Genomic DNA, 54,354 nt, shown 5'->3' on the forward strand with positions numbered 1-54,354 from the left:
GGTCGCCGTATAGCCATCCCCTCCGTTCATGATGCGAAATGCATTGTTGTTTGCTTCGCGGGTGCGGGCTGCGTTGCGCTCGCTTGCCGCCTGCTCAAGGCGCAACTTGCCGACCGTGACATTCGGAGCAAGCGTTCGCATTTCATTTTCAGGAATGCCAAGGGAGGTGCCGTAGGAGATCAGGGCGTCGAGTTCCGCCTTTTCCTTCTGACGTTCGCGTTCCTGCTCTTTCAGGGCCTCATCGTACTTATGCTGATCAAAGCGCTGGGTCTGCAGACCGCTCAGAATATCGGGCATATTCATCAACGGCGCGTTGCGGGGGCTCGACATGAGAGACAGCCCCACTGCGCGGATAACGTCGCTACCATTCGAGGAGTTGGCAAAGTTGGCGATGCCGCGACCAAGGCCGCCGAGGGCGCCAAATGAGCTTTGCTGCTGAGGTGCTGGTGGGAAGTAGCTGGTGCGATCGGGGATGCCAGCAGCACCCATCATCGGAAGATCGATCATGCGGCCACCTTGCGAGCTGCTTTCTCAGCCGTCACTCGAAGGAAATCTGAAAGAGTCATGCCACATTTGTGGGCTGCCTCGAAAAGCGCGCGCTTCTCTTCCTGAGAAACACGAGCGCGGATGAGTTCGTCTTTAGTTTTGCGGGCCGCCATTCCGGCTCTCCTGCTTCGTTTCAGTAGCCACAGGATACTACGAAGCGATTAAGCAGAAAAGACAAATAACATATTAAAAACAAACAGTTATACTGTATCTGATTGTGTCTGTATGTATCCGGTACGGTCCGGCAGTGTCCGCTCTCGTTGCTGGACGGAGAATTAACGACCCGCTAGAATTCCGGTTTCATGGAGGGAAATCATGAAGGCCTTACTTTTGATTGCCGCGATCTTTGGTGCGTCCGTTCCTGCCTCGGCTCAACAGATGCTTGATAGCTACACAGCCCGCTTGAGCACTGCTGATCACTTCAATTCCAACGGCGCACGCCTCACTAGCGCTGCTGCAGTCATTCGTCAGGACCGGGCGAACTTCTACGTCTTTGGCTCCAGCGACGTTGAGGATGAGGCGGATTCATTTTTTCACGACAAGGCCAATCGAGCCAAGCTTGAAAGAATGCTCAACCGAGGCACTTTTTCGCCATCCGCTAAGCGTGCAATCCTAAATGGCACGCCGCTGATCCACGTCGAGATTTATCGAGATTTCATCAACGTCTATGTGAACAACTAGGGGCAAAGCACATGCTTGGGGATGGCTGGATACCAAGATGTCTCACGGTCGCGCTGGCGCTTTGCGCGACGCCTGCATTCGCCATCTGCCAGTCGGCTGATGCGCCGATCAGTGGGCGCCTGGTGCAAATCGAGGCTCGCCATCCTACAGGAGAGCCAATCAAGGGCTGGGCTCTCCTTGCCAGCGATGTCTGCATTTCAATGGAAACCATGGATGGTGAAATCGCTGACATGGAGCCTCGAATAGTTCACTTGGTTTTTGCAGATGGCAAGCAGCCTCGCAATCTCTGGAAGCTAGCCGAAGACGAAGTGGCTGCACGAGGCACTCTGATGGAATCACACACCGTTTGGCATCTTGGTGAAATTTTGATGTTTGACGCAGAGATCGCGATCGACTGACTGTAAATTTCGTCAGCAGGGATTTCGATCACGGCGACGCCAGTTGTTCACGGTCTGGGGGCTGACACTGACGAGCCGTGCGATTTCGCGGTCGGATAAATTGGGGTTGCTGTCCAACATTAACAAAACATCGGCGCGCTTGTCGGCATTGGTGCGGCGCCCTGACCGGGCGGTGCTTTGCTTCTGTAGGATCTGGTGATCTGCTGAAATTCGCGCGTGCAATGCGCGCTCCTCATCGACGGACGGTGCAAGCTCGCGATCGATCCGGATATTCCACCACGCCATGCGCGCGGCCATGTCCACCCATGAGGCGACCGGCTGGTGATTCAACCTCGCCTCCAAAATTACAATGCGGCCCTGAACCTCAAGGTAGTGAATCCATTCGGTATGGAACAGTTCGCGCAGGTTCTGCAGGTCACGCCAAACTATCCACTCGGCAAGGATGCTGTCCAAGTTAGGTGGCATGGGATAGGCGGACTCGACAGCCTCAACGAAAGCCGGCGTCATGTCGCTCAACTTCCACAGGTAGCCACCAGCCCCGCATCCGTCGATTCGTATCATGTATGGATAGGAGGTGCCGTCTTGCGCGTTCCATTCAGCTTGCTCGCAGTCCAGCCCTATCACCGCCGCAAACAGATTCTGCTCTCGATCTGTCCTTTGGAATATTGCCTCTTCGGACCCGTACTTTGAGAGTGCCTCACGGCGACCGCTTGCTCTGACTTGCTCTCGTTCAGCGCGCGCGGCAGCGTTCTTGGCCTTGTACCCGGGCTCCTTCTGCTCCATCCAATCATCGAAACCCTCGAAAAAGTTGACTGGTTTCGCGGATGGCTTCGCGTCCAAATTGGACACGGCTTGTTTCAGGGTCATTCCAGCTTTCGCAGCCATAACCTCCGCGCGGGCTTTCGCGGCAGCCCGCTCGCCTGCAGTTACGCCGCCAGTTACCAAGGCATAAACCTTGCGGAATTTCTCAGTGTCCAATTTGGACGCCGTGTGCACATTCATGCTGCGCGCTCCCACCGGTGGATCAGGAAGTCGTTCCAGTCAGTGCCTGCGCGCACCGGGATCTCGATTGCTACCGTCAAGCCCTTGGCTTTGAGCCGGCGACCAAGACCAAAGGCAGCTGCTTGCCCGGTGAAGCTCGCATCATGGTCGCCAAAGATCATGACGGTGCTGACCGAGGCTGGTGGCTCCCATGCCTGAAGCAGATCGGCTGTCAGTGCTGCCCATACCGGAACACCGAACAACTGGGACGCGGAAAATGCGGTTTCGATGCCTTCAGCAATTCCCAGCACATCGCCATGCGGCATCAGACGAACCGCTGCACCTGTGGGCATGGCCCCCATCATCTTGCGTGGCGACGGTAAGTCGGCCTTGTGCCCGGCCGCCGTCAGGTACGTTCGATGCAATGCGGCGCGCTCACCAGCCGCCCGCGCATCATCGCTGGGATCGACGCGAGCGATCATGGCGGGGTGCCACGTGGCGCGCTGCCCGGCGTCGGCATAGCGTTCATCGGGGACTTGGCGCAGCGTACCGGGGAAGGTTTCAAGCTTGAGGCGACGTTGCAAATACCGCCCAGCGGCATCGTCCAGCGAAATAGGCTTGGCCCGCTGCCACAAGGACGCCATTGCCTCGCGCGTCTTGCCGTCGTCTGCCCGCTGCCCCTGGCGCGTAGCCTGAACCGGAGCGGCGTCCATATGCTTCTCGATCTCCAACGCGGCGCCTCGAAAGTCAGTCCGCAAGAAGTGTTGAACGAACTGCACGCCGTTCCCAGCACCACACTGAGAGCAAATCCACGAGCCACTTCCCGCCTTGTCATCAAAGCGAAATCGATCTTTGCCACCGCACATCGGACAAGGGCCATGCCTGTTTCGCAGGGCTTTCGCCGGCACGCCAACGGCGGCAAGGATGCCGTGCCAGCGACCGCGCGCCCTTTCCCAAATTGGCTCACGCTGCATGGGCGGCCTCCTGCTTCTTGTTCCGTTTCGCCCATGCGATCTGCTTGGATTTTACCCAGTTCAAAAATACTGCGTCAGGTTCGATCGCACGGTCGATCATGCTGCGGGGCCAGACGCCGAACCGATCCTTGAACTTGTGCGAGACATAGCCAGGCGCATAGCCGCGCTCCTGGCGAAGCCAAACCAGCATCGAGTAGAACTGCTGCTTTTCTTCGTGCGTCGCCTCCCGGTTATTCTTTCGCTTGCCTTTCAGCGCGATCAGCTCACCCTGCAGTTCTTCGATCTGCGACTGGCGTTCGGGTTCGAAACCGCACGACGGGCATTTGCGGACGCCTGCGGGCTTCAGACGCGAGCACGCTGAGCATTCTTTCGGCAAAGGAGCATCGCGCTCCTTGGTGGTGGCCTTGCTCTTATTCCGCGCACCTGTGTCGAGATGATCGTGATGTATGTCGTCTACGAAACCGAGGCGAAGCGTCGTGTCGCTGTGGTCCAAGATGAGGCAGTCGGCCTTGCCGGGAGCCGTGCGCAAGCCGCGCCCGATGATCTGGGTGAACAGGGTTTCGGATTTCGTCGGTCGGGCAAGGATGATGCAGCGCACGTCCCAATCGACACCGGTGGTCAGCGTGAAGACGTTGCACACGACCTTGATCTGACCATGCTTCAGCCGCTCACCAATCTGAACGCGCTCTTCTGGCGGCGTATCCATGTCGACGTAGCCGGTAGGCACGCCAGCCGCTTCGAACTGATCGGCAAGCTTGCGAGCATGAGCACGATCGACGGCAAAGCACAGCGTGGGGCGATCCTCTCCAAGCCGCAACCAAGTTGCAACCGTGTCTGCGATCAGGACCGGCTGGCTCATCGCTTCAGACAACTGACCCTCGTGATAGTCTCCAGCTACGTCGCGTACATTCGTCAGATCAGGATGCGCGGGTGCGAAGACCTTGAACGGCGACAGGAAGCCTTGAGAGATGAGCGCCTTGGTTGTCGTCGGAATCAACAGGTCGTCGTAGTGCTTGCCCAGACCCTTGGTCCACGGAGTGGCGGATAGACCGACGAACGGGACATTCTGCCATTCGGGCATTTTCATCCACGTGCCGTAGAAATCGAACCACCGGTGCGCTTCATCAACGAGGACGATGCCAGCACGAGGAAGCTTGCGGCGCATCAACGTCTGGATACTTGCCACCTGCACCGGCTGGGTAGCATCTGTCGCCGGATGGTAACCCTGCATGACGCCAACGCTGTGGATGCCTTGTTCTGCAAATCGCTCGACAGTCTGATCGACCAAGGAGAGGAACGGGACCGTGAACAGCACCGGATTGCCCTTGCGCAATGCGCCTTCGACTATGGCAGAACCGATCACGGTCTTGCCGCTGCCGGTGGGGCTCTGGATCATTGGGCGCTTGTGGCCGGTTGCCAGCGAATGACGCAGCAGGTCCAGAGCGCGTTCCTGATGGTCAAGGAGGGTGAACTTCATAGCTCGTCCTCCCCACCGATCACGCCGCCGTTGACAGCAGCGAGCCTGACCGCAGCCCCTCCCAGAGCCATACCCCGAGAGGTATTTTGCTCCCCTTGGATAGTATCTTCACGTAGTGAATGTGGTTGTGGTTGTGGTTGCGATCCCAATGCGATCGCATTGCGACGGTCAGCCCACCGCTTTGCGTTGCCCTTCTGGCCCGCGCGGGAACGCTTTTCATAGGCTGCAACAGCCTTTTGCATCTCCCTGTCGATGCGGCGGTGATGCCAGCCATCGCCAAAGAAAGCGCGGATAATCGGGCGGTTGCGTCGCCATTCAGTGAGAGTCATGCAAGCGATGCGCGCCAACTGCTCGTCGTCGTCCGGGACTGCTCCCTGCTGCCAATAGTGCATGATGAGGAGCAGATATGCTCCGTGCTGCGCGGCGCTCAGATGGGTCGTGTCCGCGCGATAATCGCCTACGTAGAGAGGCATCCAGGCCATCGAACTCATTGGTCTAAAGCCTCCATGATCTCGCTCATCCGGTTCGCAAGGCCCGATGCGCGCTGACCGAGAACGGAACGCTGGCGGCCGGCGGCTTGGAGTAAGTCCGGGATCGGAATGGCCTCGATCTCACCGACCAACGCCACAAACCGCTCGAAAGCTTTCGACGGGACGGGCTGCGGCGAAACCGTATTCGCTGGTGCGAAGCGAGCAACGATGCCACCCGCCTTGTGCTGCTGGAGCGCCTGAACCTGAGCGGCTGCATTCGGCTGCTTGGCCGCGTTCAGCAGCGCAGAGCGGTTGTTGTCGAGACCAATATTACGGGCGGCTTCCTTCGCTTCTTCCGAGAGGCTGGCGACTTGGACCGCTCGGTGCGCGTCAGTGCTCTCAATCCCCAGATCGCGGGCTGCAGCACGAGTACCGCTCTCCGGTCGTCCGCCGTTAGGTTTTGTTGCACCTTGCAACGAAACCCTCTTGGCGTTCAGTTCTACCCACTTCGATATCTGCTCATCACGCTCAAGCGCAGTGAGTTCGGCGCGGTGCAGGTTCTCCGCGATCATGGCCATTTCGGCGGCAATGTCGTCGTCGGTCGTGACAATGCAGGGAACTTCACGCCACCCAAGCGAGTCGACTGCCTGAAGACGATGCGAGCCGGCAACGACTTCGTAGCCATCGCCAACCATCCGGACGCGGATCGGATTGATGAGACCGATCTTGTCAATGGAGCTAGCAAGCTCAGCCAATGCACCGTCGCTGCGTGGGCGAGCATCCTGGCGGTGATGAATGCTTTCAATCGGAAGGGGCTGGATCTGCATCAGGCGAGCCCTCCGATGTGGGCAAGCCTGCAAATCTCGCGCGCGGTCGCGATATGCAGACGGTGACGCGCCGCAACAAGGCGAGCGGCGAAATCAAAGCTGGAAATGTCGATCTGATTGAGGTAGTTTTCCGCTGCTACAGCTTTTTGAACTACCTCGCCGCTCCCGATGCCAGTCGGGGCGGCGTATTTGTTTACAGCCATGTTACGCCTCCTTTCGCTGTGCGGTCGGGAGGCTTTCGATGTACTGGCGAAGATCTTCAGCAAGGATGATGGTGCGTCGGCCCGCTTTGCGAACAGTGAGCTTGCCAGCTTTCATGGCTTCGTAGAGATGCGAGCGGGTGAGGCCGCTTGCTGCTACGGCCTGCTTTACGTTCAGTGAGAAAGTCATTTTCACCTCGTCGTGTGGCGGCGTCCGGTTGCCGCTGGTTGAACGAGGTGGAGGGTGGATTACTGAAGTTGGCGCGTCATTTGGCAACAACGGCAATGCCGAACTTGCCCAAGATGCCTAACTTGCCACTGCTAATTACCCCTTTCTGCCCGCCGCACGTAGGATTGTCTCCCGGCTTGGCGCGTCCGTGCCTATTTTGTCCGCAACCACTTTAGTTAGATGGCCGTCTCTCATTTCTGTTCTGTCCGGGACTCCGTTGGGGAAGAGAGCTTCTATGGCTTTTGTCGCGCGAGTCCGCTGTGGAGCTTGCCGTATGGGCTTTGGGGCCATTGGCACCTCAACCTCCATAATGGAGGTGGTTTGAAGAACTGGCTGCACACGCAACTTATCTTCTGTGGGTGAGATACGATCGGAGGGTTGTCGCCACACGTGATTGGTGACCTGATTCCGCTCAATCCGAAGGTCACAATACGAAGCATCGCGCGGACGCCCAGAGCCGTCTCTCTCCTGCCCAAAGGCGCGGTATTCAAGGCCGGCCTCACGGTCGTCAAAGAAAAGCTGCAGATCGGCCCATTCGAGCTTATCAATCTCTCGCCGTCTGCCGGAAGCCGGCCGGCCTGTCGCGGCAATGGCCCCAGTTGCAAGCGCGCCAAGAAGCGCGTGCCGAGCGGCTATCACTTCAGCCGGCGTCCCATCGCCGTAACTGAGAAGCAAAACCTCAAGGGGCGTCGAGCAAATCTCCCGCATTTTACCGGGCGAACGATAGGCGATCCACACCATTGCCATGCCGATTGACCACAGCGGCATCTGCATGGGGTCTTCGTCAATCAGTATCCCGTCAAATCTGGTTGGTTGGATGCGTGGTGCCGCATCTTCGATAAAAAGCCACTGTCGCGTACCGATTAATCTATTCAGCGGGCGGAAATCCTCGGCGAGGATGGCTTCGGCGGCGACCTCAATTTTTCCCGCCACAATAGCATCACGGAATGCATTGGTAGTCATGGCGTCACGGGTAAGATGGAACATCTGTCCCGTGATTGGCAGTTGGATCGTCGCCCAACACTGGCCGCTCTCACACATTTGCTGAAGGTTTTCGACTACAGCGTTAAGGTTTGCATTATCAAAGATGTGCACTTCATCCTGTGGCCATTCTTCGCCAAACATTTGCCTTCCGAGGGAATGAAGCGCGCGAAAAACGAAAGTGTATTGAGGGGTGTCGCGCGGCCATTGCGCGCGATTGTTCCGCTCGTCTTGCTCATTCCCTCTCTCCATCGCTACACCTCGCGCGATGCACCTTGAGGACCGCAGGGAAGCTGAGAGGCGCACCCCAGCTTGTCGAGCCGTCGCCCTATCCCTGCGGATCGGTTACCGACGCATCGGCACAACGTTGTCGGCTTGCGGGGCCACAAGAGGAATGACCGCGGCCGCCGCTAAGTCATCGAGGGCATCAATAATTGCGCTCGCGTAGTGCCGCTCAATGATGGCAGCGGACGTATCATGGGACTTTGCCACCAACTGGACCGGTAGACCGCGCCGAAGCTGACGCACGATGCTGGAGTGGCGGAATGCATAGGGCACAATGTCCTTGGACATTCCTGCCTTGGTCAGGATTGCGGCCCAGGGGCGCCCGAGCTCAGAGGCATTCACCCACGCCTCGCGTGATGAGCGCTCCCATTTGGGGCGCCGAGATCCATCCGAGTCGGGTACTTGTGTGTGGCGCCATCGACGCAACAGCGGTTCCGATGGCTTGCGACCAATCAATTCAGGCCGCAGCGCCTCAATCACGTCCTCGCCCACACGAACCGCCGTGTGAGAGACCTTCTTCGTGCCACGTCCCTTCCGGCTGGTTGGCACCATGAGGCGACACTGGTCTGGCTGAACGTCGCCAACGGCGAGGCGGCGCACTTGCGAAAATCGTGCTCCGGTCGCAGCCAGCACAAGGATCATGCGCAGAAGGTCGCCATCCCATTGGCTTTCGGCATCAACGATGCGCGCGGCCTCGATGATTTTGCGAATATCGTCGTCAGGCAGGGCCTGCTTGTCGCGGGATACAGGAGCGGAATCCTCTCCGGCGGCGAGCCCGAACTTGATCGTTCCTGGGAGGCCCGGAGGCATCCGCTCACGCTCACTGTCTGCTGCGGCATTAAGTGCGGCTTTGAAATCGTTTGATATCCGTCGCAAAGACGAGGCCGCAAGACTGTCTGGCCACTGCCTTGTCCATCGGCGTAGATGATCAACAGTCAGGTCATGCAAATTGACCGCGCACAACTCTTCATCGCAGATGACGTGGCGAGTGAGTCGGCGGCGAGCGTCGCTCTTGCCTGTCCCTCCCTGTGAGAGGTGGCGAGCGTCGCGAGAAGCCATATAGCTTTCGACTACAGATCCCACAGTCGGGATTTCCCCCGTGGCGGCGATTGCGGCTTCTGCGCGCTTACGAACAACAATATCAACTGCGGCATTCTTTGCCTGCGTGAAGGAAAAGACGTTCAGTCCGTCGGCCTGGGCCTCATCATCCGCGCTGCCGATCGTTTCGCGCTCATATCGTTGCTGTCCCAGATACCAACGAACAAGCCACCGGCCGGCGCGTGTGCCTTTGCGATATCCCAGATGAATATCTGCATCGATTGCCCGCCAATGCACGCCCGCCTTAAGTTTCAGGCGGGCGTTCGCAGTGGTCAGCGGCGCTTCTTTCAGTGTGCGGCTCATGAATCCCCAGAAACCGTCAAATATTCCGTCAAATAAGCAGTCGTGGATACAGCCGGATAGTGCGGGACAGATGAGAAATTATCAAGAACGAATAATAAACGTAACGGGACAATTGGGGATAATCACGCTCTAAGCTGCCGTCCCTCTCACGGCGCAAACAGGGGTTCGATTCCCCTTGGGCGTACCAGCTATTTCAATATCTTAGATGTTTGTCGCTCTTGCGTTTTTGGATGGCGTTCCAATGACGAGCACTGCGTGTTTCTGCGGGACAAGGCTATTCGACGAATTTTGCTGCGAAATACTCGCTCCCGCCGCGAAAACGGCTCATGGGTGCTTGCCAAGACACAGGCCCAATTTGGGCTGACGCAAGCCGGGGCCATAAGACCGCATTCCGGGCTTCAGCGCGGATATGGCTGTGCAAAGTGTGCTCCGCTGCCTGAATAATAAGAGTTCCTAGAGCGGGTCGCGATCTTTCGGGTCCGCTTCATGCGCGTCAAGTTTCTACATTGACGTATCTCTTTATCCTGAAGCCGGTGCCCACTTTCGGCAGATGTGCGCGAAGCATCAAAAGATAAAACAAAGAATTCGCAAAGATCAATGAGGAATAAGATGTAGACTCCCAATCAGTCTGGAAGATATGCTGGAGGGCAGTTGCAATATTCATTGATTGGCAGGTGGGGCAATGGCGGCGAAGCTCGAAATCGTATGGACAGACATTGTCGATGCCGCGAACAGTAGCGATAATTTGCGCCAGTTTCTGATTTACGATCTCAACCAGGATGGCCTGGAGGATATACTCTCGTTCGGGGTTGTATTTCCTCCTGAGCCGATAGGAACTGCGCCGCTGCGTGTGTATCAACAGAATGCCAACGGGACATTCACTGCAGTAAATCCGATGGCGGACGGCAGCGATCTGCTAATGACTAATCCACGTGATTTCATTGTCGCAGACTTCAATGGCGATGGAATCGAAGACATCTTCGTTGTTGCGCATGGCTACGATACGAATCCGTTTCCAGGGGAGCAGAACCGCCTTCTTCTAGGAGTTGGCAACGGCAAATTGATGGATGCCACCAATCGCCTGCCTGCGCTCGACGATTTTTCGCATGGGGTCGCGGCAGCTGACATTGACGGTGATGGCGATATCGACATCTACGTGGCCAATCTCTACGGCCAGCACGCTCTTGGTCCATATTTGCTCATCAACGACGGGAACGGCAATTTTACCCGCGATACCGCACGACTGCCGGTATCGGTGGTGGATGGGATTGCGCGCAACGAAAAATATATGATGGCCGAGTTTGCTGACCTGAATAATGATGGCATTCCGGACCTTATTCTGGGCGGAGATGGAATTAGCAGCCGCGTCTATTGGGGAGCTCCTGGTGGTCAATATACAGACCACAACGTCACCCATCTGCCTTTCACGACCAGCGCGATCAATACGCCGCATCAGTTCATCATTCATGACTTCGACAATGACGGACAGCTGGACATTCTCAACCTTGGTGGAGTTGGCCTGAACGCGCCAGGCGCGCTGCAAATGCTGATCAATGACGGCGGATATGGATTCATCGACAAGACAGCCGAGTTTTTTCCGCAGGGTTTCGGCACCCAAGTTCCTTTTTACGGCGCGCGGCTGATCGACATCAATAACGATGGATGGCTGGATATCGTGCGCACCAATGACTTCATCCTGCGTGCACCGCCCAGTGAAACGCTGTTCTGGCTCAATGACGGCACCAACCGTTTCAACAGTGTAACAATGGGCCAATTGGGTCTCACCGATAATCTGATGCAGACAAGCTATGTTGGCCCTGATGGGGATATTCGCTGGCTGTCGCAGATCCGGTCTGCCGCCGAAGCGCAGGCTAATCTTGTCTACTACAAGACGACGGACGCATTCGAGACGTCATTTCCATCAGCGCCGCAAGCCTATCTGATAGGGCAACACGACGGCCTGGTAAACGTAGCGCGCTTTTACAACACGCAAACGGGTACGCATTTCTACACCGGCTTTGCAGAAGAACGAGACGGCCTGCGCGGTGGCGGCAAGGGGTTCATATTCGAAGGCAACGCATTCGATTCGAACGCGACCGCTGAAAACGGGATAGCTGTTTTCCGTTTTTACAGTTCGGACACCGGTACGCACTTCTACACCGCCAATGCGCAAGAGCGCGACCATGTCATCGCGACGCTGCCGGGGATGCACTATGAGGGCGTCGCTTATCACGCCTACGCCGAAGACGGTGCGGGACGACAGGGATTGCATCGCTTCTACAACACACAGACCGGTACACATTTCTACACCGGCAGCGAAGCCGAGCGCGACGATGTCCTGGCGACCTTGCCGCAGTTCAACTACGAAGGCGTCGCGTTCTATGTCGACTTCGCTTAGCCACTCCGTGAGCCGAGGGATTTGGCACTCTTGGCTGTCGTAAAATCACGCCCCGACCGCTCCCTCCGCTTTCAATCGAGCAATGCTGGAAGAATTCTGACTGAAATCACCGATGCTACGGTCTACTGGCCAGCGGCTCAGGTGTTGCAGCGCTTTCTTGTAGATTGACGCGAGTTGGCGCGGGATTTGGAACCGATCAGCGTCGGGCACGTTCGACAGCTATCTCCAATGCTGGGAGGCAGCGATGTCATCGAATACTCCGCGTGATGGTAAACTCGAAATCCCGCATGCACCGCCAAGCGGCGCGGACTAAGAGCGACCGGCCGGCTCGTTTCCACCTTTTGACGATCCTGCCTTTGCTTCCGGAGCTCCGGGAGAGGTTCTGCTGAATCCGATGCGCAGCGGGCCGATTGCCGAGGTCGAGGCGCGCAATGAAGAGCAGGCGCGAATGGCCCCGAAAGATACGGAATATGCTGGGCATCCTGATTTTTCACAGGATGCTGCCGGCAACAAGCCGCCCCGCGGCATTGGAAATAGCGAGCCTCTCAACGACGTCGAGGAAAAAACGCGGCATTCGGAGGGCGTTGAGCCCTCGCGCGATGCTTGAGAAGTTGAATGGCGCCTTACAATTGTTCGCGGCGCAGTTCCTCAGCGCTCTTTGGTGACAGGAGACCGGGCGCGACATCGAACACTGTGATTGCGCCGTGCTGTCCCATCGCATTGAGGCGGTGCACCGCTCGTGCGTAGGCGACCAGCACGCTGGCCGTAAACTCCGGATTGCTGTTGAGCTTGAGCCCGTACTCGATCACCTGCGGGGTCTCGGGTGAGGTATTGCCGCTGCGGATCACGAAGCCGCCATGAACCATTGCGTGATGATCGCGGGCCAGTTCCTCTGCCGAGATGAAATTCACGGTCGTGTCATATTCATCGAAGTAATGCGGCATGGTTACGATCGCCTGGCGGATTGCCTCGGCATTGGCACCCTCTTCCAAGACGACGAAGCACTCTCGACGATGCTTTTCACGGGTGGTGAGCGTGGGGCGTTCAGAGTTGCGTACGCGATCAACCGCTTCCTTGATTGGCCGGGTATACTGGACTGCGCCGGCCACGCCTGGAATGCGCCGTACGGCATCCGAGTGGCCCTGACTGAGACCATCGCCCCAGAACGTATAGGTAGCTCCATCCGGCAGGAGCGCTTCGCCGATGATGCGGTTGATCGAGAACATGCCCGGATCCCACCCGGCAGAAATCAGCGCCGTGCGCTTGTTGGCGCGCGCAGGAGCGTCGACCGAATCGAAATATTCCGGAATGCGTGCGTGGGTGTCGAAGCTGTCAACAGTGTTGAAAAGAGCGGCAAGTTCGGGCCCCTGCCGAGGCAGATCTTCCTTTGAGCCACCGCAGAGGATCAATACGTCGATGTCGTCGGTGTGATTGACCAGCTCTGTCATTGCATAGACGGGCGTTGCGCTGTCGCGCGGGGTCAACTGATCCGGGGAGCGTCTTGTGTAGATCCCGACCAGCCGCATGTCAGGGTTTTTCGCGACGGATGCTTCCACGCCACGTCCGAGATTTCCATGCCCGGCGATAGCGATCCGGATTTGCTCTGCCATAATTACGATTCCTTTATGCGTCGCGAACCGGCAGAGGGATAGCAAACCCTGCAGAGCGATCAAGAACTCGTTGATCAACGGTGTGTTGCATCGCTCCGATCCAGCACTTATCAGTTGAGGAGTGGTTTGGTTTCGGAGGTTTCCCGGTGACGACAGCGACAGGCGCGTTGTTGGCAGTTGCAGCAGGGCTTGTGCTTCATACCGTGACACCTGAATTGTCCGGTGGCTATGCACCCGATGTCAGACGTTTCGTAGGCTCCGATGCAATTGGCAACTTGCAGCCAGACGACGAAGACCTTCAATTTCTGGCTGACTATAATACGGCGATGTCTCAGCAGCGCGGGAGGGGCGAGGCGTACTATGTTTGGCACAACGACCAGCCCTTTGAAGTTCCCTTTTTTTGGGTAGCTGAGGATGGCAGTTCCGTTCGCAGAATGACGGACGGCGTGTTCCTTCTGACGATGGCGTCGCCGCATCGCGATTGGTTCTTCCTGATCCATTGTCACGCTGCCGGCTGGCCGATGTTCTATTGTACCGATGGTCGTGAACGGCAGATGGCAGCGCCCGATCTCGCCACGACGATCTTCGACGATGTTGCTTATCGCCGCGTGCTGCCCTGACGGCCAGGCGTGGTGTTGAGGCGGTACGGCAAGGCGTTTGCCTGCGGGATGAAACTGCGCTTAGATGCAAGTTCGACTGGCACGTATATGGTTAGCATATCGTTAAACCTTGCCGTGCACACTTCATGCTGACCAAAACCGGCGGGGGTATCAGCGGTGGCACTGCGGGGGGGACGCAACGCAATCGACTCAGATCGAAAAGCTGAGGGTAGCGGCGAGATCATTTCTGGGCGCAACAGAACGCATGGTGAAGGGCACCAGTTGCGCTTAAGCGCGTTTCTTGATCCGGGTCAGCTTGACGATCTGCTCGCTGCGAGCGCGGACTGGCTCTGGGAGACGGATGCGAACCACCGCATCGTGTTCGTGTCTGAAGGATTTCAGGCGCAGACCGGCATTGCTCCGGAGCGCGTCGTCGGCCACACCAGCTTGTATCGGCTAATGAATGGAGCAAATTCCAGCGACAATTCGGGCCATCTGGATGATCTTGCCGGAGAGCGTCCCTTTCGCGAATTTGTCTGCGAACTGAAGGATGCACGCCAATCGTGTCGCTGGGTTTCGCTGTCGGGTGTCCCGCGTCACGATGATGCGGGGGCACTCCTGGGTTTTTGTGGTGTCGGCCGCAATGTCACCCACCTTGTTGAGAGGACAAAACCAGATGCCGGGCCGAACCTGCAATTGGCGCGGGCGGTGGTGGACAGTCTGTCTCACCCGCTTTTTGTCAAAGATGCGCGGCTCAACTTCGTAACGGTGAACGACGCATTTGCTGCGTTGATGGGAATGACGGCCGATGCACTTGTTGGCCATCCGATCGGCGATTTCGTAAGTGCCGAACAGGCCGCCGCTTATGAGCTCAATGAGCGTCATGTTCTGACGACTGGCACAATTTATGAAGCCGAGGTTGATGTCAGGCAGCGCGATGGTTCCAAGACGCGGATCGTCCGAAAATACCGCATCCAATCTGCGTCGGGGGACGAGTTTGTCGTTGGAACGTTCTTCGATGTGACAGATCTGAAGCGTCGCGAGCGTGAAATTCAGGCGATGCATGACTATCTCGCAGATGTTCTGGAAACGCTGCCGGCGGCAGTCATCATCTATGACAGCGAAGACCGTTTTGTGCTTGCCAATCGCAAGCTTCACGACATGGTCCCGCTGCTTGCCCCGACCTGGAAAAAGGGAACGCCCTTTCGCGATGCGCTCGAGCTTGGCCATCAGGTCGGCTATTTCCGAACCAGCGGCGACCCGGCGATTGATGCCTTGTACGATCAGGATTTCGAGGCCTGGGCGGCAGCATATAATGGACGTCGCAAGGCTGGCGCGACCTCAGAGCGACGGATGCCGGATGGGCGGTGGTTCAAGGTGTTTGATTCGCGCACCGCTGATGGTTCGCATATCGGTATTCGTCTGGACATCACGGAGCAGAAGAACCGCGAAGCCGAGCTTCGCACAAGCATGGGCGAAATCGAGCTCTACAAGCGGGTGCTCGATGAGTTACCGGTTTCGGCCTATGTGAAAACCGAAGATCTGGCGTTTGAATTTGTCAATCAGATCTGGTGCCATATTGCAGGGGTGAGCAAGGAAGACGCAATTGGCAAGACGGACATCGATATTTTTGGCGATGCCGGCAAGGCGTTTGCGCAGCGCGATCTGGGCGTGATCGCGACGGGCAGGACCAACGAGACGGAAGAGGAAATTCTTCAGAGTGATGGAACGACACTGCACGTTATCGCCAAGAAGAACCGTCTGATCGATGCTGACGGGCGTGTGCATCTGATTGGCTCCAGCACTGACATTTCGGAGCTGAAGCAGCGCGAAAGAGAGCTTGAGGAAGCGCAGCGTCGAGCGGTTCTGGCGGATCGTGCCAAATCGGAATTTCTCGCCAATATGAGTCATGAAATCCGCACCCCGATGAACGGTGTTCTGGGGATGGCGGAGTTGCTGGCCAAGTCCGAACTGGATGCGCGTCAGCGCACTTTCACCGACATCATCATCAAGTCGGGACATGCCTTGCTGACGATCATCAACGATATTCTCGATTTTTCGAAGATAGATGCTGGTCAGCTGGTGTTGGATCCCGGCCCTTTCGATCTGGCGGAAGCGATCGAGGATGTCGCCACGCTGGTGGCAAGTCGCGCAAAGGAAAAGGATCTGGAGCTGGTGGTGCGAGTGCAGCCCGGCTTGCACGATCATTATATTGGTGATGTGGGACGCATACGCCAGATCATCACCAACCTGTTGGGCAATGCGGTGAAGTTCACCGACGCAGGCCATGTGCTGATCGATGTCAGCGGTGAGATGCGCGGCAATGTGACGGCCCTGCGGGTTGAAGTGCGCGACACAGGGATTGGGATTCCTGCGGACAAGCTTGATCTGGTTTTCGACAAGTTCAGTCAGGTTGATACGACGTCGACCCGCCGACATGAGGGGACCGGTCTCGGGCTGGCCATTACGTCGCGTCTCGTCACGTTGATGGGCGGAGACATGGGGGTCAGCAGTGTTGAAGGGGAGGGGGCGACTTTCTGGTTCTCGACCGAGCTCGGTCACGCGGAGCGCCGGGAAAACCGGAAAACACCACCGCTGGATGTAACGGGCGCGCGCGTTCTTATCATTGACGATAACCTCATCAATCGATCAATCCTGCTCGAGCAGACCTCGATGTGGGGCTTTGATTCCTGCGCCGCGGAAAGCGGGCAGGAGGGGCTTGCGGTTCTTGAGGCCGTACGGAAGCGCGGGCTCGCAGTCGACTGCATCATTCTCGACTACCAGATGCCGGGCATGTCCGGCGCTGAGGTCGCCCAGATTGTTCGCGGCACACCACAGATCGCGACAACACCGATTGTCATGCTGACTTCGGTGGACCAGAGTCTAGGACAGCCTGGCTACAAGAGCCTGGCCATTGACGGACATCTCATCAAGCCCGCTCGATCTTCCGTGTTGTTGGAGACTGTTGTAGCGGCGATCCAGAAGCATCGCGGCTTGAAAACGTCTGATGTTGTTGAGAGGCCGGAGGACGCAGCGCCACTTGTCCCGGTTCAACCGGAGCTGAAACCGCGACCTGCGGCATCGGTGAAGCGGGGGCGGCGGCTTGCGCCCGGTGTTGCAGGGGTCGTGCATCGCGTTGATATCCTGGTCGCCGAAGACAATGAGGTGAACCAGCTGGTGTTTTCGCAGATATTGGGCGAGACCGACTTCACCTACGAGATCGTCAGTAATGGGCGATTGGCGGTGGATGCGTTCAGCACAATGATGCCGCGCATGATCCTGATGGATGTTTCTATGCCGCAGATGAACGGGCTTGAGGCAACGGCGCGCATCCGTGGCGAAGAGCGCGTCATGGGTGGCAGAATCCCGATCATCGGGGTGACGGCCCATGCGCTGAAGGGTGATCGTGAGCGTTGTCTGGAGGCCGGAATGGACGATTATTTGTCCAAGCCCATCAGCCCGAAGGCACTTACGGACAAGATCGCCAAGTGGATACAGAACGCGCTTGATGAAGCGCCCGCAAGAGCCGGCCACGCATTACCGAGCTGACATCTAACTGTCATCTGGCTGTTACAAACCCCCTTTATTGCCACTCCCGACGCAAGGACGTCGTATCCCAATTCCGTACTGGAGTAGGCACATGATCAAGTTTTTCCTCGCAGCGACCGTGGCTTCGGTTGCCGTCGCCGCATCGCTCGGCGCAGCTTCGGCACAGTCGCGCGACACCATGCAGATTGCAGGTTCGTCCACCGTTCTTCCGTTCTCCAGCATCGTGGCTGAGGAGTTCGGGCAGGCGTTTCCGGAATTCAAGACGCCAGTCGTCGGCTCGGGTGGCACCGGCGGTGGACTGCGCCAGTTCTGCGCTGGTGTTGGTGACAATACCATCGATATCGCCAATGCTTCGCGCCGCATGAAGGCTGCAGAGATCGAATCCTGCAACGCTGCCGGTGTTAACGATATCCGTGAAATCCAGATCGGCTATGACGGCATCGTCTTTGCCTCGAACGCGTCGAAGGGTGAATTCGCTCTTGAGCCGGTCCATGTCTTCAAGGCGATTGCCGCGCAGGTCGCTGTTGATGGCAAGCTGGTCGACAACCCATACAAAAGCTGGAACGAGATTGATGCGTCGCTGCCAAATCAGCCGATCAGCCTTGCGATCCCGGCTTCGAACCACGGTACCCGTGAAGTCTTTCAGGAAAAGGTGATCGCGGATGGCGCCAAGGCCGCCGGCTTGCCGGAGCTTTCCAAGGAAGAGCTCGAAAAGGTCACCACCACTTTCCGTCAGGATGTCGTGATCGAGATCGCCGGTGACTACACCGAGACGCTTTCGCGCCTCCAGTCCAATGCTGACACGATCGGTGTGTTCGGTCTGTCGTTCTATGATCAGAACCGCGACACCCTCAAGGTTGCGACCGTTTCCGGTGTCACGCCGTCGCTTGAGACTGTGGCTGCCGGTGAGTACCCGGTGTCACGTCCGCTCTACTTCTACGTCAAGGGTGAGCACATCGGCACCGTTCCCGGCATCAACGAATTCGTTGAGTTCTATCTGTCGGAGCAGATGGCTGGTCTGGGTGGCACCCTCGAAGCTGCCGGCCTGATCCCTGCTCCTGCCGAAGAGACCGCTGCCGTTCTTGCTGCCTTCCAGGAAGGCAAGGCGCTGACCGTCGACGCGGTGAAGTAAGAAAGCCAATCCCTGGCGGGGTTCACCAATGGTGGACCTCGCCAGATTGCCTATAGGCCTGTTTTCGTTCGACGGCTTCGCGGAGCGCGCCCCCAGTGAACACAGCTATCGTCGCCAGCCTGCTTTTGCTCATGCTCGGCTTTGCATACCAGCTCGGCTGGTCTCGCAGTCGCAACATGGCCGTATCGGGCGTCAAGATCCATTCGCGTCCGGCCTACCATGCCTCGCTTGTTGCCTTCTGGGCATTGCTGCCCGCCCTGCTCGTGTTGGGGCTTTGGGCGCTGTTCGGGGACACCGCGACACGCACCTACATCTTGGCGCAGCTGCCAACTGAGATCACCAGTCTTACAGCTGCTGATCTTGAAGTCACGATCCGCCGAATTCGCCAGATTGAGAGCGGTTTTGGTGTCGTTGGCGAGGCGCAGACATATGAGAATTCTGCGGCACAGGCCTTGCGCGAGTTTCGCGCACTGACATTTGCATTTGTCGTTGCGACGGCAGCCGCGACGGGGGCTGTTGGGCTGTTTCTCGCTCAGCGTCGCATCAACCCGCGCCTGCGTGCCCGCAATGAAATCGAGCGCATCGTGCGTGTGTTGCTGATTGGCTGTTCGGTTGTCGCAATTCTGACCACGGTCGGCATCGTTGCATCTTTGCTGGCTGAAGCTTTCCGCTTTTTCACGTTCGTCAGCCCGATCGATTTCTTCTTTGGCACTGTGTGGAGCCCCGGCTTCTCCTCCACGGGGGCGGGTGCCAGCGGCAAGTATGGGCTGCTTCCCCTGTTGTGGGGCACGCTCATGGTCGCGGCGATTGCCATACTTGTCGCGCTGCCGATCGGCCTGATGACAGCAATCTACCTGACCCAATATGCGACGCCGCGCGTGCGCGGCATCGTCAAGCCGATCATTGAGTTGCTCGCAGGCATTCCAACCATCGTCTACGGGTTTTTCGCACTCGTGACGGTCGGTCCGTTTCTGGCAGGGATCGGAAGTGCGCTCGGCCTCGACATCAGAGCCACCAGCGCCTTGACGGCCGGTGTGGTGATGGGCGTAATGATCATTCCGTTCATCTCATCGCTTTCTGACGACGTCATCCGGCAGGTGCCGCTGGCAATGCGTGACGGTTCGCTCGGCCTTGGCGCGACACAGTCCGAAACAATTCGCCGCGTGGTGATCCCTGCTGCGTTGCCCGGCATTGTCGGGGCATTTCTGCTCGCGGTCAGCCGCGCGATCGGCGAGACGATGATCGTGGTTCTGGCGGCCGGCAACAGCCCTTTTCTTCGTCTCAATCCAGGCGAGCCGGTGTCGACCGTGACGGTCACCATCGTCAACCAGCTTACGGGCGATACCGACTTTGCTTCCCCGCAATCCCTGGTCGCTTTTGCGCTTGGCCTGACCCTCTTTGTCATGACGCTCATACTCAACGTCGCGGCGCTATTTATCGTCCGGCGCTATCGGGAGCAGTACGACTGATATGGCCCATTCGTTTACCCCACCGTCGGAACAAGCACTTGATGGTTCGGCAGAGCGCCTGAAGCGCATTCGCGCGGGTCTTGGCAAACGTCATGCAAGGGAACGCCGGTTTCGTGCGCTTGGCATTGCCGCCATCGCGGCGGCGCTCGGTTTCGTCGCCATCCTGTTCTCGATGATCCTCTACCAGGGGCTGCCCGCGTTTACGCAGGCCAACCTCGAGGTTGATGTGCATTTCGATCCGGCGATCGTGAAAGTTGCAGCGCGGCCCGTGCGGGACGCCCAGCAATCTTCTGCCGAGTATCAGCGCGCACTGCTCGACTGGGAGCGCAAGGTCACGATGGTCAACTGGAACCGGGTTCTGGAACAGTCGATCAAGGCTGCGGCACCGGATTTCGAGATCGACACCAAGTCGGCGCTGTCGATTGTCGAGACAAGTGAACGTTTCCGGTTGCGCGACATGTTCGTCGCCGATCCAGGCCTCCTGGGTCAGACAGTCAAGGTCAAAATGCTGGCGTCCGCCAATGCGGACAATTGGCTGAAGGGCAATATCGACCGGAGCCTGCCCGACACGCAGCAGCAATTGTCGCCTTCCGCTCGCATGCTGTCGGATCGTTTCATGGAAGATGGCCAGATGCGCTTTGCATTTGCCTGGCACATCTTCACCAACAGCGATTCACGCTCGGCGCCGGCGTCGGCAGGACTTGCCGGAGCGTTCATTGGCTCGCTTTACATGATGCTGGTCGTGATCGTGCTTGCGGTGCCGATTGGTGTGATGAGCGCCGTCTATCTTGAGGAATTCGCGCCCAAGAACAAGTTCACCGACTTTATCGAGGTCAACATCAACAATCTCGCGGCGGTCCCGTCGATCGTATTCGGGCTGCTGGGCGCTGCCGTTTTCATCAACTATTTTCGCCTGCCATTGTCAGCGCCGCTGGTCGGTGGCCTCGTGCTGACATTGATGACGCTTCCCACCATCATCATCGCAACCAGATCTGCCCTGCGCGCCGTGCCGCCGTCGCTGCGTCAGGCCGCATTGGGCATCGGGGCTTCCAAGACGCAGACCGTCTTCCATCATGTATTGCCGGTGACCTATCCAGGAATTCTCACGGCGACAATCATCGGCGTGGCTCAGGCGCTCGGTGAGACAGCACCGTTGCTGCTGATCGGGATGAACGCTTTCGTGGCGCAGATCCCTGGAAGTCCGCTGGAGCCATCGAGTGCGTTGCCGGTGCAGATCTATCTCTGGCAGGGCAATGAAAACCGTAATTTCTTTGAGGCACGGACCTCAGCTGCGATCATCGTGCTGCTTGGCCTGATGCTGATGCTGAACGCAATCGCCATTTTCCTGCGTGCAAGGCTGGAGCGCCGCAAATGAGAGTTGAACCAAAACAGGAGGCGGCGGCCATGCACATGCCGACCGACAAGATCGTTCCACAATCTGATCTTTACAGCCGCGAGTCGACGACTGCGCGCACACCCGACGAAAATCCACTGCCGGTACGCGTCAAGGCTCGCGATGTCAGTGTCTTTTACGGTCAGAAGCAGGCGCTTTTTGACGTGTCGATCGACGTTCCGGAAAAGTCGGTGACCGCATTCATCGGCCCTTCGGGCTGCGGCAAGTCCACGTTTCTGCGCTGCCTCAATCGCATGAACGACACAATCGAGGGATGCAGGGTATCCGGTCTGATCGCACTTGATGGTTCAGACATTTACGACCCGTCTCTGGACCCGGTGGAACTTCGGGCGCGTGTTGGGATGGTGTTCCAGAAGCCGAACCCGTTCCCCAAATCCATCTATGAGAATGTCGCCTACGGCCCCCGCATCCATGGCCTTGCCCGCAGTCGCAGCGACATGGATGCGATCGTCGAATCCAGTCTCCAGAAGGCGGGGCTCTGGTCGGAGGTAAAGGATCGGCTGCATGAGGCCGGCACGGGTCTTTCGGGCGGCCAGCAGCAGCGCCTTTGCATCGCGCGCGCGATCGCCGTTTCGCCGGAAGTGATCCTGATGGACGAACCATGTTCGGCACTCGACCCGATCGCGACAGCGCGTATCGAGGAACTGATCGACGAACTGCGGCAGAACTACACAATCGTTATTGTCACACACTCCATGCAGCAAGCGGCGCGCGTGTCCCAGCGCACAGCTTTCTTCCATCTGGGCAATCTTGTGGAAGAGGGGCCGACCGATCTGATCTTCACCAGCCCGGTGGAAAAGCGGACGCAGGATTACATCACCGGTCGCTACGGCTGATGGTGCGGAAAGGACAGATGATGGGCCAGCATACAGTAACTTCCTTTGATGAGGATCTGAACGCCATCGACCGCCTGGTCCATGATATGGGCGACCTGGCTGCAGACATGGTCGTTGCATCGACCCGTTCACTGGTCGAGACGGATGCCGTCCTGGCGCAGCGTGTCATTTCCGACGACGCGATCATGGATGCGCGTCAGCGTGAGCTTGATGACAGGGCGATTACGCTGATCGCCAAACGCCAGCCGGTTGCGCAGGATTTGCGGGCCGTTGTTGGTGCGATCCGCATGGCGGCGGATCTCGAGCGAATTGGCGATCTGGCCAAGAATATTTCGAAACGAGTTTCGGCAGTCGGTGAAGGCAGTGCGCCGCGCAGTCTTTCCCACTCGATTGACGCGATGGCCCAATCGGTCGTGGCTCAGGTTCACGAGGTGATTGCAGCCTATGAGGGGCGCGACTCTGAAAAGCTCAAATTGTTGCGGGCAGCGGACGAAAATATCGACATCCAGTATACTCGGGTGTTTCGGGAGCTGCTGACATATATGATGGAAGATCCGCGCAACATCACCACCTGCACGCACCTGCTGTTTTGTGCCAAGAACCTGGAGCGCATTGGTGACCATGTGACCAATATCGCTGAAGATGCCTATTACGTGATGACCGGCATGCAGTTGCCGCTCTACCGGCCCAAAGCCGACGAGACTTCGGTCGCCGACTGACGGAAAGACGGATCAATGATTGCACCAAAGATTATGGTTGTTGAGGACGAGGAGCCATTGGGCGTCCTTCTCAAATACAATCTCGAGGCAGAAGGCTATCAGGTTGAGGTCGTTACGCGCGGTGACGAGGCCGAGTTGCGGTTGCGTGAGAACCAGCCGGACCTGCTTGTGCTCGATTGGATGGTCCCTGCGGTTTCCGGTATCGAATTGTGCCGCCGTCTGCGGATGCGCGCCGAAACTGAGCGCTTGCCGATCATCATGCTGACCGCACGTGGGGAAGAGAGCGACCGCGTACGGGGCCTGTCGACGGGAGCAGATGATTATCTGGTTAAACCTTTCTCGACACCGGAATTGATCGCGCGGGTCAAGGCGCTGCTGCGCCGCGCCAAGCCTGAAGTTCTGTCTTCGGTGTTGAAGGTGGGAGATATCGTTCTGGATCGCGAAACCCACCGCGTACATCGCGGCGAAAGTGAAATCCGCCTTGGTCCGACAGAATATCGCCTACTCGAGTTTATGATGCAAAATCCCGGACGGGTATTTTCACGCGGGCAGTTGCTCGACAATGTCTGGGGCGAAACGATCTATATCGACGAGCGTACGGTCGATGTTCATGTCGGTCGTCTGCGCAAGGCGGTCAATATCGGGAGCCTTCCTGACATCATCCGCACGATCCGGGGCGCCGGATATGCAATCCAGGAAGTCTGAAGGAAGCGCCGCGCTACACGACCTCTTTGCGCGTCGCTCCTGCCGAGACGCTGTTGGCAAAGATCTGCGTGTCGATGACGTTCAGGGCGTGGCGCGCAGATCCCTCGCGGATCAGCGGCATTTCATCCAGTTCCAGATCGAATGAGATAGCGGTGCCATGTTGACCGCCTGCCGTGCGGGCGATGGCTTCGCGCATGGTTGGTTCGAACACGTCGAAGGCTGACGTTCCAAGTCCGACAATGGCGACTGGCGCAGGGTCGAACAGTGCGAACAGACTGCCTAGTCCATAGCCGATGGCTTCACCGGCCCGCTGGAAAGCTTCGCGTTCAGGGCCGGGACCCCTGCGCGCGGCGGCAGCCATTGCGACCATGGTGGCGTCGTCAATGTCGGCAACTGGCTGCGCCTGTTCACTTTCCCCACGTGCATGGCGATAGATTGCATAATTCCCGGCATAAGCCTCGATGCATCCGCGGCGGCCGCAACGGCACAATGCTCCATCCGGCAAGTGATTCATGTGGCCGAATTCGCCTGCCGAGGAGTGCGCGCCGGTGAAGAGGCTGCCGCGCAACATCAGTCCCATCCCGATACCGTTGGACAGAAGGATGGTGAAGAAATTGTCCTGATAGCGCTCGGGGGCGCGCGCGCGCAAAGCCACCGATATCATGTTGCAGTCGTTCTCGACTGTGACGGGAACGTCGAACCGTGCCTCGAGGGCATCAGCAAACGCGACGTCGCTGTGTGGAGTGATTGGCGACCACAACAGCCGACGAGCACCGGAGTCGGTGATGCCCTGCACGGTGAATGTCATGCGCAGCACGGGACCACTTGAAGCGGGCCTGCGTTCCAGAGCCAGGGCTACGGCATCGATGACGGTTCCAACAAGCGCCTGGCGTGACAGTGTCAGTGTGGGAGGGCGGGACAGATCCTGCAGGATCGCCGCGCCGTTATAATCATTCAGGGTTACCGAGAGCGTATTCAGCGAAAGAACGATCGAGACGACTGTGGCAGCTTGCGGATTGAGATCGAGCGCCACCTGCGGACGACCTCGTTTCAGGACGCCGGGTTCGGCCGGCTTTGCCAGCGCAAGGATGCCTTCTTCCATCAGGTCTGAGGAAATGGTGGAGATGGTTGAATGGCTCAGGCCAGTGGCGTTGGCGATCTCCGTGCGCGAAGGCTGCGTGCCACGGCGCACTGCCGCGATCACCATCGCGCGATTACGTTTACGAAGATCGTCGTGCCGCACGCCGACCGTCATCAGCCGTCCTCCCTGCTTTGCCGTCGCCATAGCCTTCTTTCGTGGCGTTCGCCAGCACTGCAGCGGGATATTGACACGGCCTCTCACCTGAGTCATTCTTTTTTTCGGAGCCCGAAATAAAGGCTCGCTGAGAAGTGTGCAAGCACCAGCAAGCGCTTTCGAGCGCAGGGAGGAAATCATGAACAAGTTTGCAACCGCCATGCTGGCGGGTGTTGCCATGTCGCTTACACTGGCAGGGACGGCGCATGCTGCAGGAAAGACCGTTGGCGTTTCGTGGTCGAATTTTCAGGAGGAGCGCTGGAAGACTGACGAAGCAGCCATCAAGGCAGCGCTGGAGGCTGCCGGAAACTCGTATATTTCCGCAGACGCACAGTCCTCTGCCGCCAAGCAGCTGACGGACGTCGAAGCGCTGATTGCACAAGGTGCTGATGCGCTGATCATTCTTGCGCAGGATTCCAGCGCAATTGGTCCGGCAGTTGAGAAGGCCGTGGCCGAGGGCATTCCGGTCGTTGGCTATGACCGCCTGATCGAGAATCCGGACGCGTTCTACCTCACCTTCGACAACAAGGAAGTTGGCCGGATGCAGGCGCGTGCCGTGTTCGAAGCGGCGCCAGAGGGCAATTATGTCTTCATCAAGGGCAATGGTGCCGATCCGAACGCTGATTTCCTGTTTTCCGGACAGATGGAAGTGCTGAAGGAAGCCATTGACGCCGGCAATATCAAGAATGTCGGCGAGGCCTATACCGACGGATGGCTGCCTGCAAATGCCCAGCGCAACATGGAACAATTCCTGACGGCCAACGACAACAACGTCGATGCCGTCGTGGCGTCGAACGACGGAACCGCCGGCGGTGCAATCGCCGCGCTGGAAGCACAGGGGCTGGCAGGCTCGGTACCGGTTTCCGGTCAAGACGCCGATCATGCCGCGCTCAACCGGATTGCGCTCGGCACTCAGACGGTGTCTGTCTGGAAGGACTCGCGTGAACTTGGCAAGGCCGCAGCCGAAATCGCTAACCAGCTTGCCGATGGCACTGCTCTGGACGGTGTCAAGGGTGCAACCAAGTGGTCGGATGGCCCGAATGGCGTGGAGATGAATGCCATCTTCCTCGCGCCCAACCCGATCACGCGTGACAACCTCAATGTCATCATCGAGTCTGGCTGGGTGTCGAAGGACGTGGTGTGCCAGGGTGTGGCTGCTGGCACCGTGGCGGCCTGCAACTGATCCCCGGACTAGACTGAAAACGCCGCGGTTTGATGAAGCCGCGGCGTTTTGCCAGAATGAAACACCGGCCGACGAATTGGGCCGGACGGAGGACGATGATGTCGGACGCCACCGCAGAGGTCCCGGTTGACCGAGCTCGCGCCACGGAAGCTGGGCCGATCGGACGCTTCCTGAACGCCACTGAACTCGACACACGCATGCTGGGGATGCTTGGCGCGCTGCTGATCATCTGGCTCATGTTCCACGTCCTTTCCGGTGGGCTGTTTCTCACCCCTCGCAATTTGTGGAATTTGTCGGTCCAGTCAGCATCGGTTGCGGTGATGGCGACTGGCATGGTGCTTGTGATCGTCACACGCAACATCGATCTGTCGGTGGGCTCGATCCTTGGCTTCGTTGGCATGATCATGGGGGTGACCCAGGCGCAGCTGCTTCCCGGCATTTTAGGATTTGGTCATCCGGCTATCTGGCTGCTGGCAGCCTTGGCAGGTCTGTGCGTCGGCGTGACGATCGGAGCGCTGCATGGTTTTGTCATTGCTTATCTCGGTGTGCCGGCCTTCATCGTTACCCTTGGCGGATTGCTTGTCTGGCGCGGTGGTGCGTGGTGGGTCACAAGCGGACAGACCGTTGCGCCGATGGACGCGACCTTTCGGCTGATGGGTGGTGGGGTTGATGGCTCAATCGGCGCTACGTGGAGCTGGATTGTCGGCATAGTGGCCTGTGTCGCCGTCGTTCTCATGCTGATGAACGCTCGTTCGCAGCGCCGGCGTTTCAGTTTCCCGCGGCGGCCAATCTGGGCCGAAGCATTTCTGGGGGCGGTCACCTGCTCGCTCATTCTCGGTGCTGTCTGGGTTGCAAATTCCTATCCTTGGCCAGTCGGTATCGTGCGTCGCTACGCGCAGGCAAACAACATCGAGATCCCGGAAGGGGGCCTGTTCATCGCGCATGGCATTGCCATTCCAGTTCTGATCGCGTTGGTGGTTGGGATTGCGATGACCTTCATCGCCAACCGCACCCGTTTTGGCCGCTATGTTTTCGCTATTGGCGGCAATCCGGAAGCTGCTGAACTTGCCGGCATCAACACACGCTGGGTGACCATGAAAATCTTCATGCTGATGGGCGGTCTGGCTGCCGTCGGCGCGATGATCTCGACCGCGCGCCTCAATGCGGCGACCAACGCACAAGGCACTCTCGACGAACTTCTCGTCATCGCGGCTGCGGTGATTGGCGGCACGTCCCTTTCAGGTGGTGTCGGCACGATTGCGGGAGCGATGCTGGGAGCGATGCTGATGCAGTCGCTTGCCTCGGGCATGATCCTGCTCGGCGTTGATACACCTCTGCAGAATATCGTTGTCGGTCTGGCGCTTGTCGTCGCCGTCTGGCTCGACACTGTCTATCGCCGCCGTGTCGGTTGAGGAGAAACGTGATGGCACAGGAAGCCACCCCCCCGCTGGTTGAGCTGAAGAACATTTCCATCTCGTTCGGCGGCATTCAGGCTGTTGATGACGCGTCGCTTGATCTGCATGCTGGAGAGGTCGTCGCTCTTCTCGGACACAATGGTGCCGGCAAGTCGACGTTGATCAAGATCCTTTCCGGCGCTTACCGTCGTGACGCCGGAACGATCCTAGTCAAGGGCGAGGAAGCGGTGATCGGAAACCCGCGCGACGCCAAGAAATATGGGATCGAGACGATCTACCAGACACTGGCACTGGCCGATAACGTCGATGCGGCGGCGAATCTTTTTCTGGGTCGGGAACTGCGTACGCGGTGGGGCACGCTTGATGACGTGGCAATGGAGTCGCAGACGCGCAAGGTCATGGGCCGACTCAATCCGCGCTTTCAGCGTTTCAAGGAGCCGGTGTCAAAGCTTTCCGGCGGCCAGCGACAATCGGTGGCGATTGCGCGAGCGATTCATTTCGACGCGCGCATCCTGATCATGGACGAGCCGACGGCGGCACTTGGCCCACAGGAAACTGCGCAGGTCGGGGAGCTGGTCAAGCAGCTGAAAGCCGACGGCATCGGCATTTTCCTTATCAGCCATGACATCCACGACGTGTTTGATCTCGCCGACCGTGTTTGCGTGATGAAGAACGGACAGGTGGTCGGGACGGCACGCACGCAGGATGTGACCAAGGATGAAGTGCTGGGGATGATTATTCTGGGTAAATGTCCGCCAGGGGCGGTTCCCGGACCAGGGGCTGCGCCACTTTCCTGACACTTGTCAGAAACGAAAAAGGGAACCGCGAAGGTTCCCTTTCTTACTGGAGAGGAGAGAGCCCCACTCAAGTCTTGATTAGCAGCGCGCTTCGTACACGCGGTTGTACTGGTCGCGATAACGGCACCAGCCCGAACGCGTCGTGCTGCGACCAATCAGGTAGCCCGAAGCACCACCGATTGCGGCGCCTGCCAGCGCGCCTTCAACGCGGCCTGTCGTTACGCCGCCAATTGCAGCGCCTACTGCCGCGCCGCCTACAGCCGTCTGTTCTGCAGTCGAGCAGCCAGCTGTTGCCAGTGCGGCAACGCTCGCAATTGCCAATACAAATTTTCTCATACCTGCCTCCATTTGACGCATTGCCCTTCAACGCCCAGATTGCCGGTACGCTGTGTCGGCATCAAGACATTTTCACAAAATAGCCCAGCTTGATAAACAACTTGCAACTGGTTTGGAACTCCTCAAACGTCAAACGGTTCCATATTTGACTTTTTGCAAAGCCGAATAAATTCCCTTGCGAGCGTGATGATGAGCAGTGCGGTCCGGATTGAAGCATTCCTGGAGATGATGAGCGCGGAGCGTGGTGCGAGCGGCAACACGCTCGATGCGTATCGCCGCGACCTTGAAGATGCTGACGCGTTTTTGGGCCGCAAACTCGCAGTCGCCTCCGTTGACGATATCCGCAACTGGCTGGATGATGTTGCAGTCCGAGGGTTTGCCTCGTCATCACAGGCGCGAAAACTCTCCGCCATGCGGCAGTTTTTTCGCTTCCTCTATGCCGAAGGCATCCGCCAGGATGATCCGACCGGGGTGATTGACGCCCCGCGCAAGCAACGTTCATTGCCAAAGACCATGCAGGAAGACGCGGTGACACGGCTTCTGGAGCGCGCCGAGACAGAAAAGGCGCAGGCGCGTGACGATGAGGCTTGGTTCGCCGCCTGCCGGCTGCACGCACTGGTCGAGACGCTTTATGCGACGGGGCTGCGTGTTACCGAACTGGTCAGTCTGCCATTGAGCGTTGCGTCGCGCGACGAGCGCTATTTCGTCGTTCGGGGCAAAGGCGGCAAAGAGCGAATTGTTCCATTATCACCCAAGGCGAAGGATGCGCTGAAAGACTGGATCAAGGCACGCGCGGCACAGCCGAGGTTTTTGGACAGTCTATTCCTGTTCCCGGCAGCATCTGAAAGCGGTCATCTCCCGCGTCAGGTTTTTGCGCGTGAGCTGAAGGCGCTCGGTTCACGTTGTGGCGTTCCAGCGGCGAAATTGTCGCCGCATGTTCTTCGGCACGCTTTTGCGAGCCATTTATTGCAGAATGGCGCGGATTTGCGTGCAGTTCAGCAATTGCTGGGGCATTCGGACATTTCAACGACACAAATCTATACCCATGTGCTCGAAAACCGGCTTGTCGAACTGGTCAGCAAGAATCACCCGCTTGCCGATCAGGCCTAGGCTCGCTATGTGAAAACCCGAAATAGCCGTTCTGGCTCCCTGGGCGTCAAGCCATCTCCGGATCAAAGCTGCGTATGTTCAATTATCTCGATTTCGAAAAACCTGTCGCTGACCTAGAGGGCAAGATCCTCGATTTGAAGACGCTTGCCCAGAATGGGGAAGCTGTCGATGTGGCTGACGAAATCGCGCGACTTGAGAAGCGTTCCGGCGATGCGCTGCGAGATGTCTACAAACAGCTGACGCCATGGCAGAAGGTCCAGGTCGCGCGTCATCCGGACAGACCGCACTGCCTCGATTATGTCGGCAAGCTGTTCACCGACTTTACACCGCTGGCAGGTGACCGTGCATTTGGCGAGGATAATGCCGTTATTGCCGGCTTCGCGCGGTTCAACGGTGAGTCGGTCGCGATACTCGGTCTGGAAAAGGGTAACGACACCCAGTCGCGTCTCAAGCACAATTTCGGTAGTGCGCGCCCGGAGGGTTACCGCAAGGCGGTCCGGGTGATGGAGATGGCGGATCGGTTCGGTATTCCGGTGGTCAGCCTTGTCGATACTGCAGGCGCCTATCCCGGCATTGGTGCGGAAGAGCGTGGGCAGGCCGAGGCGATCGCGCGTTCGACGTCGGTTTCGCTTGGCCTGAAGGTTCCGAACATCTCGGTGATTATTGGCGAGGGCGGGTCGGGTGGCGCCATTGCGATTGCGGTGGCCAACAAGGTCTACATGCTGGAGCACTCGATCTATTCGGTGATCTCGCCGGAGGGTGCAGCGTCGATCCTGTGGCGCGACACGACGCGTTCGAAGGACGCGGCCACCAACATGAAGATCACGGCTCAGGACTTGCTCGATCTGAAGATCATCGACTCTATTATCGCCGAGCCTCTCGGTGGCGCGCATCGCAACCGTGATGCGGTGATCGAGGCGACCGGCAAGCAGATCGCAAAGGGATTTGCCGAGCTGGCAAGCGCTGGCACCGACTATCGTGAGCATCGCCGCGAGAAATTTCTTGCTATGGGGCGTACGCTTTAGCGCTCCATAGATCTGGCCGATTTGCTCTGTCCTTGCGGGTGTGAAAACGGGATCTTTGGACAGGTTTTTGCCGGTTCGGGATCGGAGAGCCGGCTTTGCCACAATATTGCCGCGTGAACCGCTTCTTCGTTCCCCTGATGAACTTCGCGTGAACTCCTTCCTGTCGGTGTAGCTGGTAAGGAATCCTCAAGGTTAACGGGCGTAGTTGTCGGAACGAACCAGACATGATGTTTCGGAAGGAAGCTCACTCCGAAACTCCAACCAAGGCTAGAGTTGCGATCGCCATGAATACCAGCTTCGCCCGTGCCGGCCTGTTGCTTGCAGTCCTTGCGTTTGCCGGATGCAACGGGACTTTGGAAGACATTGCACCGAAGGCGGAGAAGAGCCTTCCGCCGGCTCTCGTGCAATCAATGCGGGTCAAGGGTATGACCCAGACCTCCCCGATCATGGTTCGCATCTTCAAGGAAGAGGCGAAGCTAGAGGTCTGGAAGCGCAAGGATAACGGGCGTTACGACCTGGCTACCAGTTACGAAATCTGCAAATGGTCGGGTCAGCTGGGGCCAAAATTTACCGAGGGTGACCGTCAGGCTCCCGAAGGCTTCTACTCTGTTCGTCCACATCAGATGAACCCGACGTCTCAGTATCACCTTGCGTTCAACATGGGGTTTCCGAACGCCTTTGACCGCGTGAACGGGCGGAATGGTACGCATCTCATGGTGCATGGCGCGTGTTCGTCCGCTGGCTGCTATTCCATGACCGACGCCCAGATGGAGCAGATCTATGCGTTCGCGCGCGATGCTTTCAAGGGCGGTCAAAGCGAGTTCCAGATTCAGGCCTTTCCGTTCCGGATGACGGCGGCCAACATGGCCCGCTACAGAAATGATCCGAACTACCAGTTCTGGACCATGCTGAAAGAGGGCTACGACCATTTCGAGATTACCAGGGTGCCGCCGAAAGTTGACGTCTGCGGCAAGCGCTATGTCTTCAACCAGGAGCTTGAAGCAGGACGCAGCTTGTCTGCTGCCGCGGCATGCCCGGTGACGACCCAGCCCGAATCCTTGCGTGTTGCCTATGCAGGCTACAAGGCGAAGTATGATGCCGCGTTCCAGGCAGCGCTCGATGGGCAGGGCGCAGGTAAAGTAGCGCCGGTCTCCGAGACGATTGATGGGCTGAAGGAAGCGGCGCTTGTTGCTGACTGGTCTCGCCGCAGAGCGCGTGGAGAGCGCGTCACGCCGCAGCCGCCGACAATGGAAGCACCGCATATCCTGTTGGCCGACAAGGAACGTGCCAAAGGCCCGGTCACCACGCCTGCCATTGCGGCAGCGCCAACGCCAGCACCAGCAGCTGCTTCGCCGCAACAGGCGGTGGTGGAGGCTGCGGCGCCGACGGATGGTGCAAAGCCGGAATCTGCGCGTCCTAAGCTTACCCAGCGCCTTCTGGGCATGTTTGGTGGCTGACTTGGTCCGCCAGGAGCCTTGCGATCTTTATGATCTGCGTGGGCTCAATTGTCCGTTGCCTGTGTTGCGCAGCCGCAAGCGGCTGGCCGGCATGGCGCCCGGCGCTCAATTATGGGTCGAGACCACCGATCCGCTGGCAGTGATCGACATCCCGGCATTTTGCCATGAAAGCGGCCACCGCCTCTTGAGCACTCTCGCCGTTGAAGGTGGCCACCGTTTTCTCATTGAGCGCGGTGACGCGTAGCGGCCGTTACGGGCGGTAGCCGGCGATTGCGAGCGGGTTGTCCTGAAGTGCGGCCCGATCCGGGGTGTCGATTGATGGAGCCCCCATGAATGCCGAAAACAGGCGCTGCACATAAATATCCGGCATGTCGAAGGTGATGAGCACGAGCCGCACACCACGTGGGCCTTCCGGCCATGAGGTGAGGCGCGCTGGTGGATGCAGAAGCTTCTGCACACCATGAATGACCAGCGGTCGCTCGGGGTCTTCCACAAGCTCGATCACGCCTTTCATGCGCAAAAGCTTGTCGCCCTGCGTGGAGCGCAGGATATCCAGAAATGCCTCGATTGCGCCAAAGGAGACCGGCTGAGGATGCACTAGCGATAGTGTCCTGACGCGGTCGTCGTGATGATGGTGATGTGTGTGGCCGCAGCCGTCATCATGCGTATGGTCGTGATCATGATGGGCGTCCGATAGCTCCCCGAGCCATCGGTTAAGGTCAGCTTCTCGTCGCTTGGGGTCGTAGAGCCCACAATCGATCAGCGCCGTTGCTGAGGCTGAATCCGCGCGAAGGAAGGTAGCACGTGGGTTCAACGAGTTCAGACGCGCCGTCAGTGCTTCAAGCTCTTTCGCCTCGGCAAGGTCAGCCTTGGCGATAACGATCCGGTCAGCCACTGCGGCCTGGCGGACGGCCTCCTGATGAGCATCGAGCGTGGCAGAGCCGTTGACGGCGTCCACGACGCAGATCACACCATCGAGCCGTAGCGCTTGCGTCAGGACAGGATGGCCCATCACGGCCTGCAGCACCGGAACGGGGTCGGCAAGCCCGGTTGTCTCGATCACGATCCTTTTGAGCGGTGCGATGCGCCCGGTCTGCATCCGGTCGATCAGATCAGCCAGCGTGTCCACCAGCTCGCCGCGCACCGTGCAGCACAAGCAGCCATCGGCCAGTTGGATCAGCCCGTCAGATGCCTGCTCGACGAGCATGTGATCGATAGATATCTCCCCGAATTCGTTGATGATAACGGCTGTCGATTCGAGTTCGGGGTCTTTGAGAAGCCGGTTGAGAAGAGTGGTCTTCCCCGCGCCGAGAAAGCCGGTGAGGATGGACACTGCGATCGGAGCGTGGGCCATCTGTTACCCACCCTGCGCGCTGGCTGCGACCGGAACATAGTCGGTCGGACGTGGTGTCGGGATCGGCACATCTGCATAACGTGGTGCCTTGGATTCCGGGCCCGTGGCGCCTCCCAATGCCACGGTGACGGCAATTGGCGTACGCGTTGGTTCCCGCAGGTGAGGCGACTTGAATGCCGGCTTGCCGCTGGGTGCGCGCGCTTCCGTGACTGCTTTCCAATGTGCTTCGGTGCAGATGGTCGAGCGCAGGTTGACTGCTTGCTTCGGTTCGCGGCCGCTGGGACGTAACTGACCGATATAGGGTGCGTCGGTTGCAGCTGTGGCGAAGCCGCGGGCGAGGAGATCGGCAGTCTTGTCGCCGCGCGCTTCCACAGTGGGTTCGCCAATGACAACGGCCAGAAGATTACGCCCGTTGCGGGAGGCGGTCGCGATCAGGTTGAAACCTGACGGGCAGGTATAGCCGGTCTTCATCCCGTTGGCGCCATCGAAGCGTCGGATCAACTCGTTGGTGTTGTCGATCGTCTTGTTGTCAACGACGATCGCCTCGAGCTCATAATATTTTTTGTACTGCGGAAATTCGTTTCGCAGTGTCATCGCCAGCACTGCAAGGTCATGCGCATTGGTGACCTGCGCGTCTGCGTGCAGACCGTGCGCATTGACAAAATGAGTGCCGCTCATGCCGAGGCGGCGGGCTTCAGCGTTCATCCGTTCCACGAAGGCGGATGATGATCCCGCGATGCTTTCGGCGAGGGCCGCGGAAACGTCATTGGCGGATTTGACCATCAGGATCTTGATTGCACTGTCGACCGTCAACACCGATCCGGGTTTGAAGCCCATGCGGCTGGGTGGCTCCTTGGCGGCACGCTGCGAAATTCGAACGGGCGATTTCATCGTGACTTCACCAGCGGCAATCGCGCGATAAGTCACATAGGTCGTCATCAGCTTCGTCAGCGAGGCTGGGTACCAGGGCGCGAAGGCATCCTCAGCAGCGAGCACCTTGCCGTTGTCCAGATCGAGCAGCAACGAAGGCCCCGCCTGTAGTGCGCCGGTGAAGCAAAGCATTGCCGCAATTGCGGAACCGACAGTCTTTCCCCGCATGATCAATCCATTCGTTTCTTGCCGCGGCCGTCCCCGATAACCATGAGCCGCCAATGACGGCCTGTCATGCTGGTTGCGACTCTGCGGGACTGTATTTGGTCCAGCTACTTAACCTATGTGACCTCAAGATGGCAAAGCGTTGCCAGTCTCCCCACGTCTTATTACGATGCCGGCAATTCACCAAAGAGGACGACTGCCAATGCCCATTCTGAACCGCGTTGCCGAACTGCATGAAGAAGTGACGGAATGGCGTCGCCATCTGCATACAATCCCCGAATTGTTGTACGAAGTGCACCAGACGGCGGCATTCGTAGCCGACAAGTTGCGGGCGTTCGGTTGCGATGAGGTCGTTACGGGCATCGGCCGGACGGGTGTGGTCGGCTTGATCAAGGGAACGCGAGGCGACGGTCCGGTGATTGGCCTGCGCGCCGACATGGATGCATTGCCGCTCAACGAGATCACCGGCAAGCCCTATGCTTCGCAGACGCAGGGCAAGATGCATGCCTGTGGCCATGACGGCCACACTGCCATGTTGCTGGGCGCAGCGAAATATCTGGCTGAGACGCGTAATTTTGCCGGTTCCGTCGCAGTCATCTTCCAGCCGGCGGAGGAGGGCGGCGCCGGAGGCAAGGCGATGATCGAAGACGGGCTCATGGACCGTTTCGGCATTCAGAGCGTTTTCGGCATGCACAACATGCCAGGCCTGCCGGTCGGCCAGTTTGCCACCCGTCCGGGACCGCTGATGGCGGCCACCTGCGAATTCACCATCACCGTGCGTGGCAAGGGCGGGCATGCCGCCATGCCGCACCTGTCGATTGATCCGATCGTCACGGCAAGCCAGATTGTAACGGCGCTGCAAACGATCACCGCACGCAGCATCGACCCGCTTGACTCCCTCGTGGTGTCGGTCACGAAATTCCATTCGGGCGACGCCAATAATGTGATCGCGCCGTCGGCAGAGCTTGCCGGCACGATCCGCACGCTGCGCGACGAGGTCGGTGAACTTGCCCGTGCGCGCATGGTCGAGATCTGCAACGGGATCGCCGCCGCCAATGGCGCGCAGGTGGATGTCGCTCTGGACATCAACTATCCGGTGACCTTCAACCATGCCGAGGAGACAGATTTCGTCATCGACATCGCGACGCAGATTGCCGGACAGGGCAATGTTGACGGTGCTGTGAGCCCGACGATGGGTGGTGAGGATTTTTCCTACATGTTGCAGGCCCGTCCCGGAGCGTTCATCTTCGCGGGCAACGGCGATACGGCCGGTCTTCATCACCCGGCCTATGACTTCAACGACGAGCTGATCCCGCACGGTATTTCGTATTGGGTGAAGCTCACAGAAGCTGCATTGGCCCGCTAGGGCATTTCCGCTTTTCGTAGCCTCGCGGAATTGCTCTAACTCATTGTCTTCATGCAATTTCGATCGCAAAACCGCTACGCGTTTTTGCTGGAATTGTCATAGCTGGCAACAAGAAATACGGACGGACGGGGGCTTGCAAATGTATTGGCGAACCCGTCCGAACCGTTTATACCGCCTTCAGCGGTCCCGTAGCTCAGTAGGATAGAGCACCAGATTCCTAATCTGGGGGTCACAGGTTCGAATCCTGTCGGGATCACCACGGCGTTGTTTTTTCGGTTCCTGCGCCTCACGCGCCCGAGAATTTCACCGCCACGCCACGCTGACGAAAATAGGCCTGCATCAGCTTGCGACCGGAGCGGTTGTTCTGGGCCAGTCGGGTCGGGTCAAACTCTGCTTCTTTGACACCTTCGCGTTTCATCGCTGCCTTGAGCGTCGCGATGTGCTCATCGATTTCCGCATTGTCGGCGCCAAGAGACGCGTAAACTGCCTCGATGGCGTCGGCTACAGTCTGTTCGCTCACCGCTTTACTCCTCAATCATATGTCGGGCTGAACTACGTTGCCCTGGAAGCGCCTTTTTCAATCGCGCTTTCTTGCCCATATTCGGGCGGAGTGGCAAGCGCCTGGCAGTGGCAGTCGTTTTTTCATGTCTCGGCGGCGAGCTCAGCACAAACCCGCCACTTGCGGTGGCGGGTTTGTGCTTGAGACGTGATGTCACTTCTTGTTTAGCGAGGTGACCGCCAGGTTGGTCAGCTTGTTGTTGGCTGCTTTTTCCTGGTCGAGAATTTCGCTGAGAAGCGTATGTGCTTCATCGTGGCCGAGGAGTTTGGCCCATTCACGCAGCGAGCCGTAGCGCGAAATCTCATAGTGCTCGACAGCCTGGGCTGCGGCCAGCAATCCGGCATCGAGCGCGGTGCCGGAGGCCTCCTTCATCAACCCTTCCGATTCCTTGATCAGCCCCTCAATGGCGTCGCATTTCTCACCTTCCGCCGTAACGCCGATGGAAGCGAAGACTTTCTTGAGTTTCTTGATCTGGTCTTTCGTCTCGGCCAGATGGGTGTCGATAGCCTTCTTGAGGTCGGCGCTCTTTACCGCATCCGCCATTTTCGGGAGCGCTTTGGTCAGTGCATTTTCCGCGTAGTAGATGTCCTTGAGGGTATGCTCGAACAATTCAGCCATCGTTTTCATACTGCGTCCTTTCTCGAACGGAGCCCCGTTGTGAGAATGTCCGACGCAGGGACAAGTTCCGCCCGGCAGGCTTGAAAACGCAGTTTGAACCCGTTGCGTTTCCTGTAAAGATCAGCTGTTGGCTGATCCGGGATTGGATCGACTGAACCAGTGATTGGGAATGAACAAGGATATCGAATGGCTCGCCTTCACCAAAGAGGAGTGGACTTGCTACTCAATCTGCAAACGGCAATTGAGCATCTGGACAAGCTGACATCGAGGGAGGTCGCCGATCTCCTCAAGGAAACAGAGATCGTTCTGCGTGATCTGCTGGCGCGTGATGTGCCAAAGAGCGGTCAGGTCGACTGAACAAAAGAAAAACCCGCCGGGGGAGGAGGTCCGGCGGGTCTATCTGAAGCACGGCAGGGAGGAGGATTGCCGTGCTAGCGTCGGCTCTCTGGGAGGAGGTAGATCACCGACACCGCCTATCTAGGGACGGGGAGCGACCATTTCAAGCAATTCGTCCGCATGGCAGCTCTGCATATTTGCAGGTGCTGGTGACCAGTACTTTCCGGTCTTTCGGCGCGCTCCAACAAGGTTGGGAAAAAATCTTCATGACGTAGGGTTAAGCTGGACAGATAACACGCTGCCAGCCATCATCCTGTTGTCTTAAGGAGGCAACCCATGGGAATTGAGAGTCTTATCGTCTTTATTCTGATCGGTGCAATTGCCGGCTGGTTGGCTGGCGTACTCGTGAAAGGTTTCGGCTTTGGCGTGATCGGCAATATCGTCGTCGGTATTGTCGGTGCATTCATCGCAGGCTGGCTCTTCCCGGCTCTCGGGATCAGTCTGGGCAGCGGCATTGTCGCGGCCATTATTCACGCAACTATCGGCGCGGTTATTCTTCTGGTGATCATCCGCCTCGTCAAAAGCGCTTGACGAAAAAAAGCCCGGGCACGCGAACGCCCGGGCTTTTTGCTTGAATACGTACGCTGCTAAGGTCAGTGGCGGCGGCCAACCAACATCATTACGGCAGTGACGGCCAATGCCGCCAGGCCCACAGTGGCGATGGCCCTTGTCGGGTTGTCGCGAACTGCTTCTTCAAGATGGCGGGCACGCTTGCGGATGACTGGCAGTGCATCCGCGACCCGGCTGCTCATTTCATCGTAAAGATGCGACGCCTCTTCACTGGCATCACGATATGCCGAAGTGCCATGCTTGGAAGCCGAGCGGCTGAGTGCCGTGATCTGCTTCTGCAACGCGGCGATCTGGCGATTGAAGTCATGTGTGCGGTCATCATTCGAGAAAAACGCCATCGCGAGGCTCCGGTTAGAGGGTTCCATTCCCAAACGGTCGATCACTGAGTTGGTTCCCCGCTCGCTAGCCAGTCGTCGCTTGCTCCATGGCAGCCTGGTTTGCGATGCGGCGGGCTCTGAGGGCGGACCAGATTCCCCAAACGAGGAGCGCCGCTGTGATGGAAATGACGGTGGCGCTGATCGGCCGGTCGAGGAACGTCGCGAAGTCGCCGCGCGAAAGTAGCATGGCGCGCCGGAAATGCTCTTCCATTAGCGGACCGAGCACGAAGCCCAGCAGCAATGGCGCGGCAGGCCAGTCGAGCATGCGCATCATGTATCCGAAGAAGCCGAAGAACGCGACGATCCAGAGATCGAATGAGCTTGTGTTGACCGAATAGGTGCCGACGCAGATGAACAGCAAGACCGCCGGATAGAGCAGATGATAGGGAATCGTCAGCAAGCGGACCCAGATGCCGATCAGGGGGACATTGAGAATGACGAGGATCACATTGCCGATCCAGAAGCTCATGATCAGCCCCCAGAACAGGCTTGGTTGCTCGGTCATCAGGCTGGGGCCGGGTGCAATGCCATGGATCATCAGCGCGCCGAGCATCAGCGCCATCGTCGGGCTGCCGGGGATCCCAAGCGACAGCGTAGGAATGAAAGACGTCATCTCGGCGGAATTGTCGGCAGCTTCCGGCGACATGATGCCTTCGATGGCGCCCTTTCCAAACCGTTGTGGTTCGGAGGAGACGCGTTTTTCAAGTGCATAGGACATGAAGGAAGCCACGGAAGGGCCCGTGCCCGGCAGTGTTCCAAAGAACGCTCCGAGCGATGAGCCGCGCAGCATGGGAAACCATGAGCGGCGGACTTCGTCGCGTGTCGGTTTCATTGCCGACATGCTGACATTGGTCTTGCCAACATCGCCGACCTCAATCTTGCCAACGGTGGCGATGACTTCGGCGACGCCGAACATGCCCATGGCAAGAGCAATCAGGCTAAGCTGATCGGTGAGTTCCAGAAGGCCGAAAGAGAAGCGCGGTGTGCCGGTGTAGATGTCGGCCCCGATACAGCCAAACATGATCCCGAGGACGACCATCGCCAGTGCCTTGATTGCGGAACCTTCCGAAATCGTGGAAGCGGCGACCAGTCCAAGCAGCATCAGCGAGAAATATTCGGCCGAGCCGAAACTCAGCGCATACCGCGCGATGACCGGCGCAAAAAGCATCAGGATGATGATCCCGATCGAACCGCCGACGAAAGAGGCCACGGTTGTCATGAACAGGGCGACGCCACCGCGGCCTTGCTTTGTCATCGGATAGCCGTCGAGGCAGGTGACAGCGTTGGCAATGGTGCCGGGAATGTTCAGGAGGATCGACGCCGTGCGCCCGCCATATCCGGTGCCGTACCAGATGCCGGCGAGCATGATCAGTGCGGTGGTCGGCTCAAGGTAAAAGGTGATCGGGAACAGCATCGTGATTGCCGACAGCACGCCGATGCCCGGAATGACGCCGACCAGCATGCCCAGAAACACGCCGATGAAGCAGTAGAACAGATTGGTGAAGGTCAGCGCTGTGCTGAAACCAATCGCCATGTTGGAAAAGATATCCATGACGGGCGCTCCTTGAGCAATCTTGGCAGCAATCCTGACGACACGAGAGGCGTGCGCATTCAGATCGCGTGAATTTCTATGGCCGGGGGCGCGCTTTGCGAGCGCAGCGCCCTAGAACGGCCAGCGAAACATGTGAACCGGCATCCCCAGTCCGACCTTGAAGGTGAGCCAGGCGATCAGACAGAGCGAAACGCAAAGAAGAGCCAGGCTTGCCGGGCGAATCCTCAGCTCAGCCATGGATGAGATGATGGTCACTGCCAGTGTCGCGGGCACCAGACCGAACGAGCGGATCAGCAGTCCGAACGCAACGACGCTCGACAGGACGAAGAGTGGACTCCAAATCCTGATTTCAGGCATCGTGCCAGCGCGGAAAAATGCGGGAACCATCATCATCAGGCCGAATACGGCCAGCACGAGCCCCAACGCCATCGGGAACATGCCCGGCCCCATGCGGCGCAACGACCCGAGGTCATACTGATGTGCGGCGTACCATGAAAATGCAATGCCGCCGATGATCAGCAATGCCCCGCCGATGATGTCCCGATAGTCGCGGGTCAACATGTAGCTCAACTCCCAATATCTCGGATTGCCGCGAGGTGGACTGCGGCCAAGGTAGTCAGGCCGCCTTCTGGCGACCTGACTACCTTGGCCGGGTTGGCGGATCAGCGGGCCAGCCGTTCCGCCAGCCGCATCAGTTGGCGTAGACGCCAGCTGCCTCGATGATCGGGCGCCACAGGTCGATCTCACTTTGAACCTTGGCGCGCAAAGCTGCGGGCGTCGCGTCGGCTTCCGGGGAAGGGGCTGTGCCGAGGTCGGCGAAGCGCTCGACGACAGTTGGATCCTTGAGCGCAATTTTCAGCGATTGGCTGAGGCGGTTGACGACATCTTCCGGCGTCCCCTTTGGCGCATAGACGCCGTGCCAGATTGTCACTTCAAATCCTTCAAGCCCGCTTTCGGATGCCGTCGGCACGTCGGGAAGGCTTTCCAGCCGCTCGGGAACGGTGACGCCGAATGCCTTGATCGAACCGTCGCGGATCTGGTTGGTCGTGTTGGTTGTCTGGTCACACATGAGATCGACCTGACCACCCATCAGGTCGGTCAGCGCCGGACCAGTGCCCTGATAGGGGACGGTGGTCATCTGCGTTTCCAGCGCGTTCATGAACAGCAGTCCGCAAAGATGAGAGGCCGCGCCGATGCCAGCATTGGCGTACATCACATCCTCGCCCTTCTCCCGAACATAGGCAATCACTTCAGCCATCGTGTCGGCTTCAAGGTCGCGACGCCCGACCATGACCATAGGGACTTCGGTCACAAGGCCGACATGCGCGAAATCCTCAAGCGCGTTGTATGGCAGTTCGCGGTAAAGTGTGGCAGTGGTTGCCATGCCGATGTGATGCAGAAGCAGCGTGTAGCCATTGGGCTCTGCGTGCGCGACACGGGCAGCGCCCAGAGTTCCTCCGGCACCGCCTACGTTCTCAACGACGACCTGCTGGCCCAGATCCTGCCCCATCGCCTGCGCGACAAGGCGGGTGACCGTATCAGTCGGGCCGCCCGCCGAGAAAGGCACGACGATGGTGATGGGCTGTGTTGGAAATGACTGCGCACTGGCGCTTTGCGATGCAAAGGCGAGCGCTGTCCCGAGCCCCAATGCCGTGATCATCTTCTTCATTTGCTTCCCTCCCGTGGATTGGTTCTTTTGATCGACGGCTCTTGCGTCGTTGGGGATGATTAGGGAGCAGGGAAGGCGGGTTTTTCAACGAAATGCGCCGTGGAAACCAAACAATGTTACCGCAACAGTTGAAAAATGGGTGGAATTCGTAACGCCAGCCGCGGATGATGTGTCAATCTTCACACATCGCTGACCTCATTCGGAGCGGTCTGGCTTGTCGCCCGCGGTGAGTGCGTGTTTGTCGAGGGCGTAGCGCTGCATCTTTTCGTAAAGTGTCTTTCGTGAAATGCCGAGCATCTCATAGACGGGTTTCAGGCTGCCGCCATGGGCTTGGAGCGCGCTTGCGATGATTGCCCGTTCGAAACGGGCAACCTGGTCCGCCAGTTTGTCTGACGAGTTCCCGGTCGCAGTCGGGTCGAGCGTGCCGATGCCCAGCCCCAAAAGGTAGCGGTCAGCAGCGTTGCGCAGTTCGCGTACATTTCCGGGCCAGTCGTGCTGGGCGAGGGTTTCCAGCAGTTTTGCCGGCACGTCGATCATGTCACGCCGATGCCGTCCCGCCGCTTCTCTGACCAGTTGCAGGAACAGGATCGGGACGTCTTCTCGTCGTTCAGCAAGTTGTGGCACGCGCAGCGTTACCACATTGAGGCGATAGAGCAGATCAGCGCGAAAGCGCCCCGCATTGACCTCTTCCTCCAGTTCGACCTTGCTCGTGGCGATGAAGCGCACGTCGAGCGGGATCGGTTCGTTCGAGCCGAGCCGAACGATGACGCGTTCCTGAATGACGCGCAGAAGCTTGGCCTGAAGGTCAGCAGGCATCGAGCCGATTTCGTCGAGCAGGACCGTGCCGCCGCGAGCGTGTTCGAACTTGCCATAGCGGGTTCTCAAGGCACCTGGAAAGGCGCCGGCTTCGTGTCCGAACAATTCACTTTCGATCAGGTTTTCCGGCAGGGCCGCGCAGTTGATCGCCACCAGAGGCCGGTCGGCGCGGCCGCTGATGTCATGGATCGCGCGCGCGACCACTTCCTTGCCCACCCCGGTGTCGCCGACGATGAGGATATCAGCGTCTGTGGGTGCAACGGCTCGCAGCCTGAAGCGCAAATCGATCATCGCCGATGAGCGGCCCGGCAGGCGGGTTTCGATATCGTCGGGATGACCGGCTGCAGCGCGCAGCAACCGGTTCTCAAGCACCAGACTGCGGCGGTCCAACCCGCGTCTGACGATGTCGGTCAGGTGCTGGGTGGCGAATGGCTTTTCGAGAAAGTCATAGGCACCGGCGCGGATCGCACGCACCGCAAGTTGAACGTCGCCGTGGCCGGTGACAAGGATTACAGGGATGTCGGCATCGATGTCGTGGATACGGGACAGGAGTGTCATCCCGTCGAGGCCGGGCATCCGGATATCGCTGACCACCACGCCGCGAAATCCGGGTGTGATGTAGTCGAGCGCCTGTTCCGCGCTCGCGAACTCGTGGACAGTCAAACCGGCAAGTTCCAGTGCCTGAGCGGTTGAGTGACGGATGTCCTCTTCGTCGTCGACGAGCAGTACGCTGGGCGATTTCATTGCGCCGCCTCCATCAGATCTGGCCGATCTGGCAACGCTTCCGCATCCAGTTCGACGGTGACGACGGCGCCACCTTCAGGGTGTTGTTCGACGGTGAGTGTTCCGCCGAAGTCCCTCACGATATTGTAAGAGATGGAAAGGCCGAGGCCGAGGCCTCGACCGACGCCCTTGGTGGAAAAGAACGGATCGAAAATGCGCTCTGCAATTGCGTCTGGCACGCCCGGACCATGATCGCGGACGGCAATTGCAATCCGCTCACCGGTCCGTGTCGCGTTCAGCTCAATTCGCCGATCGTCCAGCCCCTCCACTGCATCGGCCGCGTTGGAGAGAATGTTGACCAGCACTTGCTGCAGCCGGACCGATCCTGCACGCACGGCGAGGGGCGCCTCGCCAAGATTGACCAGAAGTTCCGCCTTTGCCGCCTGAAGACGCCAAGCGATGATCTCCAGCGTGTCGGCTACCACGCTGTCAAGCAAGACCGGCCCCAGCTTCTGGTTTGGTTTGCGCGCAAAATTGCGCAGGTGACGGCTGATCGACGCCATCCGCTCGACGAGCGATGAGATGCGGCTGATATTGTCGCGCGCCTCCTCTACCCGTGCGCGGTCAATCAAAATGGCTGCATTGTCGGCATAGGCGCGCACGGCTGCCAGAGGCTGGTTGAACTCGTGCGACAATGCGGCCGACATTTGGCCCAAAGCTGCCAGCTTTCCGGCCTGAACCAGGTCGGATTGGGTCTTTCGCAGTGCGCGTTCTGTCATTTCGCGCTCGGAAATTTCCTCTTTCAGCAAGGCGTTGACCGCGGCAAGGTCTGCGGTGCGCTCCTCGACGCGGCGTTCGAGCAATTCTTGTGCCTCGCGCTGGACCTGCAGCCGTTCGGCAAGCTGACCTCGTCGCTGCAGCCAGACAGCGGCAGCCATCATGCCAAGCCCGACAAGCAATACCAGCGAGGTGACCATTGTTAATGCCTGCGCGCGTGCTGAAGCCGTGTCGAGCAGCACCTTGACCGTCCAGTTCGCCTCCGGCATCGCCTCGGTCACGGTCAAATATTCGCGTGCGCCGCCGGGATCGGGAACCTTGATCAAATCATGCCCCTGGTCGGTGACAGCGCGGTTTATGCGCAGTTCGCGCAAGGGAGCATCGGCATAGCGACGCGTCAGCTCTGTGCGTGCAATCCTTTCATGTGTCAGCGGATTGATGGCCGTGAAGAGCCAGTCCCGACGCCCGGTCATGAAAATGATGCCTTCAGGATCCGTAACGACAATTTCGTATTCGCGGCTGCTCCACGTATGCTCGATGGAATCGATATCCATCTTGAACACGACCACACCCTTGATCTCGGGGCCAACTCGAATTGGCGCGCCGAAATAGTAGCCGCGTTTCAGAGAGGTGGTGCCAAGAGCAAAGAAGCGGCCCTGACCGCCGCTTAAAGCATCCTGAAAATAGGGGCGGTAACTGAAATTCTGACCGACGAAAGGCGCTTCCTGATCATAGTTTGACGCGGCTATCGTCATGCCATCGGGGAGCATCACATAGATGTCCGATGCCGCCAGCAGCTGATTGATTGCTTTGAGGTAGCGATTGATCGTGTCAACTCGGTCGGGATCATGCGGGTTGACGATGAGATCCTTGATCGCCTCGTGATCGGCGACCAGTTCCGGAAGGTTCTCATATCGTGCCAGCTGGCCGCGCAATGCCGTGACTGCGAGGCCCAGCGTGTTCGCGCCCCGCGCTTCCGCCTGATCCAAATAGTAGGTGGTCATGACGCGCATGCCGGCAACGCCCGTGAGGGCGCAAAGCACGATGGCGATCACGCCAAGCGCGATCGTGTGTCGGCGGCCGAGCCATTTCATGCGCGCGCTGTCTGCCCTCCCAGTCAGAGGGCAAGTATAAGCAGGGTGCCCTCCAGATGTCGAATGGCTGGCCTAAAGCATGGCGCGTCCTTCCAGATTCGTTGGGATCGGCGCTAGCGCATCCAGACATCGTCCCAGGCTGGACTCATGCGCTTGAATTCGTCAGCCACATACCAGCAAGTTGGCGTAATGCGTGCCTGGGCTTGCCTGGCATCGGTGATCAACCGCTCGACGAGCCGTTCGGCGATGTCGCCGCCACGCCAGGGCAGCGGCACAAAGGTGTGATCGGCGATCCAGTGGGTGTCCGACACGCGCACATAGGTCCGGCGCGCATCCTCGTCTTCAGAAAAGCGGACGAAATAACGTCCGCCCTTTGGCGTCGTTTCGAATTCGATCGGAAGCTCGCTCATGATTTCAGCACGTCCGCCCATTCAGCGTGGCGGCGAAATTGAGCGGCTGCGAAAGGACAAAGAGGAATGATCTTCTTGCCGGCAGCGCGCGCATCCTCGACGGCGCGGGCAACCAGCATGGCCCCGACGCCTTGGCCGCGAAACACGTCAGGAACGCCTGTATGATCTATGATGATCTGGCTTTCGCCAACTTTGCTGAACGTCATCTCCGCTTCCGCTCCGTCCGGTCCCTTGACCACGTAGCGGCCCTTTGAGCCCTGTTCTTCAAGGTTGATCACGATATTTTCGCTCATCTTGTCCTCTTCAGTCACGCCATGCGGAAAGAAATGCCTCGGTGGCAACAATTTCGCCCTGGCGAATTTCGTGGCCGCCATCATGCCAGAATGTTTCGACTGTCGCGCCCAGTTTGCGCAACTTCTGTTCCAGAGCGAGTGTCTGGGGCTGGGGACAGATCGGGTCGCGCCGGCCCGCCGTCACCAGCACTTTGGTGTCACGCAGATGCCCATCGACGCGTGGTTCGAATGGGATCAGCGGATGCATGAGCACCGCTGCATCAAACAGGTCCGGTTCAGCAAACAGCACGGAAGTCAGGATGTTGGCGCCGTTCGAGTACCCAAGGCCGATGACCGAGGAAGGACTTTTGTCTGAAACATGGGCGTTTATGAAGCCGGCCATCTTGGCAGTGCCGCGCGCCAGGTCGTCCATGTCGTAAACACCCTCGCTCGTGCGTCGGAAATAACGCGCCGCGCCATGTTCCGACACGTCGCCGCGCGGTGCAACGATGGTGGCCTCCGGCATCAGGTCACGGCCGAGCCCCAGAAACTGGTTTTCATCACCCCCGGTGCCGTGGAACACGAATAACAGGGGGCCGCCACTTTTGCCGGCAGCCGTCTTGTGCATGTAGCTGTCGATGGTCATCGATCAGTCTCCGAGAGGTTGCAGGTTCTGCTCCAGCCATGGCCGCAGGTGCTCATGTTGGGTCGGCAGCTTGAGTGCCTCACCCAGATGTGCGGTATCCTCGTCGCGGTCGAAACCGGGCTCGTTGGTCGCTACCTCGAACAATACACCACCCGGTGTGCGGAAATAGATCGCCCAGAAGTAATCGCGGTCGATCACCGGTGTCACATGATAGCCGGTATCCTTCAGCGCCTTGCGCACTTCGAGTTGGGCGGCGCGATTCTCGACTGCAAATGCAACATGGTGTACCGAGCCAGCGCCCTGTCGCGTATGTGCGACCATCGGCAAGGTCTCCAGATCGATGATGTCCGCACCGTTGCCGCCCTTTACCGCAAAGCGGCGAACTTTGCCCGCCTTCTCGATCTCTTCATAGTTCATGAATTTGAGAAGCTCCGCGGTGGGTGGCGCCACTGTCCTGCAGGCGCATCGACACCGAGTGGAAGCCGCGAATTGCGTCATCCGCGTTGACGCCGCCGCCCGTCCACGGTGCGCGCTGATCTTCGCGGCTTTCGACAAGCGCGAAGGCCTCGCCATCAGGGCCCTGGAAGGTCAGCCGGGGTTCACCGAAAGAGGTGGTGCGCTGCAAGTCGGTGATGCCTTGTCCGGTAAGGTGCTGCTGCCAGAAATCAAGAGCGCCATGGGGTACTGCAAAGGAAGTCGTGCCAACCTCGCCGGTACCCTGACGACCGCGCGCCGCGTTGGGGAACGGAAAATAGGTCATCACCGAGCCCGGCGTGCCAAATTCGTCCGCATAGTAGAGATGATAGACGTCCGGCGCATCGAAATTGACCGTCTTCTTCACCCTGCGCAAACCCAGCTTGTGCGTGAAGAACGCATTGTTCTCGGCAGCGTCGCGCGCCATCGATGTGACGTGATGCAGACCTTTGATCTGTGTAAGCATGGCGATGCTTCCTTCCCGTTTCGCCGCATGAGTTGCGGCCTTCACAGACATATTTCGTGCAAAACGGTGAAATGGAAAGCGGCTCAAAGCGATAAGGATCGTTCTCTAATGGTGAACAATCGCCGCGCCGTTGTTCAAAATGAAAGGCCGACGTCGATGACGCCGGCCCTCTCAGATCCGCCGCTGATGGATCAGTTCGCGGGAACGATAATCAGCTGTTTGTCACGATTTTCGACAAATGTGCTCTTGTCGTAGGCCGGCTGTGCTTCAAGCTGCTCCTTGGTGAAAGGAGTATAGAGATAGGTGTCACCATCTGCGTCAGTCATGAATGTGAGATTTTCCATACCCACGGCGACCTTCTTTGACCCGATCCCGAGGAAGCCGCCAACATCCAGGACAACCGCCTCTACGGCCTTGCCATCCGCCCCCAGGATTACGTCGTCGATCTCTCCGACATTTTCATCTTTGGCTCCGTAAACGGTCGTGCCGATGAAATCGTCGGTGCTCATCCCGGCCAGCGGTGCTTCGGTCAGCGTTGATCGATCCACGATGACAGCGGTCTTGTCGTCTGCGCTTTCAGCTGGCGCAGCCGCTGCAGGTGCTGCGGTAGTGGCAGCGCCGATTTCTTCGGCTGTCGCGGGTTTGGTATTTCCAACCGCTGCATCAGCCGGCTGCGGGCTGTAGGCGGCCCTGTCGAACTCTGGGAGCGCTTCGAGCGCCTCGCGATTGGTCGGGATCACCAGCCATTGCGTGTTATCGCGCTGGACCCACTCGACCGCGTCATATTCCAGCGCGACATGTTTCTGGCCAAGGCCAAGAAACCCGCCCACTGCAACGACAACGCCTTCGACGTCACCGTCTTCACTGATGACGAGATCGGTCACGCTGCCAATGTTCTCGGCATCATCGGCGGAACTGCTGTACACTGTCTGACCAATGAGGTTGGAAGCCAGATGGCCCTCAGCGTGAATGACATTGGGAGCTGCCTGTTCAGTAGTGGTGGTCACAGGGGCAGGTGCTGATTGCGCATAGGCACCGGTCGTGCCAGCAGCGATAAAGGTTGCGATTGCGGTAGTCGCCAAGAGCTTGCGGATCATGTTATTATCTCCTTGTGCAGGTTTCTTGCACGGTCGCGCCGACACCGAACTTTCGCAGGCGAGGCTGTTGGCGCGACCTTTGACATGGACACAACGCCGCTATTCCAGTGAGGTTCCGTCTGCAGAGGCTTTCTCTGGCAGACCATGCGTCAGGTTGTGCTGGTAGTGAGCCGGCTGGAACGAAACTCCGACGCACACGTTTTCGCGATTACTTGTCCCCCGCCCGTATCCTTATCGCGGAGCACTGATTCATGCGCTTTCACGTGATTTTGAACCGCGATGGAGGCTCGCTGCGGACAATCGACCTGGGGAGTTTTGCGCGCCGCATCAGCGATTTTCTGTCGGCTGCCGGACATCAAGTAGATGTCGCGGTGGTGAGCGGAAGAGAGCTTGCCGAAGCGTTGGAGGCGGCGACGGTTGCAGAATGCGACGTGGTGATTGTCGGCGGCGGTGATGGCACCATTTCAACAGCCGCCACCAAGCTTCGAGGGACCGACAAGGCATTGGCGGTCCTGCCTGCCGGAACGATGAACCTGTTTGCCCGTAGCCTGGCGATCCCGCTGGAGATGAATGAAGCCGTCGCATCGTTCGCGAATGGTGAAGTGCGGTCGGTCGATTTGGCCATCGCCGATGGGATAGTCTTTGTTCATCAGTTTTCGGTGGGCCTGCATGCGGAATTGATCCGGTTGCGCGAACGGCGAACCTACGCATCGCGGCTGGGAAAGATCTGGGCTTCTTGCCGCGCCGGGATCGACGCGTTCATTCGCCCGCCGCGCTTTGCCGCAACGCTGCTGATCGATGGTGAGGAAGTGATGGTCAAAACGTCGGCCATTGGCATCACCAACAACGTGTTCGGAGAGGGGCGCATGCTGCCCTATGCTGACACGCTTACCGATGGGGTTCTTGGGGTCTACGTGACTCGTGCCCGGCGTCGGCGCGATATGGTGGCGACCGCGCTCAGACTTGCCCTTGGCCGATGGCGGGACAACCCGCATATCGATCTCTATAAGGCGCGCGAAGTCAAAGTGACCTTGTCGTCGAAACACGGCAAGCTTGGCTGCGCCATTGACGGTGAGCTTGTCCCACTGGCCAAAGAAACGACATTGCGCGTGTTGCCTGCTGCTTTGCGGGTTCTTGTTCCGCGCCCGCTCTGACGGTCTATTTGCGGACGATCTTATCGCAAAACCGGTCCGCCCTTTTGCAAGACATTGCGCTAGTTTGAAGGCGCTTCTGGAGCCGGAGCGGCAGGTGTTGCCGATGCCCCGTCAATACGGTCCTGTGGTGCAGGGGCGATCTGTTCGCCATACATTTCGACGCCAACCCAAACCAGCGCCGCCAGCGCAAGTGCCACCAGCAATACCACCAGGACAGGTGTGCCGCTGCGGCCTTGCCGTGCCCGGTTCTTGTCAAATTCGTTAGACATGGAAGCTCCACGCATCGATTGATAGGATTCAATCAATGCGTGGACCAACTGCTTGTTCCGTCGGAAGCATCGTCGGGCAATAGAAGATCTAGTCTTGTCGAGATCTCATGTCTGGCCGGCGACGCGAGTTTTCTTTCCATACGCCGTAGCCCAGAGCTGCAGCCAGAGGGGCAAGAACAGCGATGCTGCCTGTACGGCTGGCCAACAGAGCCGGAAGGAGGGTCACTGCGGCGGTGCTTACGACGGTCTTGATTTCTGCCTGTCGCTGGCGGGCAATCCGCCTTGCGCGCGCTTTCGCGGCAAGTCGGTGAAGCAAGATTACCAGCAAGCCAATGATGAAGAATCCGCCACCGAACCAAAGGCTGGTTTGCAAAGCACCGATCTCGCGTGCCAGAGCGATAAAGGCGGCAATGAGCAGAAAAACCAGACCGAGAACGAGCAGGATTGCAGCGACCAGATAGATCATTGCCGACTGTCGTGCGCGGGCCAGCGCCTCGCTGGCCTCGCCAGTCGCGATCGAGCCTATGAGAGCCAAAAGAGCCTGCACGGCTTATCGACGCGTCAACAGAGCAAAGAAAAAGCCGATACCTGCGGCGATCGCCATTGCCGTGATAGGCTTTTCGCGTACCGCGTCGGTAATCTGCTGCTCGACATCATCCGCGCCGGACTTCAGCGAGTCCATCGCAGCTTCGCCTTTGACACGCAATTGTTCTGCGCCAACGCTGGCGGCACGGCGGGCGGCCGCGATCGAGTGCTCGCCGGTGGTCGACAGCTGTTCGGAGAGGCGCGCAACATCTTCCTTCAGTCGTGCGATTTCCGCCTCAAGATCCTCAGGCTTCCCGACAGAGGAGAGATTTTCGTTCTTGTCCGTCTTGCCACTGCGTTCTGTCGCCATGTCAAACTCCTTTGTGATGATGTCGTAACTCAATCCCTGTCCGCAGTTCCGGCGAACGCAGCTGATGAATCACGCTGCGTTTGAACCCATCACCTGCGCAGAAATCGCGTCTGGACCGTAGTCGCCTTCGCCGGAAACCTTTAGGATTTCCTGCAAACGGCTTCGGGCCCGGCTGACCCGGCTTTTGATGGTGCCCACGGCACAGCCGCAGATTTCCGCAGCTTCCTCGTAGGAAAATCCAGACGCGCCGATCAGGATGATGGCTTCGCGCTGATCTTCCGGCAATGTTTCGAGGGCCGCCTTGAAATCGTTCAGGTCCATGGAGCCGACCTGGCTCGGATGAACGGCGAGGCGTGCGGTCATGAGACCGTCGCTGTCCTGAACTTCGCGGCCCCGCTTGCGCATCTGCGAATAGAATTCGTTGCGAAGGATGGTAAACACCCAGGCCTTCAGGTTGGTGCCCGCCTGAAAGGAAGCCTGTTTGTCCCAGGCCTTCACCAGCGTCTCCTGAACGAGATCGTCTGCCTTGTCAGCGTTCTGGGCCAGAGACATCGCGAATGCGCGCAGGCTCGGGATGGCTCCAAGTAACTCAACCTTGAACGTTGGACCGCCCGCCATATTATCCCCCTTTGCCCGCTGTACTGTCGATAGTTGTTTCCTGCTCCTCAAGCTGCTTTAGGAGCTCAGCAAACCTGTCGGGAACCTCTTCGGAAGTCAGGTCGTCGTAGTACTGCTTCAGCTTCCTCCCAATCTCTGAATGTACTCCTAAAGGGTCGGTTTTATTGACCGCCTTATTTGGGCTGATCTCCGCAGCCATTTTCATTGATTTCATGCCTATTCTCGCCCCCGACAATTTTGGCTATGGAACTTAACGTCAGACACGCGCCGATATCCGCAGCCCCAAGCTGCATCGATGCCTTGACTTCCAACGTCTCACTCAAAAAAATGTTCCACACATTTTGGAACTTTTTATCATCGTTGGAGTTTGATTGCTCGAAAGCACCATTTGTTTTCGCGAAATCGTCATTGAGGGAGACGGAACTTATGAGTTTATCTGCGCGAATTGCGCCACACCTGCCATTTCTCAGACGCTTCGCTCGCGCCGCCACCGGTTCCCAGAACAGCGGCGACGCGCTTGTGGCGGCAACGCTTGAAGCTGTTATTGCCGATGTCAGCGTGTTCCCGGCGCTGTCCAGCGATCGAATTGCGCTCTACCGAGTGTTCACGAAGCTGTTTACGTCGGTCAACATCCGCGTCCCGCAGGATGAAACCGCGCAAGGTTGGGAGAGCCGGGCGGCGGCCAATCTCTCTGCGATTGCTCCGCTGCCGCGCCAGGCATTTCTGCTTGTCGCTGTCGAAGGATTTTCCGAGGCTGAGGCCGCGGAAGTGCTCGATCTGTCGGAAGAGCGTTTTGCCGAGCTTCTGAAAGAGGCCAGCGAAGAAATTTCGCGCCAGGTGGCGACCGATGTCCTGATCATCGAAGACGAGCCGCTCATCGCGATGGATATCGAGCAGATGGTCGAAAGCCTCGGGCATCGGGTGGTTGGCACTGCACGCACGCATAAGGAAGCAGTTGCGCTGTTCGGAAAGGCGCGACCCAAAATGGTGCTTGCGGATATTCAGCTGGCTGACGGCTCATCAGGTATTGATGCCGTCAACGAGATTCTGACGGGCGCGACCGTGCCTGTGATCTTTATCACGGCGTTTCCCGAGCGGTTGCTGACCGGGGAGCGACCGGAGCCTGCTTTCCTTGTGACGAAACCGTTCAACCCTGACATGGTCAAGGCGCTGATCAGCCAGGCGCTGTTCTTTGATCGTCAGGCGCGCGCAGCGGCATAAGTCGAGCATCAGCAATTGAAAGGCCGTCCGATTGTGGCGGCCTTTTTTGTTGAGATGGCGCTGCGTCAGGATTGCGCAGGCACAAAAACCGCGTCACAGCAGCATTTCGACGGAACCAATCCGCTTTCCTCGCGTTTTTAATGTACTAATTCCAAGGAGATAGAAACATGCTCTACTGGACGCTCGTCTTCCTCGTAGTGGCGGTCATTGCCGGCGCGCTTGGTTTTGGCGGCATCGCCGGAGCATCAGCGGGAATCGCACAGATCCTGTTTTTCATCTTCTTTGCGTTCCTGGTGATTTCCTTGATCGCCGGCCTTCTGCGACGTGCCGGATAGGCCGTCCAGCCCTTCGAGCCGCATCGCAAGATGCCCTCGAAAAGTGGAGTTCGAAGTTCCCTCAACTCCTGGCTCCGCCGCGCGCCGGGTAATGCTTCAAAGATGGCATTGCCCGGCGTTGTGGTGTTGGAACCATTTCACACTTCACGCATTCTTTGTTTCATCGTACCAGTAACGAAGGGTACGGGCGGGAAACTGAAGCCTATGGGAGTGGGAATTATCGACAGCACGCGGCCAGGCGATGCGAGGTCCCCTCACGCAGATATTGCGCAAGGGAGGGGGCTGCTGCGTGCTCTGAGGAACACCGGCATAACGGTTTTCTACCAGACGCCGGATCTCAAGGTCGTATGGGGACAGAACATCCCGGAAAACTGGCTCGATGGGCGGATCGAGGGCAAGGTTGATCGTGACTTTCTGCCCGCGTCCGTCGCTTCGTGGATTTCGGACAGAAAGCGCGCGGTGCTTGAGACCGGGATTTCCGATTCAGTGGAATTTCGCGACGGCGAAGATCAGAGCCGTTGGTATGACATGTGGATTGATGCAGATTTTTCCGACGAGGGCGTTCTTCAAGGGGTGATCACAACCGTCGTGGAGATCACCGAGCGGAAGCACCGTGAGCAGACATTGCGTACGCTTCTGCGTGAAGTCAGCCATCGCTCGAAAAATCTGTTGGCGATCATCCAGAGCATTGCCACGCAGACAGGTCGCTACTCGACCACCATTGAGGGGTTTCTTGATCGGTTCAGAGGCCGCTTGCACTCGTTGTCCTTTTCACAGGACCTGGTGACATCGTCGGACTGGCGTGGCGCTACCCTCAGCGAACTTGTCGGGACGCAGGTGATGCGTTTTCGTGGCGATGAGGATCATAGCGTCAGGTTCGAAGGGGCCGACGTCTATCTCAATCCTAATGCCGCACTCCATATCGGACTTGCTCTTCATGAGCTGGTCGTCAATTCGATGAGCCACGGCGCTTTGGCGCGTCACGATGGAAGGGTTCATCTTCACAGCGAACTGGCCAAGGACGGAGACGTGC

59 protein-coding genes, 1 tRNA gene and 2 pseudogenes (1 of these 62 only partly in view) are annotated in these 54,354 nt (G+C 58.4%); 27 read left to right on the plus strand and 35 right to left on the minus strand.

The window, feature by feature from the left end; translation table 11 throughout:
- Positions 1-507, minus strand: a 507-nt coding sequence (locus BMZ42_RS12360; protein WP_139207918.1) for a hypothetical protein, incomplete at its 3' end; no start/stop codon positions are given.
- Positions 504-659, minus strand: coding sequence for a plasmid mobilization protein (locus BMZ42_RS17780; RefSeq protein WP_139207920.1), 156 nt, complete (start codon positions 657-659; stop codon positions 504-506). The genes BMZ42_RS17780 and BMZ42_RS12360, both read right to left, overlap by 4 nt.
- 202 nt (positions 660-861) lie before the next feature.
- Between BMZ42_RS17780 and BMZ42_RS12365 the strand changes: the two genes are divergently transcribed.
- Positions 862-1,227 carry a hypothetical protein gene (locus tag BMZ42_RS12365; protein WP_091522835.1) on the plus strand — a complete coding sequence of 122 codons (366 nt, stop codon included), beginning with the start codon at positions 862-864 and terminating at the stop codon, positions 1,225-1,227.
- An 11-nt stretch (positions 1,228-1,238) separates the two neighbouring features.
- The gene (locus BMZ42_RS12370; protein WP_091522838.1) at positions 1,239-1,625 is read left to right on the plus strand and encodes a hypothetical protein; all 387 of its coding nucleotides are present in this window, start codon (positions 1,239-1,241) and stop codon (positions 1,623-1,625) included.
- 12 nt (positions 1,626-1,637) lie between these two features.
- Here BMZ42_RS12370 and BMZ42_RS12375 read toward each other — a convergent pair whose 3' ends face one another.
- The 10 genes and pseudogenes from BMZ42_RS12375 to BMZ42_RS12415 all read right to left on the minus strand — a co-directional run bounded on the left by BMZ42_RS12375 (position 1,638) and on the right by BMZ42_RS12415 (position 9,450).
- A complete protein-coding gene (locus tag BMZ42_RS12375; protein WP_091522841.1) occupies positions 1,638-2,627 on the minus strand; it encodes a helix-turn-helix domain-containing protein in 990 nt (329 codons plus the stop codon).
- Positions 2,624-3,319: a DUF7146 domain-containing protein gene (locus BMZ42_RS12380; RefSeq protein ID WP_244523248.1), complete on the minus strand. Its 696-nt coding sequence runs from the start codon at positions 3,317-3,319 to the stop codon at positions 2,624-2,626. Before BMZ42_RS12380 ends, BMZ42_RS12375 begins: the two co-directional genes overlap by 4 nt.
- Positions 3,320-3,394: 75 nt before the next feature.
- Positions 3,395-3,580 (minus strand): annotated as a pseudogene (locus BMZ42_RS18480) (primase-helicase zinc-binding domain-containing protein); the annotation flags it as partial.
- A complete protein-coding gene (locus BMZ42_RS12385; RefSeq protein WP_091522846.1) occupies positions 3,570-5,057 on the minus strand; it encodes a DEAD/DEAH box helicase in 1,488 nt (495 codons plus the stop codon). The gene BMZ42_RS12385 and the pseudogene BMZ42_RS18480, both read right to left, overlap by 11 nt.
- Positions 5,054-5,548, minus strand: a complete 495-nt coding sequence (locus BMZ42_RS12390; protein ID WP_091522849.1) for a YdaU family protein — start codon at positions 5,546-5,548, stop codon at positions 5,054-5,056. The genes BMZ42_RS12385 and BMZ42_RS12390 overlap by 4 nt, the downstream gene beginning before the upstream one ends.
- Positions 5,545-6,354: a ParB/RepB/Spo0J family partition protein gene (locus tag BMZ42_RS12395; protein WP_091522851.1), complete on the minus strand. Its 810-nt coding sequence runs from the start codon at positions 6,352-6,354 to the stop codon at positions 5,545-5,547. Before BMZ42_RS12395 ends, BMZ42_RS12390 begins: the two co-directional genes overlap by 4 nt.
- Positions 6,354-6,557, minus strand: a complete 204-nt coding sequence (locus BMZ42_RS12400; protein ID WP_091522853.1) for a hypothetical protein — start codon at positions 6,555-6,557, stop codon at positions 6,354-6,356. The genes BMZ42_RS12395 and BMZ42_RS12400 overlap by 1 nt, the downstream gene beginning before the upstream one ends.
- A 1-nt stretch (position 6,558) precedes the next feature.
- The gene (locus tag BMZ42_RS12405) at positions 6,559-6,744 is read right to left on the minus strand and encodes a helix-turn-helix transcriptional regulator (protein ID WP_091522855.1); all 186 of its coding nucleotides are present in this window, start codon (positions 6,742-6,744) and stop codon (positions 6,559-6,561) included.
- Between the two features lie 135 nt (positions 6,745-6,879).
- Positions 6,880-7,908, minus strand: a complete 1,029-nt coding sequence (locus tag BMZ42_RS12410) for a hypothetical protein (RefSeq protein ID WP_139207921.1) — start codon at positions 7,906-7,908, stop codon at positions 6,880-6,882.
- Between the two features lie 201 nt (positions 7,909-8,109).
- Complete coding sequence (locus tag BMZ42_RS12415; RefSeq protein WP_091522859.1) at positions 8,110-9,450, minus strand: tyrosine-type recombinase/integrase; 1,341 nt, start codon at positions 9,448-9,450, stop codon at positions 8,110-8,112.
- A gap of 682 nt (positions 9,451-10,132) precedes the next feature.
- Between BMZ42_RS12415 and BMZ42_RS12420 the strand changes: the two genes are divergently transcribed.
- Both BMZ42_RS12420 and BMZ42_RS12425 read left to right on the plus strand, forming a co-directional pair.
- Positions 10,133-11,848 carry an FG-GAP-like repeat-containing protein gene (locus BMZ42_RS12420; RefSeq protein ID WP_091522862.1) on the plus strand — a complete coding sequence of 572 codons (1,716 nt, stop codon included), beginning with the start codon at positions 10,133-10,135 and terminating at the stop codon, positions 11,846-11,848.
- A gap of 394 nt (positions 11,849-12,242) precedes the next feature.
- Positions 12,243-12,455 carry a hypothetical protein gene (locus BMZ42_RS12425; protein ID WP_091522865.1) on the plus strand — a complete coding sequence of 71 codons (213 nt, stop codon included), beginning with the start codon at positions 12,243-12,245 and terminating at the stop codon, positions 12,453-12,455.
- A gap of 16 nt (positions 12,456-12,471) precedes the next feature.
- Here the strand turns inward: BMZ42_RS12425 and BMZ42_RS12430 are convergent, their stop codons facing one another.
- Positions 12,472-13,458 (minus strand): diaminopimelate dehydrogenase, encoded by a 987-nt coding sequence (locus BMZ42_RS12430; RefSeq protein ID WP_091522867.1) that lies wholly within the window; start codon positions 13,456-13,458, stop codon positions 12,472-12,474.
- Positions 13,459-13,604: 146 nt separating this feature from the next.
- On the opposite strand from BMZ42_RS12430, the gene BMZ42_RS12435 reads away from it, so the two are divergent.
- The 8 genes from BMZ42_RS12435 (at position 13,605) to phoB (ending at position 23,881) form a co-directional block, all read left to right on the plus strand.
- Complete coding sequence (locus tag BMZ42_RS12435) at positions 13,605-14,078, plus strand: hypothetical protein (RefSeq protein WP_091522869.1); 474 nt, start codon at positions 13,605-13,607, stop codon at positions 14,076-14,078.
- 261 nt (positions 14,079-14,339) lie between these two features.
- Complete coding sequence (locus BMZ42_RS12440; protein ID WP_244523249.1) at positions 14,340-17,606, plus strand: PAS domain-containing hybrid sensor histidine kinase/response regulator; 3,267 nt, start codon at positions 14,340-14,342, stop codon at positions 17,604-17,606.
- 91 nt (positions 17,607-17,697) lie between these two features.
- The gene (locus BMZ42_RS12445) at positions 17,698-18,738 is read left to right on the plus strand and encodes a PstS family phosphate ABC transporter substrate-binding protein (protein WP_091522872.1); all 1,041 of its coding nucleotides are present in this window, start codon (positions 17,698-17,700) and stop codon (positions 18,736-18,738) included.
- Between the two features lie 131 nt (positions 18,739-18,869).
- Complete coding sequence (pstC, locus tag BMZ42_RS12450) at positions 18,870-20,207, plus strand: phosphate ABC transporter permease subunit PstC (protein ID WP_091523057.1); 1,338 nt, start codon at positions 18,870-18,872, stop codon at positions 20,205-20,207.
- Between the two features lies 1 nt (position 20,208).
- Entirely contained in the window at positions 20,209-21,582 is a 1,374-nt protein-coding gene (gene pstA, locus BMZ42_RS12455) for a phosphate ABC transporter permease PstA (protein WP_091522874.1), read from the plus strand.
- A 29-nt stretch (positions 21,583-21,611) separates the two neighbouring features.
- The gene (pstB, locus tag BMZ42_RS12460; protein WP_420492469.1) at positions 21,612-22,457 is read left to right on the plus strand and encodes a phosphate ABC transporter ATP-binding protein PstB; all 846 of its coding nucleotides are present in this window, start codon (positions 21,612-21,614) and stop codon (positions 22,455-22,457) included.
- 20 nt (positions 22,458-22,477) lie between these two features.
- On the plus strand, positions 22,478-23,176 hold the full coding sequence (gene phoU, locus BMZ42_RS12465; RefSeq protein ID WP_091523062.1) for a phosphate signaling complex protein PhoU: 699 nt from the start codon (positions 22,478-22,480) through the stop codon (positions 23,174-23,176).
- A 15-nt stretch (positions 23,177-23,191) separates the two neighbouring features.
- Positions 23,192-23,881: a phosphate regulon transcriptional regulator PhoB gene (gene phoB / locus BMZ42_RS12470; RefSeq protein WP_091522877.1), complete on the plus strand. Its 690-nt coding sequence runs from the start codon at positions 23,192-23,194 to the stop codon at positions 23,879-23,881.
- Positions 23,882-23,894: 13 nt separating this feature from the next.
- Here phoB and BMZ42_RS12475 read toward each other — a convergent pair whose 3' ends face one another.
- Positions 23,895-25,136: an ROK family protein gene (locus BMZ42_RS12475; protein ID WP_091523064.1), complete on the minus strand. Its 1,242-nt coding sequence runs from the start codon at positions 25,134-25,136 to the stop codon at positions 23,895-23,897.
- 178 nt (positions 25,137-25,314) lie between these two features.
- Here BMZ42_RS12475 and xylF point away from each other — a divergent pair, with 178 nt between their 5' ends.
- The 3 genes from xylF to BMZ42_RS12490 all read left to right on the plus strand — a co-directional run bounded on the left by xylF (position 25,315) and on the right by BMZ42_RS12490 (position 28,570).
- Positions 25,315-26,358, plus strand: a complete 1,044-nt coding sequence (xylF, locus tag BMZ42_RS12480) for a D-xylose ABC transporter substrate-binding protein (RefSeq protein ID WP_091522879.1) — start codon at positions 25,315-25,317, stop codon at positions 26,356-26,358.
- A gap of 98 nt (positions 26,359-26,456) precedes the next feature.
- Positions 26,457-27,770, plus strand: coding sequence for a sugar ABC transporter permease (locus BMZ42_RS12485; RefSeq protein WP_091522881.1), 1,314 nt, complete (start codon positions 26,457-26,459; stop codon positions 27,768-27,770).
- A gap of 11 nt (positions 27,771-27,781) precedes the next feature.
- On the plus strand, positions 27,782-28,570 hold the full coding sequence (locus BMZ42_RS12490) for an ATP-binding cassette domain-containing protein (protein ID WP_091522882.1): 789 nt from the start codon (positions 27,782-27,784) through the stop codon (positions 28,568-28,570).
- Positions 28,571-28,648: 78 nt separating this feature from the next.
- Here the strand turns inward: BMZ42_RS12490 and BMZ42_RS12495 are convergent, their stop codons facing one another.
- Positions 28,649-28,906, minus strand: a complete 258-nt coding sequence (locus BMZ42_RS12495; RefSeq protein WP_091523066.1) for a glycine zipper domain-containing protein — start codon at positions 28,904-28,906, stop codon at positions 28,649-28,651.
- 189 nt (positions 28,907-29,095) lie between these two features.
- Here BMZ42_RS12495 and BMZ42_RS12500 point away from each other — a divergent pair, with 189 nt between their 5' ends.
- The 4 genes from BMZ42_RS12500 to BMZ42_RS12515 all read left to right on the plus strand — a co-directional run bounded on the left by BMZ42_RS12500 (position 29,096) and on the right by BMZ42_RS12515 (position 32,742).
- Positions 29,096-30,016 carry a site-specific tyrosine recombinase XerD gene (locus BMZ42_RS12500; RefSeq protein ID WP_091523068.1) on the plus strand — a complete coding sequence of 307 codons (921 nt, stop codon included), beginning with the start codon at positions 29,096-29,098 and terminating at the stop codon, positions 30,014-30,016.
- A gap of 74 nt (positions 30,017-30,090) precedes the next feature.
- A complete protein-coding gene (locus BMZ42_RS12505; RefSeq protein ID WP_091522885.1) occupies positions 30,091-31,041 on the plus strand; it encodes an acetyl-CoA carboxylase carboxyltransferase subunit alpha in 951 nt (316 codons plus the stop codon).
- Positions 31,042-31,325: 284 nt separating this feature from the next.
- Entirely contained in the window at positions 31,326-32,498 is a 1,173-nt protein-coding gene (locus BMZ42_RS12510; protein WP_091523070.1) for a L,D-transpeptidase family protein, read from the plus strand.
- Entirely contained in the window at positions 32,491-32,742 is a 252-nt protein-coding gene (locus BMZ42_RS12515) for a sulfurtransferase TusA family protein (RefSeq protein WP_420492468.1), read from the plus strand. The genes BMZ42_RS12510 and BMZ42_RS12515 overlap by 8 nt, the downstream gene beginning before the upstream one ends.
- 6 nt (positions 32,743-32,748) lie before the next feature.
- On the opposite strand, the gene BMZ42_RS12520 is transcribed toward BMZ42_RS12515, so the two are convergent.
- On the minus strand, positions 32,749-33,852 hold the full coding sequence (locus BMZ42_RS12520) for a CobW family GTP-binding protein (RefSeq protein ID WP_091522890.1): 1,104 nt from the start codon (positions 33,850-33,852) through the stop codon (positions 32,749-32,751).
- 3 nt (positions 33,853-33,855) lie between these two features.
- The gene (locus BMZ42_RS12525; protein ID WP_244523251.1) at positions 33,856-34,950 is read right to left on the minus strand and encodes a D-alanyl-D-alanine carboxypeptidase family protein; all 1,095 of its coding nucleotides are present in this window, start codon (positions 34,948-34,950) and stop codon (positions 33,856-33,858) included.
- Between the two features lie 199 nt (positions 34,951-35,149).
- On the opposite strand from BMZ42_RS12525, the gene BMZ42_RS12530 reads away from it, so the two are divergent.
- Positions 35,150-36,313, plus strand: coding sequence for a M20 aminoacylase family protein (locus tag BMZ42_RS12530; protein ID WP_091522893.1), 1,164 nt, complete (start codon positions 35,150-35,152; stop codon positions 36,311-36,313).
- Positions 36,314-36,495: 182 nt separating this feature from the next.
- Positions 36,496-36,572, plus strand: a tRNA-Arg gene (locus BMZ42_RS12535).
- Between the two features lie 27 nt (positions 36,573-36,599).
- Here BMZ42_RS12535 and BMZ42_RS12540 read toward each other — a convergent pair.
- The gene (locus BMZ42_RS12540; protein ID WP_091522895.1) at positions 36,600-36,833 is read right to left on the minus strand and encodes a hypothetical protein; all 234 of its coding nucleotides are present in this window, start codon (positions 36,831-36,833) and stop codon (positions 36,600-36,602) included.
- A 192-nt stretch (positions 36,834-37,025) separates the two neighbouring features.
- Positions 37,026-37,499, minus strand: a complete 474-nt coding sequence (locus BMZ42_RS12545; protein ID WP_091522897.1) for a YciE/YciF ferroxidase family protein — start codon at positions 37,497-37,499, stop codon at positions 37,026-37,028.
- 177 nt (positions 37,500-37,676) lie between these two features.
- On the opposite strand from BMZ42_RS12545, the gene BMZ42_RS18025 reads away from it, so the two are divergent.
- Positions 37,677-37,847, plus strand: a complete 171-nt coding sequence (locus BMZ42_RS18025) for a hypothetical protein (RefSeq protein ID WP_175556708.1) — start codon at positions 37,677-37,679, stop codon at positions 37,845-37,847.
- A gap of 315 nt (positions 37,848-38,162) precedes the next feature.
- A complete protein-coding gene (locus tag BMZ42_RS12550) occupies positions 38,163-38,417 on the plus strand; it encodes a GlsB/YeaQ/YmgE family stress response membrane protein (protein ID WP_091522900.1) in 255 nt (84 codons plus the stop codon).
- Between the two features lie 62 nt (positions 38,418-38,479).
- Here the strand turns inward: BMZ42_RS12550 and BMZ42_RS12555 are convergent, their stop codons facing one another.
- The 11 genes and pseudogenes from BMZ42_RS12555 to BMZ42_RS12605 form a co-directional block, all read right to left on the minus strand.
- Positions 38,480-38,794 carry a hypothetical protein gene (locus BMZ42_RS12555; protein WP_091522903.1) on the minus strand — a complete coding sequence of 105 codons (315 nt, stop codon included), beginning with the start codon at positions 38,792-38,794 and terminating at the stop codon, positions 38,480-38,482.
- Between the two features lie 64 nt (positions 38,795-38,858).
- Entirely contained in the window at positions 38,859-40,385 is a 1,527-nt protein-coding gene (locus BMZ42_RS12560; RefSeq protein ID WP_091522906.1) for a tripartite tricarboxylate transporter permease, read from the minus strand.
- 111 nt (positions 40,386-40,496) lie between these two features.
- Positions 40,497-40,946, minus strand: a complete 450-nt coding sequence (locus BMZ42_RS12565) for a tripartite tricarboxylate transporter TctB family protein (protein WP_091522908.1) — start codon at positions 40,944-40,946, stop codon at positions 40,497-40,499.
- Between the two features lie 130 nt (positions 40,947-41,076).
- Entirely contained in the window at positions 41,077-42,054 is a 978-nt protein-coding gene (locus BMZ42_RS12570) for a tripartite tricarboxylate transporter substrate-binding protein (RefSeq protein WP_091522910.1), read from the minus strand.
- Positions 42,055-42,249: 195 nt separating this feature from the next.
- Positions 42,250-43,614, minus strand: coding sequence for a sigma-54-dependent transcriptional regulator (locus tag BMZ42_RS12575; RefSeq protein ID WP_091522913.1), 1,365 nt, complete (start codon positions 43,612-43,614; stop codon positions 42,250-42,252).
- A complete protein-coding gene (locus tag BMZ42_RS12580) occupies positions 43,611-45,464 on the minus strand; it encodes a sensor histidine kinase (RefSeq protein WP_091522915.1) in 1,854 nt (617 codons plus the stop codon). Before BMZ42_RS12580 ends, BMZ42_RS12575 begins: the two co-directional genes overlap by 4 nt.
- Before the next feature lie 113 nt (positions 45,465-45,577).
- Positions 45,578-45,874 carry a GNAT family N-acetyltransferase gene (locus BMZ42_RS12585; protein ID WP_175556709.1) on the minus strand — a complete coding sequence of 99 codons (297 nt, stop codon included), beginning with the start codon at positions 45,872-45,874 and terminating at the stop codon, positions 45,578-45,580.
- Positions 45,871-46,167 (minus strand): GNAT family N-acetyltransferase, encoded by a 297-nt coding sequence (locus BMZ42_RS12590; protein WP_091522920.1) that lies wholly within the window; start codon positions 46,165-46,167, stop codon positions 45,871-45,873. The genes BMZ42_RS12585 and BMZ42_RS12590 overlap by 4 nt, the downstream gene beginning before the upstream one ends.
- 10 nt (positions 46,168-46,177) lie before the next feature.
- Complete coding sequence (locus BMZ42_RS12595) at positions 46,178-46,792, minus strand: alpha/beta hydrolase (protein ID WP_091522922.1); 615 nt, start codon at positions 46,790-46,792, stop codon at positions 46,178-46,180.
- 3 nt (positions 46,793-46,795) lie between these two features.
- Positions 46,796-47,732 (minus strand): annotated as a pseudogene (locus BMZ42_RS12600) (VOC family protein).
- Positions 47,733-47,923: 191 nt separating this feature from the next.
- Positions 47,924-48,829, minus strand: coding sequence for a PRC-barrel domain-containing protein (locus BMZ42_RS12605; protein WP_091522924.1), 906 nt, complete (start codon positions 48,827-48,829; stop codon positions 47,924-47,926).
- Positions 48,830-49,080: 251 nt separating this feature from the next.
- On the opposite strand from BMZ42_RS12605, the gene BMZ42_RS12610 reads away from it, so the two are divergent.
- Positions 49,081-49,983 (plus strand): diacylglycerol/lipid kinase family protein, encoded by a 903-nt coding sequence (locus BMZ42_RS12610; RefSeq protein ID WP_091522926.1) that lies wholly within the window; start codon positions 49,081-49,083, stop codon positions 49,981-49,983.
- A 59-nt stretch (positions 49,984-50,042) separates the two neighbouring features.
- Here the strand turns inward: BMZ42_RS12610 and BMZ42_RS12615 are convergent, their stop codons facing one another.
- The 5 genes from BMZ42_RS12615 to BMZ42_RS12635 form a co-directional block, all read right to left on the minus strand.
- Positions 50,043-50,252, minus strand: coding sequence for a hypothetical protein (locus BMZ42_RS12615; RefSeq protein WP_091523075.1), 210 nt, complete (start codon positions 50,250-50,252; stop codon positions 50,043-50,045).
- An 88-nt stretch (positions 50,253-50,340) separates the two neighbouring features.
- The gene (locus BMZ42_RS12620; protein WP_091522929.1) at positions 50,341-50,787 is read right to left on the minus strand and encodes a hypothetical protein; all 447 of its coding nucleotides are present in this window, start codon (positions 50,785-50,787) and stop codon (positions 50,341-50,343) included.
- 15 nt (positions 50,788-50,802) lie between these two features.
- Positions 50,803-51,147: an ElaB/YgaM/YqjD family protein gene (locus BMZ42_RS12625; protein ID WP_091523078.1), complete on the minus strand. Its 345-nt coding sequence runs from the start codon at positions 51,145-51,147 to the stop codon at positions 50,803-50,805.
- A gap of 69 nt (positions 51,148-51,216) precedes the next feature.
- The gene (locus BMZ42_RS12630) at positions 51,217-51,765 is read right to left on the minus strand and encodes a sigma-70 family RNA polymerase sigma factor (RefSeq protein ID WP_091522931.1); all 549 of its coding nucleotides are present in this window, start codon (positions 51,763-51,765) and stop codon (positions 51,217-51,219) included.
- Between the two features lies 1 nt (position 51,766).
- Positions 51,767-51,970, minus strand: coding sequence for a NepR family anti-sigma factor (locus BMZ42_RS12635; protein WP_091523080.1), 204 nt, complete (start codon positions 51,968-51,970; stop codon positions 51,767-51,769).
- A 221-nt stretch (positions 51,971-52,191) separates the two neighbouring features.
- Between BMZ42_RS12635 and BMZ42_RS12640 the strand changes: the two genes are divergently transcribed.
- The 3 genes from BMZ42_RS12640 to BMZ42_RS12650 form a co-directional block, all read left to right on the plus strand.
- Entirely contained in the window at positions 52,192-52,986 is a 795-nt protein-coding gene (locus BMZ42_RS12640) for a response regulator (protein ID WP_091522934.1), read from the plus strand.
- A 167-nt stretch (positions 52,987-53,153) separates the two neighbouring features.
- Positions 53,154-53,321: a DUF1328 domain-containing protein gene (locus BMZ42_RS12645; protein ID WP_091522937.1), complete on the plus strand. Its 168-nt coding sequence runs from the start codon at positions 53,154-53,156 to the stop codon at positions 53,319-53,321.
- Positions 53,322-53,525: 204 nt separating this feature from the next.
- Positions 53,526-54,354 carry the 5' portion of a sensor histidine kinase gene (locus BMZ42_RS12650; RefSeq protein ID WP_091522939.1) on the plus strand. It continues 194 nt past the right edge of the window, so 829 of the gene's 1,023 nt are visible here — the first part of the coding sequence; the start codon lies at positions 53,526-53,528; its stop codon lies off the right edge, out of view.

The sequence above is a fragment of the Aquamicrobium aerolatum DSM 21857 genome (assembly GCF_900113935.1).
Taxonomy (GTDB): Bacteria; Pseudomonadota; Alphaproteobacteria; order Rhizobiales; family Rhizobiaceae; genus Aerobium; species Aerobium aerolatum.

Coding starts and splice junctions, on each gene's coding strand:
- BMZ42_RS12545 (WP_091522897.1), bottom strand. CDS start 37,499: ATGAAAACGATGGCTGAATTGTTCGAGCATACCCTCAAGGACATCTAC.
- BMZ42_RS12425 (WP_091522865.1), top strand. CDS start 12,243: ATGCGCAGCGGGCCGATTGCCGAGGTCGAGGCGCGCAATGAAGAGCAG.
- phoB (WP_091522877.1), top strand. CDS start 23,192: ATGATTGCACCAAAGATTATGGTTGTTGAGGACGAGGAGCCATTGGGC.
- BMZ42_RS12485 (WP_091522881.1), top strand. CDS start 26,457: ATGTCGGACGCCACCGCAGAGGTCCCGGTTGACCGAGCTCGCGCCACG.
- xylF (WP_091522879.1), top strand. CDS start 25,315: ATGAACAAGTTTGCAACCGCCATGCTGGCGGGTGTTGCCATGTCGCTT.
- BMZ42_RS12580 (WP_091522915.1), bottom strand. CDS start 45,464: ATGAAATGGCTCGGCCGCCGACACACGATCGCGCTTGGCGTGATCGCC.
- BMZ42_RS12430 (WP_091522867.1), bottom strand. CDS start 13,458: ATGGCAGAGCAAATCCGGATCGCTATCGCCGGGCATGGAAATCTCGGA.
- BMZ42_RS12510 (WP_091523070.1), top strand. CDS start 31,326: ATGAATACCAGCTTCGCCCGTGCCGGCCTGTTGCTTGCAGTCCTTGCG.
- BMZ42_RS12405 (WP_091522855.1), bottom strand. CDS start 6,744: ATGACTTTCTCACTGAACGTAAAGCAGGCCGTAGCAGCAAGCGGCCTC.
- BMZ42_RS12370 (WP_091522838.1), top strand. CDS start 1,239: ATGCTTGGGGATGGCTGGATACCAAGATGTCTCACGGTCGCGCTGGCG.
- BMZ42_RS12635 (WP_091523080.1), bottom strand. CDS start 51,970: ATGAAAATGGCTGCGGAGATCAGCCCAAATAAGGCGGTCAATAAAACC.
- BMZ42_RS12415 (WP_091522859.1), bottom strand. CDS start 9,450: ATGAGCCGCACACTGAAAGAAGCGCCGCTGACCACTGCGAACGCCCGC.
- BMZ42_RS12530 (WP_091522893.1), top strand. CDS start 35,150: ATGCCCATTCTGAACCGCGTTGCCGAACTGCATGAAGAAGTGACGGAA.
- BMZ42_RS17780 (WP_139207920.1), bottom strand. CDS start 659: ATGGCGGCCCGCAAAACTAAAGACGAACTCATCCGCGCTCGTGTTTCT.
- BMZ42_RS12505 (WP_091522885.1), top strand. CDS start 30,091: ATGTTCAATTATCTCGATTTCGAAAAACCTGTCGCTGACCTAGAGGGC.
- BMZ42_RS12610 (WP_091522926.1), top strand. CDS start 49,081: ATGCGCTTTCACGTGATTTTGAACCGCGATGGAGGCTCGCTGCGGACA.
- BMZ42_RS12570 (WP_091522910.1), bottom strand. CDS start 42,054: ATGAAGAAGATGATCACGGCATTGGGGCTCGGGACAGCGCTCGCCTTT.
- BMZ42_RS12575 (WP_091522913.1), bottom strand. CDS start 43,614: ATGAAATCGCCCAGCGTACTGCTCGTCGACGACGAAGAGGACATCCGT.
- BMZ42_RS12525 (WP_244523251.1), bottom strand. CDS start 34,950: ATGCGGGGAAAGACTGTCGGTTCCGCAATTGCGGCAATGCTTTGCTTC.
- BMZ42_RS12550 (WP_091522900.1), top strand. CDS start 38,163: ATGGGAATTGAGAGTCTTATCGTCTTTATTCTGATCGGTGCAATTGCC.
- BMZ42_RS12385 (WP_091522846.1), bottom strand. CDS start 5,057: ATGAAGTTCACCCTCCTTGACCATCAGGAACGCGCTCTGGACCTGCTG.
- BMZ42_RS12590 (WP_091522920.1), bottom strand. CDS start 46,167: ATGAGCGAAAATATCGTGATCAACCTTGAAGAACAGGGCTCAAAGGGC.
- BMZ42_RS12365 (WP_091522835.1), top strand. CDS start 862: ATGAAGGCCTTACTTTTGATTGCCGCGATCTTTGGTGCGTCCGTTCCT.
- pstC (WP_091523057.1), top strand. CDS start 18,870: ATGCTCGGCTTTGCATACCAGCTCGGCTGGTCTCGCAGTCGCAACATG.
- pstA (WP_091522874.1), top strand. CDS start 20,209: ATGGCCCATTCGTTTACCCCACCGTCGGAACAAGCACTTGATGGTTCG.
- BMZ42_RS12490 (WP_091522882.1), top strand. CDS start 27,782: ATGGCACAGGAAGCCACCCCCCCGCTGGTTGAGCTGAAGAACATTTCC.
- BMZ42_RS12640 (WP_091522934.1), top strand. CDS start 52,192: ATGAGTTTATCTGCGCGAATTGCGCCACACCTGCCATTTCTCAGACGC.
- phoU (WP_091523062.1), top strand. CDS start 22,478: ATGGGCCAGCATACAGTAACTTCCTTTGATGAGGATCTGAACGCCATC.
- BMZ42_RS12410 (WP_139207921.1), bottom strand. CDS start 7,908: ATGTTTGGCGAAGAATGGCCACAGGATGAAGTGCACATCTTTGATAAT.
- BMZ42_RS12420 (WP_091522862.1), top strand. CDS start 10,133: ATGGCGGCGAAGCTCGAAATCGTATGGACAGACATTGTCGATGCCGCG.
- BMZ42_RS12560 (WP_091522906.1), bottom strand. CDS start 40,385: ATGGATATCTTTTCCAACATGGCGATTGGTTTCAGCACAGCGCTGACC.
- BMZ42_RS12565 (WP_091522908.1), bottom strand. CDS start 40,946: ATGTTGACCCGCGACTATCGGGACATCATCGGCGGGGCATTGCTGATC.
- BMZ42_RS12605 (WP_091522924.1), bottom strand. CDS start 48,829: ATGATCCGCAAGCTCTTGGCGACTACCGCAATCGCAACCTTTATCGCT.
- BMZ42_RS12615 (WP_091523075.1), bottom strand. CDS start 50,252: ATGTCTAACGAATTTGACAAGAACCGGGCACGGCAAGGCCGCAGCGGC.
- BMZ42_RS12390 (WP_091522849.1), bottom strand. CDS start 5,548: ATGAGTTCGATGGCCTGGATGCCTCTCTACGTAGGCGATTATCGCGCG.
- BMZ42_RS12495 (WP_091523066.1), bottom strand. CDS start 28,906: ATGAGAAAATTTGTATTGGCAATTGCGAGCGTTGCCGCACTGGCAACA.
- BMZ42_RS12380 (WP_244523248.1), bottom strand. CDS start 3,319: ATGGACGCCGCTCCGGTTCAGGCTACGCGCCAGGGGCAGCGGGCAGAC.
- BMZ42_RS12400 (WP_091522853.1), bottom strand. CDS start 6,557: ATGGCTGTAAACAAATACGCCGCCCCGACTGGCATCGGGAGCGGCGAG.
- BMZ42_RS12630 (WP_091522931.1), bottom strand. CDS start 51,765: ATGGCGGGCGGTCCAACGTTCAAGGTTGAGTTACTTGGAGCCATCCCG.
- BMZ42_RS12585 (WP_175556709.1), bottom strand. CDS start 45,874: ATGAGCGAGCTTCCGATCGAATTCGAAACGACGCCAAAGGGCGGACGT.
- BMZ42_RS18025 (WP_175556708.1), top strand. CDS start 37,677: ATGGCTCGCCTTCACCAAAGAGGAGTGGACTTGCTACTCAATCTGCAA.
- BMZ42_RS12625 (WP_091523078.1), bottom strand. CDS start 51,147: ATGGCGACAGAACGCAGTGGCAAGACGGACAAGAACGAAAATCTCTCC.
- BMZ42_RS12395 (WP_091522851.1), bottom strand. CDS start 6,354: ATGCAGATCCAGCCCCTTCCGATTGAAAGCATTCATCACCGCCAGGAT.
- pstB (WP_420492469.1), top strand. CDS start 21,612: ATGCACATGCCGACCGACAAGATCGTTCCACAATCTGATCTTTACAGC.
- BMZ42_RS12445 (WP_091522872.1), top strand. CDS start 17,698: ATGATCAAGTTTTTCCTCGCAGCGACCGTGGCTTCGGTTGCCGTCGCC.
- BMZ42_RS12475 (WP_091523064.1), bottom strand. CDS start 25,136: ATGACGGTCGGCGTGCGGCACGACGATCTTCGTAAACGTAATCGCGCG.
- BMZ42_RS12645 (WP_091522937.1), top strand. CDS start 53,154: ATGCTCTACTGGACGCTCGTCTTCCTCGTAGTGGCGGTCATTGCCGGC.
- BMZ42_RS12500 (WP_091523068.1), top strand. CDS start 29,096: ATGAGCAGTGCGGTCCGGATTGAAGCATTCCTGGAGATGATGAGCGCG.
- BMZ42_RS12555 (WP_091522903.1), bottom strand. CDS start 38,794: ATGGCGTTTTTCTCGAATGATGACCGCACACATGACTTCAATCGCCAG.
- BMZ42_RS12375 (WP_091522841.1), bottom strand. CDS start 2,627: ATGAATGTGCACACGGCGTCCAAATTGGACACTGAGAAATTCCGCAAG.
- BMZ42_RS12520 (WP_091522890.1), bottom strand. CDS start 33,852: ATGGCCCACGCTCCGATCGCAGTGTCCATCCTCACCGGCTTTCTCGGC.
- BMZ42_RS12595 (WP_091522922.1), bottom strand. CDS start 46,792: ATGACCATCGACAGCTACATGCACAAGACGGCTGCCGGCAAAAGTGGC.